Here is a 57,413-nt window from a genome sequence, read left to right as displayed (position 1 = left end):
TTATCCTGCAAAGGGCCGGGCTCTTGCCCAAGGGATTCTGGCCCAGGCTGGCGGCTGCGCTGACCGCCGGCACGGTCGTAGGTCTTGCGCCGGTCTTTGCCTGGAACATCGAGAACGGCTTCGCGGCCTTCAAGCACGTTGGCAACCTGGCCGGCGTGAGCGGCAATCGCGCCGAGGCGTTTCTTCGGCCGAGAAAGCTGCCGGAATACGTGGGCAGCCAGATCGGCCTGCTGAGCCCGTGGTGGCTTGCGGCCACCCTGGCCGGCTCGTGGGCGGCCCTGCGCCAGGTCTGGGGCAAGCGCCACCCGCCGTTGGGTTTGAGCCAGACCCAGGCCGCTTTGCTCGTGGCCGGCTTCTGGCCCATGTTCGCTTTTTTTCTCGCCTGGAGCCTGCACACCAAAATCGAGGGCAACTGGCCCGCCATGTGCTATGTAAGCGGCTTGATCTCGGCGGGGTTCTTCTGGCACTGGTTCTGGAGGGAAGGGAGAGGCGCGCTGCACCGGGCCAGAAAAGTCTGGCTCGCGCTCGCAGGGCTTGTCTTCATGCTCCTGCATTTGCAGGGCACCATCCCCCTGCCCCACGACTACGACCCGGCCCTGCGGCTCAAGGGCTGGAGCGACTTGGGGAATAAGCTCGCGGAACTGCGGCAAGCGAGCTTCGTGGACCCGACCAGGGTTTTCTTCTTCTCGAGCGCTTACGACACCACGGCTGCGCTGGCCTTCTACGCCCCGGGCCAGCCTTTCACCTACTGCGTCAACCTGGGGCGGCGCATGAACCAGTATGACCTCTGGCCTGGACCGCACGACAAGCTCGGCTGGGATGCCGTATTCGTCGAGCGCAAGCCGAATCGACCTGTGCCCGACCTGTTGCTGGGCATGTTTGACAGCGTCGAGCCGGTGTATTACCGCACGCGACACAAGGGCCGGCCAGCCCAGGAGTTCACGTTCCTCGTGTGTCGCGGCTTCAACGGCCACTGGCCTCAAGGCCCCACGGGGGATTATTAGGATTCATGCATGTCTTGTGAATACGTTTGCGCTCGATGCGCATCCATGGGCCCTACCTGCTGCCAGCTTGCGCCGGGGCAGGAGGAATTTTGCTTTCCGCTTTCGGACATCGAGATGGACCGCATCCGCGATTTCGTCGTCAACAAAGGCTGGTTCGCGCAGGAAGCTAATTCCTCCGCCTTCGTGAGCCATGTGGCCACACTTTTTCCCGGCGAGCAGAAACTCGTGGAGGAGCTGTTCCATCCCCGCAAATTCCACTTTCGCCTGGCCGTGGATTCGTCCGGTAAGTGCATTTTTTTGTCCGACACCGGCTGCAGGCTTCCCACCGAGGCCCGGCCGTACTACTGCCGTCTCTTTCCCTTCTGGGTGAGTGGTGGAGATATCATGGTCCTGGGAGCCGATTGCCTAGCCCGGCGCGAAGCCCGCGGAATGGCCATGCTCCTGCGAAAATTCACATCGACCCCAGCCAAGGCGCGCGAATTGCACGCCAGGCTGCGCCTAGCCTGGGGACTTCCCCCGGAGCGTGGCATGCCACGGCCAATCGTCAGCTTTGCGAGAAGTAACAGATGAAAAAGATCCTGATCGTCACCCTCGTTATCATGGCCTTCGGCATCACGGCCCTGGCCGCCGGAGCCGTGGGACTCTATGTGTGGGCCTCCAAGGACCTGCCCGGCTTCAAGCGCATCGCCGACTATAATCCACCGCTGGTGACCACGGTCTATTCGCGCAACGGTAAGGTGCTCGGCTATTTCTACAAGGAAAAACGCTTCCTGGTCACCTTGGCCGAAATGCCCAAGTACCTGCCCGAAGCATTCCTCGCCGCCGAGGATTCCGGTTTCTACCAGCACGATGGCGTGGACACCATGGCCATTGCCAGGGCATTCCTCGCAAACATGCGGGCCGGAGGCATCCGCCAGGGCGGCTCGACCATCACCCAGCAGATCATCAAGCAACTCCTGCTTTCGCCCGAGCGCAGCTACTCGCGCAAGATCAAGGAAGCCATCCTGGCTTATCGCCTGGAGCGCTACCTGACCAAAGAAGAGATCCTGACCATTTATCTCAACCAGATATACCTCGGCGCGGGCGCCTACGGAGTTGAAGCCGCGGCCAGAGCCTATTTCGGCAAGCACGTAAATGAGTTGAGCCTGGCCGAGGCTGCCGTGCTGGCCGGGCTGCCCCAGGCCCCTTCCAACTACAATCCTTATCAGCACCCCGAGTCGGCCATTAACCGCCAGCGTTACGTGCTGAACCGCATGCTCGAGTCCGGCTGGATCAACCGCGAGCAGTACGAACGCTCCCTGGTCGAGCCTCTGGAATTCAAGAGCATGCCCGACCCGTCCTGGAAGCTTGGGGCCTATTACCTGGAGGAAGTGCGGCGTTGGCTCGTGGAGCGCTATGGCGAGCAGGCAGTCTACGAAGGCGGCCTGCACGTGCGCGCGGCCCTGGACATGACACACCAGGAAGCCGCCGAGAACGCCATGCGCAAGGGGCTTGAAGAGTCGGCCCGCCGCCGAGGCTGGGAAGGTTCCCTTATGCGCCTGCGGCCCGAGGAGCACGCCATGTTCCTTGCCGACGAGGCTCTGCCCTCCGAGGCGCTTGAGCCCGGATCCTGGCTCAAGGTTCTCGTGACCCAAGTTTCGCCTCAGGGCGCCTTGGTGCGTTTTGGTGATTTGACGGGTGAAATTCCTTTGGCTCAGATGAGCTGGGCACGCGAGCCCGACGCGCAGAAATCCCCCGAAGAGGTTCCGCCCGTCACCGATGCAACCACAGTGCTTCGGTCAGGCGATGTGGTCTGGGCCGAGGTGCTCAAGAAGCCCGCTCAGCCGAATGAAGCTCGCTGGAGCTTGGCCCTGCGGCGCGAGCCGAGCGTGGAAGGCGCCCTGGTGTCCATACGCCCCGACTCGGGCGAGGTGCTGGCGCTGGTGGGCGGCTATTCATTCCAACGCAGCCAGTTCAACCGCGCCACCCAGGCCCTTCGTCAGCCCGGCTCGGCCTTCAAACCCATCGTCTACTCCGCGGCCCTGGACAACGGCTACACACCGGCCAGTGTCCTTCTCGATGCGCCCGTGGTCTACACCGACGAAGTCACGTCGCAGATATGGAAGCCCGACAACTTCGAGGGCGTGTTCTACGGACCCACGCTCCTGCGCACGGCCCTGGTCAAATCGCGCAACTTGGTGACCATCCGCATCGCCCAAAAAATCGGCATCAAGACCATCATCGAACGGGCCAAGGCCATGGGGCTCGTGTCCAACTTCCCCCAGGACTTGTCCGTGGCCCTGGGCTCGGCGGTTGTCACGCCTCTCAACCTTTGCCAGGCCTACACCGCCTTTGCCCGTGGCGGCTCCTACATAAATCCGCGCCTGGTGCTCGACGTGGTCAGCGCCTGGGGCGAAAGCCTGTATGCCTCGCAACCCGAGCCCGTCGAGGCCATCAGCCCGCAGACCGCCTATATCGTGACCAGCATGCTCAAGGATGTCGTCCAAAGCGGCACGGGCTGGAGGGCCAAGGCCTTGAAGCGGCCGGTGGCGGGCAAGACCGGCACGTCCAATGACGAGCGTGACGCTTGGTTCCTCGGCTTTACGCCCTATCTGGTCACGGGCGTGTTCGTGGGCTTCGACTCAAACGAGCCCATGGGCAAGTACGAGACCGGCGCACGAGCCGCTTCGCCCATATGGGTCGACTACCGTGCGGCAGTGGAGGAGCAGTTCCCATTCCAGGACTTTCCCCGCCCGGCTGGCGTGACAATGGTAAGCATCGATCCCCAGAGCGGCCTGCTCGCAGGGCCGAACTCCACGGAAAGCCTCTTCCTGCCCTTCCTGGAAGGCTCCGCTCCCACGGAGATGGCCACCGGCTCGGACTCGCCCGCGACAATGGGCGTGACGCCGGCTGAAGGCGAGGACCTGTTCAAGCAGGTTTACTGAGGCGGGACCGAATGAAGACAATGCGCACACGTCGTGATCAAGTGGAGCCGTACCGCACCAAGGACGGCTCCACGGTGCGCGAACTCATGCACCCCTCGGTGCATGCCGGAGTTCGCAACCAGAGCCTGGCCGAAGCAGTGATACAGCCAGGCGCCAAGACCTTGGTCCACCGCCACGCCAAGAGCGAGGAACTCTATCATGTGCTGTCCGGCCAGGGCGTCGTGCTCCTGGCCGGGGAGCGCTTTGCCGTGAATCCCGGCGACACGGTGCTCATTCCCCCCGGAACTCCACATGGCCTCGATAACCCCGGCCCCGACAACCTGATCATCCTTTGCTGCTGCGCGCCGGCCTACAGCCACGAGGATACCGAGCCGGCTTGATTGCCATGGCCATACATCCCTTCTTGCATCACATCCGTATTGACATACGCCGCCAAGTTCCTGCTATTATGACGGTATAATGACCGGTTGGGCTTTGGCGAATCCGCCATGGCGACCGACACCCTTCAGCAGACAAAGGCGCGCAGACCGCATGAAACGTGGCTTACTGCTCCTGCTCCTTTATATCGTCGTGCTCGGCTCGCCGCTTGCCCTTTCCGCGACTCTGGCCCACGAGGCATCATCCTCATTCCTATATGAACTGGGCCGAGGCTTGGCCTTGTCCGGCGCGACGCTGCTCCTGCTGCAAGTCGTGCTGGCGGCTAGACTCAAATGGGTGGAACGACCCTACGGCCTGGACATGCTTCTGCGCTTCCATCGCAACATGGCCGTGCTCGGCTTGGCCATGCTCATTCCGCACCCCATTTTTTTGGTTCTGGGCGGAGCAGGCTGGAGCCTTTTATGGAGCCTGGACACGCCCTGGTATATCACGGTCGGACGGCTGGCCCTACTCGTGCTGGCCATCAATGTCACGGTAAGCCTCCTGCGCCGCAGGATGAAGATTCGCTTCGAGCGCTGGCGGCTCGCCCATGACATGCTGGGACCAACGCTGCTGGTGCTGGTCCTGCTGCATAGCAGCAATGCCGGTCAGGACCTCAAGGTGAACGTCATGCGCACGGCGTGGTTCGCCGCTTTCGGGATCATCTTCGCGCTGTTCGCCTACCATCGGATCGTGCGGCCTATTCTTTTGGGACGCCAGTCCTATCGCGTTGTCGAGGTCAGGCCCAAGGCGGAAGGCGTCTGGACCATCCGTTTGGCCCCGCCCAAGGGCCACAAGCGCTTCGGCTACCTGCCCGGCCAATTCCAATTCCTGACCCTGCACCGCCACGGCCGAGGATTGCCAGAGGAGGAACACCACTTCACCATCTCCTCCAGCCCCACTGAAACCGGCTATATCTCCTCGACCGTCAAGGCCGTGGGCGATTTCACGGCCACCATCGGCAAGACCCGTCCCGGAGACACCGCCACGGTGCACGCGGCCTTCGGCAGGTTCTCCTACCTGTTCCATCCCGAGGACAAGGACATGGTCTTCATAGCCGGCGGCATCGGCATAACCCCACTGCGCAGCATGCTGCGCCACATGCACGACACGGCGGCGGATCGGCGCGTGCTGCTCCTCTACGCCAACCGCCGGGAGCAGGACATCGTCTTCCGCAAGGAGCTGGACGAGATGGCGGCCGAGAGCAGCGGACGGCTCACGGTGGTGCACGTGTTGAGCAAGCCGGGGCCTGAGTGGCCTGGGGAAAGCGGCCATATCGACAAGGAGTTCATCGCCCGCCAGTGTGGCCAGGATTGCCTGCGCAAGGCTTTTTACCTGTGCGGCCCGCCTGGGCTGGTGCGCTCTTTACTGCAGAACCTGCGCAAACTCGGCGTGCCCGAGCGAAGGATTCGACTCGAATACTTTTCATTTCTGGATTGACAGCCGGGAGGCTGCCTATGCGAACCACGGCGCTCCGTAACGCGTCCTTGATCACTGCCGGACTCATGGCGATCATGGTCCTGACCTTCGCCTGGCACCGTAGCGAAGCCGACACGTCCGAGGACATCTCCAGCCTGGGAGCCGAGATCTTCAACAGCCGTTGCGCCGGTTGCCATCCACGCGATTCAGTGCAGGGCGGCTTCGGCCCAGGACTCAAGAATCTCGCCGCGCGAGGCACCCTGCCCGTAAGCGACAGGCCCGTGAACGAGGCCAACCTGCTGCGCCAGCTCAACGAGCCCGTGGGCGTCATGCCCTCGTTCAAGGATATGGATGCGAAGAGCAAGTCAGCGGTGGTTGACTACTTGTTGAAGCTATAGCGTTGTTTACAGGCCAGGAAGGCGTAATCAGCTTGCCGTATGCCATTGCCTCGGACGAAATAAGACTCACACGAGGAGGCCCGTCACAGGGCACCGCGTACGCTTTTGGAGAAGGTCACCCCTGATGATGCCAATGGGCTTTGGTCCAAGGCGTGGCGTATTGCTCGGCTCGCCAGAAAACCGCCAGAGCATTTTGCTTTTGAAAATGCTCTGCAAGCCATGCGTCGGCATGGCTTGCAGCTAGCTTCGGCGTAGGCGCAATTCACTTGCGCCGTCAACGCCGGAGCGAGCGTCTTAAAAGCAATCTGCTATAGATACGGAAACCTTAGCCATGTCAGGATTTCTTTGACAGTCGAGGGATTCTGTCCGACAATCTTGTCGGCGAAATTCGGATCAAGCGTCCGAACATCCCCGACAGACCGACTTTACATCTCAGAGGGGATGATTACTTGGGAATCAGTCCTCAACCCAAAGTGGAGCATGATGCCTAAGCGATTCGCGAACGACCTGTTGTACGCGGAGTGCAGCCGGTGCGGACAGCCCGTGCTGCTGGAGCCCGACCAGACCGCCGATATCATTCTCTGGTCCGGGTTAAACCCCTTGCAACTCGACCTGAGCTGCATGATCCTTTCCGACGGTTGCCCTTTGTGCGACCCCGAAGAGGAGTACTTCCCGACCCATATCGTGCGCCTCAAGCTTGAGGCAGCGCACGCCACGGGCCACCCCCTGAGATAGGAGGCGGCCCGCCTTTTTTGCACCTTCGCAGGCAAACGGGCCAGCCTGAACCTGTCTGTAGCCTATTCCTTACTTGCCAGCTTCTCCGCGGCCTTGGCCACATCAATGCGGAATTCCCCGCGCGCCTTCCTGATGGCCGAGGCGATTTCATCGTCCGACAGCGCCAGAATCTGCGCCGCCAGCCAGGCCGCGTTGCGAGCGCCGGCCTTGTCCAGGGCCACGGTGGCCACCGGGAAGCCCGGAGGCATCATGACCGTGGACAACAACGCGTCCATGCCGCCCAGGGCCGAGGCCGTGACCGGGATGCCTATCACAGGACGGATGGTGCGCGCGGCCACGGCGCCGGCCAGGTGCGCGGCCATGCCCGCTGCACAGATGTACACCTGACAGCCCTGGCTCTCCAGATCGTCCACAAGCTCGGCCGTGCGGTCAGGCGTGCGGTGCGCAGAGGTCACGGTGTACACGCACTCGATACCCAATTTGTCCAGCACATCCTTGCAGGGTCGTACAGTCTCCTCGTCCGAGATGCTGCCCATGAAGATCGCGACTTTCGCCATGCCTGACTCCTTCCGGATTTCTTAAATCCTGTCCAGACTATCCTTTGTGCGCTCGTTGCGCACGTCGCCCGTATTCAACGTAGCCGCCGGCTCGAAGAGGAGCACCTTGACCTCCCGGGGAGCCACGGGCTGGTGGGCAACGCCATGCGGCACGATACAGAACTCTCCGGGACCAATATGCAGATCGCCCTCGTCCAGACGCATGATCAACTCGCCTTCGACGACCATGAACAGCTCGTCCTCGACCTCATGCGTGTGGCGCACGAACTCGCCTTGCAAACGGGCCAGCTTGACCAATTGGCCGTTGAGCTCACCGACTACGCGCGGATTCCAGTGATCGTGGAACTGGCCGAACTTCTCGGCCAGGTTGACCTTACTGACGGTCATTACACTCCCCTTCCGAGGCCCTTGGCCCCGATGTCCCGGCGGAAGTATGATTTTGGGAACTGAATGCGCTCAATGGCCTGATAGGCCAACTTCTGGGCAGCGGCCAAATTCGGAGCCAGGGCCGTGACTCCCAGCACACGGCCTCCCGACGAAATGACCAGCCCGTCCTCGCGCCGGGTACCGGCCTGGAAAACCTTAACTCCGGGCAGCTCCTCGGAATTGCGGATGCCCTCGATACGCATGCCCTTTTCGTATTTCTCCGGATAGCCCTGGGCAGCCATGACCACGCACAAGGCCGTGTCGTCCTTCCAGCGCACCATGGCCGGATCGAGCCTGCCCTGAGCGCAGGCCAGCATGACCTCGGTCAAGTCGCAGTCCAGGCGCATAAGCAGCGGCTGGCACTCTGGGTCGCCGAAGCGCACGTTGTACTCCAGGACCATGGGGCCGGCCTCGGTCATCATGATCCCGGCATACAGCACGCCCCTGAAGGGATGGCCGGCGGCTTTCATGTGCCGGATGATCGGCAGTATGACCAGCTCGGCCGTTTCCTCCCACTTGGAGCGCGGCAGCACCGGAGCCGGGCTGTAGGCGCCCATGCCGCCCGTGTTGGGGCCCGTGTCGCCATCGCCGATGGCCTTGTGGTCCTGGCTGGACGGCATGAGCGCCACACGCTCGCCGTCGCAGAAGGCCAGGAAAGAAGCTTCCTCGCCCTCCAGCAGGTCTTCCACGAGCACCTTGCTGCCCGCGCCGCCAAACCTGTTGGCCACGAGCATCTCTTCCAATGCCTGCTCCGCGCACTCCACCGTGTGGCACACGGCCACGCCCTTGCCCGCGGCCAGGCCGTCGGCCTTGACCACCACCGGACCGCCGCGATCACGCACGAACTCGCGCGCGGCCTTGACGTCCTGGAACATGGCGAAACCGGCCGTCGGCACGCCCGCCTCGCGCATGACCGTCTTGGCGAAGAGCTTGCTGCCCTCCAGCTTGGCCGCGTAAGCATCCGGACCGAAACAGGGGATGCCAGCCTCGGTCATGGCGTCGGTCACGCCCAGCACAAGCGGCAGCTCGGGCCCGGGCACCACGAGATCCACGCTGTTTTTCCTGGCGAAGGCCACCAGGCCGCGAATATCGTCGTCCTTGATGTCCACGTTCTCGCCGGCCTCGGCCGTGCCGCCGTTGCCCGGAGCGATAAACAACCGTTCCACCCGCGGATTTTGGGAAAGCTTCCAGGCCATGGCATGCTCGCGGCCGCCAGATCCGATCACCAGTATACGCATCTTGTCCACCGCCTCCTCGACTATGGCATGGCCATGCTGCGTGGCCGCCGCTGTATGGAAATGGGAATGAATCCGCCGTTAGCCGTTTGCAATAGCCAAAGCGGCAAACAATGGCAAACGGCTGATTTAAGACTCGATAACCCTGCTGAGGGTTGACCCTAATCCACTTTGACGAGCCGCCCCTTGGGCTTTCGGCCGCCGCAAATTGGCCGGCTTCGACTCATCGCCATGAATCGCAAGGCAGCCCGGCTGCTGAAGTTGAACCCGTATTCCATCAGCCGCATGAGCCAGCCGAAGGAATGATTTTGCCACAATCATTGACGGTTCCTCGTTCCTCTCTGCATCCTGGCTAGTACACCCTCAGGAGGGTCTATGCAGTGGCGGGAACGCAGGAAATGGCAGCGCTTTGACGTCCTCCAGGAAGGCGTGAGCGCCTGTTCGCTGCTGGACAAACATGGTGGCGCAACGCATATGCTCATCCATGATATCGGCATGGGCGGCGTCCGCCTCAGTCAATCCGAGGATGAAGGCGTTCCCAAGATTGTGACCGGCGCGATCTTCACCTTGTCAGGAAGCCGCATGCCCCGTTTCGGACACCACCTGGACGGCCGCAGGGTGCGTATGGTCTGGGTCGATCGCCGAGCATGCGGCTTACGCTTCGATATACCGCTGTTCGGCCGCCCCTCGGGATTTCAGCGGCTTCTGAGCGCCTTGACGATCCCGAGTCAATCCGCACCGCAAAGCTCCTTCCTGACTCGCTTGGCCACGCGCCTGGGATGGCACTGATCTCAAACGGCCACTGCATGTCAGGATGCATCCTGCGGAAGCTCAACCTCAAGACCCTTAGCCAGCGCTAGCCTGCAACCGCCATACTCACCGGCAGGCGTACCCGGTTCATGTAAACAGCCAGGGTCTGTAATCCATGATTCCTGTCCGACACGCACGGCAGCCGGTAGAAACGATGGATCAGCCTATTATCTCCCGCAAACCGAGCGGGCTTGCAAGTCATCAAAAGTGCATGCATTATCCTGGCTCTCTTTGTGCATATCCTGTGGATTCGTACAGATAACCGCTGACAGGCCGCAAAATTCCCATGGCAAGATCGTCTTTGGGAAAGCGTTGCGAGGGTGTGGTATGCGCGTGTTCCAGTCTTTGATTATTCTGGCTGTGCTATGCGTTGCCGTTCACGGCTTCTGTGCCGACCAGCCGGAGCAGAGTGTTCTGTCGGACGACGAGGCCGCCACGTTGCTCGCCACGGCTCGCACCCGGCTGGAACGTATAGGCGTCGTGCATATCCCGTCAGGCCCTCCCGCATCGGAAGTCGGAAACTCTGAACCACCCGGGGAGGAATTCCTGGGAAGCCTGCCGAACAACGAGGAGCGCTATGAGCTCCTTGACGAGGTTGAGGCAGACTTGCGCCTAGTGGTCGCTAGCCTGCCAAGCGCAGATGCATACCACCTGCTCGGCATCACACGGCTGCTGCAGCTCGATCCCGATCGGGCCGCCTCGGCCTTTCGCATTGCCATGGATCTGGGGGGGCCGAGCCAGGAACGCTACAACTATCTCGTTACAGCCCTTATCGAGGCCGGCCGCTTGGACGACGCACTCAGAACCGCCGAGGAATACATCCGCGCCTATCCAGCCGACGAACTCCAAGGGCTGTCCATGCTCTCCAACATCTCGCTTTACGCCATGGACGCCGAAGCCATGGAGCGGGTCGCCAACCGCATGCTCGTGATCGATCCCGACAACCTCGATGCCCTGATCACCCTGGCCAGCGCCGATGCAGTACGCGGCAACTGGGAGGAAGCCGAGCGCAAGTTCGAGGCCATCGCCGCCAGCCACCCGGAGGTCGAGGAGGATCTCGAACTGCTCAAGGATCAGCTCTTCGTGCTCCAGCCTTGACGCAGCCGAAAAGCTGCCCTGCGGATTGCGTCTACTGCCTACGCAAGCACCTGCACCCCACCAAGTATTAGAGCATTTTGCTTTTGAAAATGCTCTGCAAGCCATGCGTCGGCATGGCTTGCCGCCGCGTAGGCGTAGGCGCAATTCACTTGCGCCGTCAACGCCGGAGCGGGCGTCTTAAAAGCAATCTACTCTAAAGTCCCTTGGCCAGGGCGTCCATTTCCTTGAGCAGCCGAAGCAGCTTTGGCAACTCCGAGAAAGGAATCATGTTCGGCCCGTCGCACGGAGCTTTGTCCGGGTCCGGGTGCACCTCCATGAACAAGGCTGCCACGCCGGCAGCCACTCCGGCCCGCGCAAGCGTGGGCACGAAGTGCCTCTGGCCGCCACTGCTAGAACCCAGGCCTCCCGGCAACTGCACCGAATGGGTCACGTCGAAGACGACGGGCTGGCCGGTCTCGGCCATGATTGCAAACGAACGCATGTCCACGACGAGGTTGCCATAGCCGAAGCTCGCTCCCCGCTCGCAAAGCGCGATCTGCTCATTGCCCTCTTCCAAGGCCTTGGAAAGCACGTTTTTCATGTCCCAGGGCGCCAGGAACTGACCTTTCTTGATGTTCACGGGTTTTCCGGTGGCAGCCACGGCGCGGATGAGATCGGTCTGGCGGCAAAGAAAGGCCGGAGTCTGCAGCATGTCGACTACCGCAGCCACGGGCGCGGCCTGCTCGGGGCTATGCACGTCCGTGATCACGGGCACGCCGGCCTTCTCACGCACCTCGGCAAGAATATCCAGGCCTTCGTCCATGCCCACGCCGCGAAAAGAGCCTGAAGAGGTCCTGTTGGCCTTGTCGAAGGAGGATTTGTAAATGAAATCCACACCGGCGGCCTCGAAAATTTCCCGGAGCTCAAGGGCCGTACGCAGGGCGAAATCCCGACCTTCCATGGCGCAGGGACCGGCGATGAATACCAGGGGGAGAGAATTCGACATCAACACCGATTTGCCAGGCGCCGATATGATAATCTGCTTATTCTGCATGCTGATCACCCGAAATTAAGGTTCGCTAAATTTCTGACTTGGCAAAGAAACGTCAAGCTTTCCGGCGCTATCACCAGCCATCCGTCCGCTTCCGACATGAGTTAGAGCGTGGTCTGCTTGGTTCTTCACATTACTGCCGAGCACAGTTCGTACGCCAAGGGCGACGTGTAGTCGAGAGGTTGGCCTGCACGCGAAAAGCTCCATCCTTGTCTGGATGGAGCTTTTCAAAAACAGGATGCCAGCAGGCTATCCCTCCGCTTCAGGCCTTCCGCAACTCCCCGATGATCCGCTTGAGTTCAAGCGACATGTGGCTCGGAGCAGCCGTGGTTAATCCCCCCGCAGCTTGCGCCACAAGGTGTTGACGCTCACGCCCAGTTGCCTGGCGGCCTCGGCCTTGTTGTCGCCGGTTTGCCGAAGGATCTCGGCGATGATATCCTGCTCGTGCTCGCGCATGCGTTCCTTGAGCGACACTCCGTAATCCACGACCAGCCGGGTTGGCTTCCCGGCGCATGCCGGCATGGCCTCCAGGGCCAACTCTTCCATGATCTCCAGCAACAGAGCCTGACCATCGCCATCAGCCATTCCGGCCAGGGCGGCATAGCGTTGCGCCAACGAGTCCAACTCACGCACGTTGCCCGGCCAGGAATGGGTGGCCATGCGGGACAGGACAGCCGCTGAGAGCGGCAGGGGCAAGAGGGTCTCGGGGATGTGGTAGCGTGCGAGCAGGGACTCTAAAAGGGCTGGTATATCCTTGATTCGCTCGCGCAGAGGTACGCTGTGCAACTTGAGCGTAGCAATGCGGAAATAGAGATCCGCCCTGAATTGGCCACCCCTGGCTTCCTGGGCCAGGTCCTTGTAGGTCGAGGCGACGATGCGCACATCGACGGGAATGATCCTGTCGCCGCCCACGCGCATGATCTCCTTCTCCTCGATTGCGCGCAGCAGGCGCACCTGAAGGCTCGGCGCGATGTCGGCCAACTCGTCCAGGAACAATGTCCCGCCCGCGGCCAGTTCGAACAACCCCTGCTTGCCGCCCCGCTTGGCGCCGGTGAACGCGCCCTCCTCATAGCCGAAGAGCTCGCTCTCCAGCAGGGACTCGGGCAGCGCGGAGCAGTTCACGGCCACGAAAGGTTTGTCTCTTCTGGGGCTTGCCGCATGGATGCCCTGTGCCAGGATCTCTTTGCCCGTACCTGTCTCGCCCTGGATGAGGATGGCCGCATCCGTGGCCGCATATTGGGTGGCCTTGTCACGCAGCTTAACCAGGGCCTCGCAGGAACCCTTGAGATCGCCCATGCGGTAGCGCGCCACGAACCCCTTGGAATATAAGCGTTCCTTTAGCTTGCGATCCAGATCCTGGATGCGCGAGGCCCGTGTGAAGGTAGCCACCACGGCCCGCGTGTCCTCGGAAACACTGAACGGCATGGCGCTGATGACCAGGTCCACGCCGCCCACGCGCCGGAACTGGTCCACCTCGGCCTCGCCGCTCTCTAGAACCCTGTGCAGACCGGCTGTGCGTAAAGCCTCCGGTATGGGCCCGTGCAGAACCTTCTCGGCGTCCAGGCGCAGCATCTCAGCAGCTACGGGGTTCATGAGATCGATCTTCCCGTTGGAGTCGATCCCCACGACGCCTTCCTTGACCGAGTGCAGAATGACCCGCAGCCGTTCGGCCTCTTGCTGATTGCGTCGCTGGGACGCGGCGATGACACGCGCCTCATCCAAGGCCTGCTGGATGACACGATCTCCGGGCACGACCACAAAACCCTTTCCGCCCACGGAATCGGCGATCGTCTTGCAGATGCCGCCGCCCACGATACAAGAATAACCGTCCTCCACGGCGCGTGTGATGCATGCCACCAGTTCGGGTGTGGAGCGGAACTCCAATTTACGCACATCCACGTCCAAGATTTCGGCCATAATCTCAACGCCCGAAACCGATCCGCCGAAGCTCGTCAACCCGATCTTCCGGGAGCGTTCCCTGGCAAGCAGGAGCGCTCGAATCACATCGATATCCCTGCGCGCGATCGTCACCACGGGCAGTCTGAGCTGCTCGCGCAGGAGCCGCCCAGTGGCCCCACCGCCAAACACAACTTCCACACCGTCGGCCAGGCACTTTCTAGCCACTGGCAGAGCCTCTTCCATACTGGACAGCCGAATCTCGATATGCTCCAGCTCCGGGTCCTCGAAGGCCTTTACCGTGCGGGCGATTTGTTCTGAGCTGGAGACAAAAGCGAATTTGAAGGGCTTGAAGCCGGGCATATGGGAATTCCTCCTGCCCGGGGAAGGAATTGCCCGGACGCCCTGGCAATAATCACCCTTCTTGAGGCTGGCAAGCATATGAAGCGCCAGAGAAAGCAAGAAAGGAGCGCCCCTCTCTCCACGGGGGTGTTTCCACCCTTGCGGAATCGGATGAGGGGGCCGGCGGCAGAGTCATGATTCTCGACTAAGCGCCGCCGGTCCAGCAATGTTTGCTCAAGCTAGCGCTATCAGCGACTTTAAAAGAATAAATCCTCCGACGACGATGCACACCACGGCCACGATGGTCCGCAAGCGTTTGGCGCCGGAACAGTGCGCGATGTACGCGCCGATGGCTACGCCGACGAGCTCCACGGCCGTGACCCACATGCCCGTCGTGAAATCGATACCGCCGAACTTGAGGTTGCCGATAGTTCCGGAAACCGCTGCCACGATCTGGATGACTTGGCTCGTGGCGATGGCGGTCAGGGGGGCGAAGCCGAGTATGACCATCATGGGCACGGACAGCACAGGACCACCCACGCCAGTCAGGCCCGAGCCGAAACCCACGGCGGCGCCGATTGTGAACAGCGCCAGGCGCTTTCCTCTCGTGCCGCCCTCGGCGGCCATAAGGCCTTTGCCAGTGTACGGCCGGTACGTGTAAATGCCGGCGAAGATGATGATGCAGGCCAGGGCGATGTTCAGATAGACGGCATTCATATGCGAATTAACCATGGCCCCCAGGTAGCCGAAGAACACCGCGCCCAGGCAGACCGGGATGGTGATGCCCCAGTCGATACTGCCCTTGCGCTGATAGAGCCATGTGCCGACCACGCCGGTGAAGATGAAGCTGAACAGTGCAGTGGCCATGGACATATGCGTGGTCAGGCCCGAGAAAACGGCCAGGGCCGGGATGAGCAGGATGCCGCCCACGCCGACACAGCCGATGAGCGTGCCTACGATAAGTGATACGAGAGCCAGAAGAAGGATCGACATGCTGAGTCTCTCTTTATTCCGGGCGGGCACATAGCGCCCGCCCGGGGTTAGGGTTGAGGGAGTGAGGTTAGAGGCCGGGAGGCAGTAGATAGAAATCGGACTTGAGCAGCGCGATGGTCACGATGAAGTAGAGAGTGGACACGACAACCGAGATTACCCCGCCGATCATGCCATAGACGAACATGCGCTTGAGGTTGGCGCCGAAGCCGGCCACGATGCCCTGGGCGCCGGTGGACGATGCTACGGCGTAGCTCCAACTGATGGCCGCGCCCACGGACCAGATGAAGGGCACCGCACCGTATTCCATGCCGCCCCAGTTCTTGAAGGCTTCAATGACAATGGGGATCATGACGCCTGCCGCGGCCGTGTCCGAGGTGACCTGGGACAGGGCGTTGCCGCCGAGGCTGAAGGCCACGATGGCCGAGATGTCGCCGCCCGAGGCGAACACGCCGCCGAGCCACTGGCCCACTACCGCGCTGGCGCCGGTCTGGTTGAGAATGCGGCCCAAGGCCACGGAGGCCGGCCAGATGAACAATATGGCCAGGGGGAAGTGCTTCTTCAGGGCGTCGATGGACACGATGTTTTCGCCCGACTTGCGGCGTGAGGGCATGAAGAAGAGCACCAAGGCCAGGATGAAGAACATGCGCCCGGGTTGCAACCAGGCGAAGAACGGTCCCTTGACCATGTCGACATAGGCGGGCCGCAACAGGGCCAGGAGCACGATGAGCAGGAAGCCGTAACAAGAAACTTTTTCCTCATAGCTGAAGGGACCCATGGCCTCCAGCTCCTTGCGATAAAACTCTCGGCCGCCCTTGAAGGTCTGGACCTCGGGCTTCATTAACAGCCACATGAAGGCGCACATGGCCGCGATGACGACAAGCGAAACCGGGATCATACGCAGGGACCAATCGAGGAAATAGATCTCGTGGCCCACATACTTCTGGAGCATGCCCAGGGTAACCACGGCCTGGCCGCCCCCCAGCGGCGTGGCCATGCCGCCCACGGACGCGCCCCAGGCCACGGCGATGAGCACGTTGGAGGCCGCGTTGCTGTTCCAGCGCTGCTCGAAGGTCTCATAGCCGGCGTAGATGAGTGCGGCCACGGCCACGGGAGCGAAAATGGCCGCCACGGGCGTGTTGCCCATGACGAAGCTGATGAGGCCCGTGAGCAGGAACCAGCCGATCATCTGCTTACGCGTGTCGTTGCCGAAGCGCAGCAGGAAGTGCAGGGCCATGCGCTTGGCGAAGCCCCAGCGAGCCCAGGCCACGGTCACGATACTCGTGCCGAGGATCAGGAAAAATTCCTTGTGCGCATAGGATTCCAGGACCTTTACTAGAGGCATGTACTCGTGGAAGGCCACTACGAAGAGCGGCACCAAGCAGGTGACCTTGATGTCCACCGCCACGGTGACCCACCAATAGACCATCCAGAACAGAATGCCGAAGCCCATGCGGGCGTTCAGCGGACCGAAGAATGGAATGAACTGCACGGCCAGAAAAATGGCCGGGCCGAGCAGGATGTGCAGCCAGTTCCGGCCGTTGCCGGGCTGGCTTTGTACCTCGTTCTCCCTCATGACACGCTCTCCCCTGCAGAGTAGGTGATGCGAAGGGAGGCTGGCGGGACGTCCGCCAGCCTCAGGAGTGATGGCCTACAGAGCCAGCTTGCCGTTGTAGTCGCGCTTGATGCTGAAATGGGTCTTCCACTTGCGCCAGGCTCGCTGACCCATAATGAGCTCCTCCTCGGGCGTGCCCAGGGGATAGACTCCGGCCGGCACATCGGCGTCGGTCCACAGGCCCTTCTTCTTGCGCTCCTCACGTTGGTCCATGAGCCAGTCGTTGTAGCTCTCGTAGACGATATGGCCTTCGGGGCCGTCCAGAGTAGCGGCGCGGATGCGGCCGTCCCACTCTTCGTACTTCTCGATCTTCGCGGGCAGAGGCATCTCGGGCTTCACATCAAGTTCGTAGCCGGCCTCCTCCAGTTCCTTGCCGGCCACGGCGGCGAAGATTCGCTGGTCGCGCAGACTGAGCAGATCCTTGTAGATGCCGATGTACTTGTCGCTCACCGGGCTGCCCAGAGGCTTGTGGTCCTCGGTATTGCCGCGGGCCTTGCCGATGTCGGAGCTGTGGAAATGCATCATCTGCGGGCTGTATTCTTCGCCCAGGAAGTCGCAGGTGGCGCGCAGCACCTTCTCGGGCTCGCGAACGAGCTCCTCGTAGCTGATGTCGAACCACTGGTCGGCCCTAAGCTTCTCGCGCCAGGGCTTGACCGCGTTCATGCACATCTTCCAGACCTTGGCCGCGCTGTAGATGTTCGTGGGGCCGAATGAAGACTCCAAGTAGTCCGCCGAGGCGTCGCGTCCATCGCGGGTGATGTAGACGAACTGAGCGTTGGGGAAATCCTGAAGAATAGATCCGACGAAGAATAGGTTATAAGGCGTCTTTTCGCCCCAGCGCGGCTTGTTGCCCGTCTCCCTGGCATAGCGTTCGAACATGGCGGCATAGAGACCGGCGAAGCTCTGCTCGCGTGCGCTGGCCACGATTTCGTCCACGATGGTTCTGGGATTAACCTTCATGCCCCAGTACGGGGTTTTCAGGCCATGCACCATCTCAGAGGCCAAGGTATGGAAATTGTCCTTCTTGGACAGATCGCCATAGGTGTGCAGGTATGGACGAAAGCGAGAGTAGTACCAGACGACCTCAGGCACTGCAATTCTGGGATGGCAGCCAAGCATTGCCATGATCAATGTAGTGCCGGACCTTTCAGGGCCGAGCATAATGATCGGCCGCTCCTTAAGCATTATAGCCACAAAAACCTCCTGGTGTTTTTCCCTCCTTTGAGCAAGGCGCATGCCACGCCAACTACAACATTTAATATACAGAAATGATTACATGTTTTCACTGAAGACCATACGAGGTCCACCGCATGACTATCAATAGTGATACGGTCATAGTATCGATTTCGATTCTTTTCTCCCGTACAGACAAAAACCGTTGAACTTCAGTGCTGAAAGCGGATGGAGAGAAGCACCGTCCAAATCCCTTCCACGGCCTAGGCAGTAATAAAAAGGCTCCGTTCCTCTTGGAACGGAGCCCCATTAAGAGCAGTGCGGACTTCCCGCCTTTTCTCTACTCCAAGAAACGCCCCGTAACCGAATCGGGATCGGCCTTGATATGCTCGGGCGTGCCCTGGCTGACGATACGCCCGCCGGCCTCGCCGCCGCCCGGCCCCAGGTCCACGACCCAGTCCGAGGCGCGGATGATGTCCACGTTGTGCTCGATGACGATGACCGACGCGCCCTTGTCCACCAACTGGTGCAGTACGTGGATGAGCTTGCCCACCTCGTGCATGTGCAGGCCCGTGGTGGGCTCGTCCAGGATGTACAGCGTGCCGGGCAGGCTGCGCTTGCCCAGCTCGCGGGAGATCTTGATGCGCTGGGCCTCGCCGCCCGAGAGTGTCGTGGCCGGCTGCCCCAGGCGGATGTACTCCAGGCCAACGTCCTCCAGCACCGACAGCCTGCGGTCCAGTGCCGGATAATGTTTGAACAGCTCGCGGGCCTGGCGCACGGTCAGGTCCAGGACATCGGAGATGTTCAGGTCCTTGTAGCGTACGTCCAGGGTCTCGCGGTTGTAGCGCTTGCCCTTGCAAACGTCGCAGGTCACGTACACGTCGGGCAGGAAGTGCATCTCGACCTTGATGACGCCGTCGCCCTGGCAGGCTTCGCAGCGGCCGCCGCGCACGTTGAAGGAGAAGCGGCCTGGCTTATAGCCGCGCGCCTTGGACTCTTTGGTCTCGACGAAGATGTTGCGCACCTCGTCGAAGATCTTGGTGTACGTGGCCGGATTGGAACGCGGAGTACGGCCGATGGGCGACTGGTCGATGCTCACGATGCGTTCGATGCGCTCCGCTCCTTCAATGCCCCTGATCTGGCCCGGCTCTTCCACGCGGATGCCCTGGGACAGGGCCAAGTGCTTGTACAGCGAATCCACCACCAGCGAACTCTTGCCCGAACCCGAAGGGCCGGTGACGCAGACCAGGCAGCCCAGGGGGAAGGCGCAGTCGATGTCCTTCAGGTTGTTTGTGGTCACGCCCGAAAGAGACAGATGGCCCTGGGGCTCGCGGCGCGTGTCCGGTATCTCGTTCTTCATCTCCCCGCGCAGATACTTAGCGGTCAGGGTCTGCGCGCCGTTCATGAGCCCGGAGGACGGGCCGGCGAAGACCAGCTCGCCGCCCAGCAGGCCCGAGCCAGGCCCAAGCTCCAGCACATGGTCGGCCTCGCGGATGGTCGCTTCGTCGTGCTCGACCACGAGCACGGTGTTGCCCCGGCCCTGAAGCTTGCGCAACGTCGACAGCAACCGCTCGTTGTCGCGCGGGTGCAGGCCGATGGATGGCTCGTCAAGCACGTAGGTCACGCCCACCAGGCCCGAGCCGAGCTGGCCGGCCAGGCGGATGCGCTGAGCCTCGCCGCCCGAGAGCGTGGCCATGTTGCGCGCCAGGCTGATGTAATCAAGGCCCACGTTGACCAGGAAGCCAAGCCGGTGGGTCAGCTCCTTCATGAGCGGCTCGGCGATGACCCGCTCATGTCCCTTGAACTCGCGTTCCTGCAGCCAATCCAGAGCGCGCGAGATGGGCAGCGAGGTGAACTGGAAGATGTTTTTGTCGTCCACGCGCACGGCCAGGGCTTCGTCCTTGAGCCGCGCGCCGTGGCAGACCGGGCAGGGCGCGGACTGGCGGAAGCGCGACAATTCGTCGCGCCAGATGCGGTTGATGGACTCGCCCATTTCCAATAGCGGCACCACGCCCCGCCAGCCCAGCTCCTTATCGCCGTGGAACAGGTGCTGCCAGGCTTCGGGCGGGAACTTGCCAATGGGCATGGCCATATCGAAGCCCCACTTGCGGCCCAAACGCTCCAGATCCTCCCGGTGTCGGGCCATGACCTTGGAGTTCTTCCAAGGCAGCAGCGCGCCGTCGGCCAGGGACAAACCCTTGTTGGGCGCCAGCAGGTTCGGCTCGAAATACTCCACACTGCCGATGCCCAGGCAGCGCTGGCAGGCGCCCTGGGGCGAGTTGAAGGAGAACAGCTGCGGCGAGAGCTTGGGCAGGCTGATCTTGCATGTTGGGCACACGGACTGGGTGGAGAAGATGCGCTCCTCCATGTCGCCGGGCCCCATGGTCGCCACGTACAGCCGCTCGCCGCCGTAGCGCAGAGCCAGCTCCACGGAATCGGCCAGCCGCTTGCGCATGTCCGGCTTGGAAACCAGGCGGTCCAGCACCAGGTCGATGGTGTGCTTCTTGTTTTTTTCCAGCTCGGGCACCTCGTCGATGCCCAGCACCTCGCCCTTCTTGCCTCCCAGGCGCACGCGCACGAATCCCGCGCGCTTGAGCTTGGCCAGCAGCTCCTTGTGCGTGCCCTTCTGGTGCTCCACCAGCGGGGCCATGAGCATGAAACGAGTGCCCTCGGGCAGGGCGGATATCTCCTCCACGATCTGGTCGCTGGCCTGGGCCGCGATGGGCTTGCCGCACTGGGGGCAGTAAAATGTGCCCAGGCGGGCGAAGAACACGCGCAGGAAGTCGTAGATCTCGGTCACCGTGCCCACGGTGGAACGCGGGTTGCGCGAGGTGGTCTGCTGCTCCAGGGAGATGGCCGGAGACAGACCCTCGATCTTGTCCACGTCTGGCTTGTCGAGCTGGGGCAGGAACTGACGGGCGTAGGCCGAGAGGGACTCCACGTAGCGGCGCTGGCCCTCGGCGTAGACGATGTCGAAGGCCAGGGTGGACTTGCCGGAGCCGGACGGTCCACAGACCACCACCAGTTCGCCGCGGGGGATATCCACGGTCAGGTTCTTGAGATTGTGCTGCCTTGCGCCTTCAATATGGATGGAATCCTTGAGAATGGAATCCTTGTTCACTGTCGCCTCACGGGCGCGGCGAACCGCGCGGAAGCGCCGGGCGCTCGGGCAGACCCGGGCGATCGCGGCGTGGTTGTCGGAAATTCGTTTTGACAGCTAGCGAGGATAAGACTTAGCGCCGGAAAGGCAAGCCTCGAAAAATTCGGCCGAACGGCGGGCGGAGAGTCGCCGTTCGGCCGGAAGGCGGAGGACGAGGCGAGGAGAAGTTATATCCAGGTGATGTCCGCGCCGTTGAGCGGCTCCTGCCCGCTGATCGACGTGCCGTTTGCCGCCTGCGGCTCGGCCGCGCGATCCTCGCCGGCAGGAACTTGGGCGATCCGACTCCGCGCCAGCCGCTCTCTCGCGCTTGGCGCAGCCAGCAAGTCATCGCAGCGCTCCCAACCCTTGATATGGCCCGTACATCCCCGGTCATTGCAGAAATAGAGATACATGCTCACCCTTCCATGCTTTGGTTCACGCAGTAAGCCAACGCACCCAACCCTGACCATAGCCATAACACGTTACAGGAATAATGCACGGAAAAAATTCATGTGAACTACTTACTCCAAACCGGGTGAATCAAGCGACTGCCCTTGAACGCAATCACCAGCCTCATAAAAAGATGCACATGCCAGTCTGAATTCATCCTGTACGACCTATCAAATGCGTCATGCATGCAGATGCACGTATTCCATCCCTGCCATACCGGGAGGAGCACAATGCTAAACCACTGCACAGGTGAGCTGAAGCGTCACCCCATCGCAACCAAAAAGCCGCCCACGAAAGCGAGGGCAACCGTTGGCGGCCAGGAAGTCGAAACCCCAGACTAGATCATTGGCCGCATGCCGCTGGCATCGACTGCGAAAGCAAGGGAAATGAAACTGTCCGGCGAAGAGCCGGGTTGGATGGCGGCTACGAACGTCCGTGCCGTTTGAGGCCGTTGATGGCGTGCTGCAGATTGATGTTCTGGAAGAGTATGGTCCATAAGGCAGTGATGGCCACATGCCTACCTTGGGCTGCAACGTGGTCCTTGATCATGCGCCGCAGCCGCAGAGCCTGATGGGCGAGCATGAGCCAAGCCGACAAATCCAGGAAGGTCGAAAAGTCGTCCAGCAGGTCCGTCACGGGCAGGCCGGCCACAACCAGGGCGCTCCCTTCGCCCATAACGATCAAGGTCAGGGCGCAGCCGAGCGAGGCTATGGTGAAGACGAGGCTTGCCGTCAGCAGGCCGGGATTGAGCCGGCGCTCCGAGCGCAGCCGCTGGAAAGCCCCAAGTCGGCGCAGGAACCAGACAGAGCCGTAAATGCCCAGGGTGATGATATTGTAGACGAGCACCAGGAACCAATGCAGTTCCGGCACATCGGCCAGCGGCCCTTCCAAGGCCGGCATGCCGCCCTGGCCGGACTCGTTCGAAAAGATAAACTCGTCCAAAAGCCCCAGGGCCGCGCCGCACTGAAAGCAGTAATTAGAGCCTTCGGGGCTCAGGGCTCGGCAACGCGGGCAGATCACATATTCCTCCAGGTTGCGCGGGCGCAAGTCTCGCCCCTACAGCCGGATGCTCGCAAGGACAGGCCATACCTGCCGTAGCGGTCTGGCGGCCCGGATACTCCATGGACGGCACGAGCTACAAATGCCGCCGCCAGGAACAGGAACGCCTTTCCCTGCCCTACTTGCGCCGCCGCTCCTGATCAACGCCCCCCTCCGGTCCGCGCCGGCATCGCCCGCATTGGAGCGATTCGCACATGCATTGCGCGGAAGCAGGGTCGCATCCGCCCCTGGAGAGTGAGCTTGGAGAGAGCAAAGCCCTTCCAGGTGCCTATGCACTATACTAAATACGCAGGCTCAATCCCGTGTAAGCCTGTACCTGGCTGTTCACGCTGGCCAGGCTCATGGCCAGGCTGCCGCCGAAGAAGTCCTCGGTATTGTCCGAGAACCAGGTGCTCATCATGTCCGACTGGATGCGGCGGCGCATGTCGGCGGGAGATATCTTGGCATCGGCCGTTTCGGTGAGCTTGGTGAGCTGCAAAAGATCCGCATACTCCTGAGTCAGCTCCGGGTTGGATTCGAAGAAGCGCTCCACCTTGGCCTTGTCCGGGTGGTTCGCGGCGGTCACCTTCCCGGAATTGGCATCGTAGCTCAAGTTCAGGTCAGTGGACAGGTCCACGCCCATGGCCTCCAGGCCTTCGCGCACTTTTTTCTGGAACTCTTCAAGCCGTTCCTCGCGGTAGTCCTTTATGTCGTCGAAGGTCAGCTTGTCGCCCTGCCTGGGCACATCCGCCAGCAGCTCTTCCACCTGACGGCGGATTTTGCCGCCCGAGGTCTCGCGGGAGGTCCCATTTTGCCGGGTCTGGCCCGCGTCAGCCGACGCGGTCGATTCCGCCGATCCCCCGCTAAGCCAGCTGGCAAGCGAACCCAAGCCGTATCCGATATTTTGTATGGCCATGACCGTTGCTCCTTTTTTCCGACTTGGCTTCCTAGTGCAACGTCCATGCCCTATTAGACAATGCAGAAAGAGATCACGCAGGATTTTCGACAATCCACGGAACGAGCATCACCCCGCCAGCTTCTTAGCTATCCCCGCCACATACTTGCCCTGGAACCGCGCGCCGTCCAGCTCGTTCTCGCTGGGCATGCGGCTGCCGTCCGGTCCGGCGATGGTCGATGCGCCATAGGGCGAGCATCCGGTGATCTCGTCGATGCGCGACTGGCCCTGGAAGGTGTACGGCAGGCCAACGTAGATCATGCCCTGGTGCAGCAGCGGCGGGATGGACATGAGAATGGTCGATTCTTGGCCGCCGTGCTGGGTGTTGGAGCTGGTCATGATGCTGGCGACCTTGCCCCCCAACGCGTTCTTGACCCACAACTTGCCCGTGGCGTCCCAGAACACGCGCATTTGGGCGGCCATGTTGCCGAAGCGCGTAGGCACGCAGAAGATGATAGCGTCGTAGTCCGGCAACTCGTCCACCGTGGCCACGGGCACATGCTCCCACTGTTTGCGGGCCTCCAGAGCACCCATCTTGGCCAGGATCTCGTCGGACAGGTTTTCGGGCACGCGGCGCAGGATGGCCTCGCAGCCTTCCACTTGGCGCACGCCTTCGGCCGCGGCTTGAGCCATGATGTAATTGTGGCCGTAGGTCGTATAGAAGAGAATCAGCGCTTTCATGAAGCCTCCGGCATGGTTGAAGAAAAACAGCGCCTTGCCGCTGTTATCGCGACAAAGGCACGTGTTTCTTCAACACTAGCAGGAGATGAGTGAATTGGACAAGGCTTGAGGACTTGCGCCCCGCCTCCCGGAATAGCCTACTCGCCCCAGAAGTAGATGACGGAAATGCCGTCGGGGGTGGTATGCACCAGGGGCGGACGCGCCTCGCCCTGGACGTAGTCGAAAACGATGCGCAGGAAGTCCGGGTGCTCGCCAACGCGGATGGAGCCAACGCCGTTGAAACGCACGCGATGATCGGTGGGGCCGTCATAGCGCCAGCGGCCAGGGATATCGACGATGCGGCGCGGTGGATTGTCGAGCAGGAAAGTCTTGTATGCGCCACGGCGGCCGATGTCGGCGCCCAGAATGAAGGCCACCTGGCCCTGTTTGAAGCTCAGGTCGGCCGGGTGCCGCCGGGAGTCCAACCAGAATGGCCGCAACGTGCGGGGCCTGATGGTTTGGGCGGATTGGCCGGATTTGCCGACCTTGGCGCTCTTTGCGGACTTAGCAGACTTGGCAGACTTGGCAGACTTGGCCTTTTGTTCGCCTTCAGTTGACAGATTCGACAGCTTGCCCTCGCGAATGGGCACGATCTCCAAGGGCTTGCCCGCCGGCTGGGCCTGTACGCCCTGAAAGCTCTGGACAGTCGCGGAAGGCTGCCCCGCGTTCTTCTCCACTTTCATTGGCGGCGGCAAATCGTCTTCCGGCAAGGGAACAGGCGCGGCTACGGCAGCAGGTTCCTCGGCCAGGGGCTGGTCCTGCGCAACGGCAGGTGTCTCCGCCCCGCCCGCCGTTCCACCCGGTTGGTCCGGGATAGGGACCACCGGCTCTGCCGGGGCCGTTGGCTCGGGCAAATTCTGACTGGGAGCGGGCGGCTCCCCGTCTTCCTTGACTGCGGCAGGTTGAGCGGAAGTCGACGGGGGGGGCACGGGTTGCTCGGACTCCGGAGCTGAGAGCTTGAAGCGCTTCTCGCCTCCGTCTTGGGCAAAGGCAGGCATGCCGACCAACGCCACACTTACGAGCAGCGAGGCAATCCATACGATGCGCCCGAAGTTCCTGATGCTCATTCTTTCCTCTAAGCCTGCTCGTCCACGATGCGCTGGGTAAGGCGTTCAAGAAGGGCCAGTTCCCTGCGCATGGCTTCGCTTGGCAATCCGGTCCTATCCACGCGCGGCTGATGCGCGGGAGCAAACGCGTGCAGGGTCGCGCCCCAAACAGGCGTCCTTGATCTTGTAAAGCGAATCAGCCGTTCAATCAGCTCACGACGCTGCTCGGCCGTGATGCCCTGCGACTGGCTCATGTCTTCCGTCCATGGTGTCTGGTTGAACATGCCTGCGCCCCGTGGGGCTTGGCATGCCGCCTTTTATTGCGCGTCTCTCCGGCCGCGTCAAATCCAAATAACAGCTAGCGAGCAATGGTCTTTCGCCAGACCTCTTTGAGTTTCCCCACAGTTCGTCCCGCACCTTGACGCAGTTCATCCAAGGCGCTCCCCGGCCTGGACAGCTCCCTTACGCGCGCCTCCATCTCGCGCAACCTGGACCGCAAGGCCTCGACTTCCGCCTCTGACTCCCGTCCCTTGGCATCGCTCAAAAGTTTTCCGATGCGCGTCTTGAATTCATTCGCCTGCTCCAATAGCCGCCTGCGGCACGATTCCCACTCGGACATGCACCAACTCCCGGTAATTTTAATGGTATCCTTACATTCAAATGCTTGAATCTTGTCAATAACCAGGCATATAGTCATGCTCATGATCCCAGCTAATCTTGTCCACTGCGGACCCTGATGCTATCATGATCATTAACCGCTGTAACCAATAGCACTTGAACACTCACCCGGATACGACAATGGATGGCATCCTGCGCTTTAATCGCGGCAACAACGTCTACAACTTCATGGTCTTCACCGTGGAGGAGATGCGCCGCATTATCGCCCATCGCAAGGCGCATGACCAGGACTACAAATTCCTATACGACAGAGGCGTTCTTGAGGCTATATTGGGCCATCCCGTGACCTTCTGGGTTCCCGACGGATTCACGGCCTATGAGGAAGGCATGCGCATGCTCATGCGTGTGGATGAAGAGGAAAAGGAAGTGCCCCTGTCCGAGGTGAACCTGGAATTCGCGGACCAGCAGCCCGCGCCATCCGATCCCGGCGTGAGCATGCTCGAACCCATGGTTACGGCGGTCATGGGCTGTCATGGCGGAGAAATCATCGAGTATGCGTGGAACGGCCTGCAAGCCCCCTTGGACCCGGCCCGCATTACCTTGCGCATCAAGACCCAGGAGCATGGTCGCGACATGCTCCTTGTAATCGACGAAGTACTGTACGATGGCGCACCGGCCACCAAGATCATCCGTTCCGACAGTTGTCCGGAATGGCTGTGGGAGCCTGCTTTCTTTTACGACGAGGAATTGGATCTGGACATCTGAGCCATGTCCGAGTCAGCGGCGCGGCCTCACGCGGGGGCACGCCAGCTTGCCCGCCGCTTCAAGGTTTTTTCGAGGAACTGAAAACCGTCTCGGCGCGACCTAGCGCCGCATACCCAGCTCCTTGGCCGCCATGAGCGTCAAATGGTCCAGCCAGAGGTCGTACTGCTCTCTGCTGCGGATATTCAACTCCATGTGCGCGGCAAGCGAGTAGGCGTCGGGGACGTACCTGTAACCCTGCTCCTTGAAAAAGCTCCGGTAGCGGTCCACCTCGGCAAGCTTTTCGCGCGACCAAAACAGGCCGACGAATTCCCGACCGGTCATGGCCCAGGCTCCATGAGCACTGAATAACGTCGCAGCCACAAGCAACGCGACTGTCAGCATGCGAATACGCGTTTTCATGATTATCCCTACTCCCGCATGCTGCATAGCAAATCTTGCAATGACAGGGAAGCCCTGCATGCATGTGGCGCAATTCAACAGTCGCCGGACCTCAGCGCCAGAGTCCTCCGCTGCGCTCCACGACCCTTCTGAGATACCGTTCCCCGCGCGGAGACAGACCCAGCAGAGTCAGATCGCGCGCAAGCCGTTCCGGCCCGCCATAGCCGCCCAGGTAGCCATTGACCCGTGCCGCGGCGGGCGAGTCGGCGAAGGCCCGTTGGCCCATCTGGGCCGGATAAATGGCCGTAAAGTCGAGCATGACTTCCGTGGCCCCACGCAGATAGTACTTTTGATGATAATCCTCGGCGCGGTAGAACTCTTCCAGCCGCTCCACCCGCGTGTACACCCCGCCCCGACGCGCATTCCACTCGCGCAGGCTCTCCTCGGCCAGTCGCCGTTCCTCCTCGTCAACCCAGAAGATGACCGAGGCGTATTGCCGGGACCAGGCCGGCCGCGAGGGTTCGTGCCCCTCCCAGAACAGCCGCAGCAGTTCGGCATAATCGATGGTCTGCGGATCGTACTCGATCTGCAGCGTCTCGCTATGATCGCCGATGCGCCTGTAGGTTGGGTCCGGAGTGCTGCCGCCGGCGTAGCCCACACGCGTGCGCCAGATTCCCTCGATGCTCCCGAACCGGGAGTCCGGCCCCCAAAATCAGCCCATGGCGAAGGTAGCGATCTTGAGTCCCGCAGGGATCATGCGGTCCAGAGGCGGAATATCCGGCGTCCACACCCCGGCTTCGGCCATTGTGCTTTGTTTCATGTTCATGGCCCAAACCTCCTTGCCTCCATGCTAGCCACCCCAGCGAAACAGGCAAGCCCCAATCGCCGCTGCCTGGACCGAAAAACGACTTTGAGCTATTATCCCGGCGGAGGTAAAGCCATGGTGAACGCAATCGTGCTCATGACCGTCAAGCCTGACCTGATCAACGAGATCGCCACGCAGCTCGTGGAGATACCGGGCGTCAGCGAAGTCTACTCCGTGGGAGGCCGTTTCGACCTGGTGGCCATCCTGCGCGTACCGCACAACGAAGCTCTGGCGGAAATCGTCACGGGCAGGTTCCTCAAGATAGAAGGCATCACCGACTCGGAGACGCTCATCGCCTTCAAGGCCTATTCCAAGCATGATCTGGAGCGGCTGTTTTCGATAGGCATGGAATAGCAGCCCACCGAAATGCGGGTTAGAGCATTTTGCTTTTGAAAATGCTCTGTAAGCCATGCGTCGGCATGGCTTGCCGCCGCGTAGGCGTAGGCGCAATTCACTTGCGCCGTCAACGCCGGAGCGGGCGTCTTAAAAGCAATCTGTTCTATGTAGATCAGTAAGGCTGCGTGAGGTACGGAAGGCAAGGCCTGGGTGAGCGATGTCCGAGCTTGGCTCGAATAATGCGCAGTTGAGAATTACAGAAGACCCTTCTCAAGATTCAAATTAAATTCCGGCTACTTGCCGCAGAAAAGGGACGACCGTCGCAAAGGCGGTCGCCCCTTTTAAACGCGGGTCAAGATACATGCGCGCTTACAGGGTGCAGCGCAGAACTTTGGGGCCTTCCTCGAACAAAATAACCATCTTGTCGGGGCGCGTGGTCTTGGTGACGATGCCGAAGCCGAACTTGGAATGATCCACAAGATCACCCTCGGCGAAGCAAGCGCCCATGCTATAGGGTTTGGCCGTGGATACGTCGCGCTTGGCCATCTGCTCCTCCCAGTCGCGGCGTCCGCGGGCCGCTTTGCCCGAGGACGAAGTAGCCTTGGCCGGGGAGCGCGGAGTGGACACTCGGGTGGTGGACACGCCCGAAGCGGTTTTGGTGCGGCGCACGGTGCCAGGGCTATCGGTCTTGGCTTGGCGGGTGGTGGGCTTGTACTTGTGCGTGGAGCCGCAGACCATGCACTGGACCTTGACCACCTCGCCGTTCACGAGCGCTACCACCGCGTGCCTTAAGGCATCCCCACACTTGCCACAGTGCGCCTCAACGAAATCTCCTGCCTGGTGAGTCACGTGTCCTGTCGCTCCGTCTGATTGGTGTTGAAAAAAAGGAGCACCACAAGTCGCATGCCGTCTTGTGGCGCCCGGTGAGATAAACTTAAGCGTTTACCGGTCTGGAGGCAAGAGGCCTGCCGGGAAAAGGGCTTTAGAGCATTTTGCTTTTGAAAATGCTCTGCAAGCCATGCGTCGGCATGGCTTGCCGCTAGCTTCGGCGTAGGCGCAATTCACTTGCGCCGTCAACGCCGGAGCGGGCGTCTTAAAAGCAAGCTGCTCTAGGCTGATCGGGCCGGCAGGAGGAAAGCCTCGGGCCGAGCGTGGGCCAGCTTCTCGCGCAGCACGCGGCTGAACTCGGCGATGTCCACGGGCTTGGTCACGTAGCCGTCCATGCCTGCGCTCATGATGCGCTCCTGGTCTTCCTTCATGGCGTAGGCGGTCAGGGCGATGATGGGGATATCGCAAAGCGGCGGAGCCATGGCGCGGATGCGCCGGGTGGTCTCCATGCCGTCCATCTCGGGCATCTGCACGTCCATGAGCACGCAGTCGAAGCAGTCTCGGGCCAGCACTTCCAGCACTTCGCAGCCTGTTGGCGCGATGCGCACGTCGTGACCGGCGTCCTGCAGCAAAGCCTGGATGAATATTTGGTTGATGGGGTTGTCCTCGGCCACGAGGATGCGCAGGGGCGGCAAGTGGGACAAGGCCGTGGCGTCGGGACGGCAAACACTCTGGCGGGACGAGCCGTTCGCACAGGTCAGGGCGGCAGTGAAGGTGAAGGTGCTGCCAAGGCCCTTCTCGCTCTCCAGGCTGATGTCGCCGCCAAGCATGCCGGCCAGGCGTTTGGAGATGGCCAGGCCAAGGCCGGTGCCCGCGCAGTTCTTGCTCATGTGATCGCGGAGCTGCTCGAACATGCCGAACAGGCTGCGCTGCTTGTGTCTGGGGATGCCGATGCCCGTATCGCTCACTGTGAAACGCAGGCGGCATTGATCACCGCATTTATCCGCCAGGTCGGTCGTGAGTGTCACGCCGCCTTTGACCGTGAACTTGACGGCATTGGACAGAAGATTGCGCAGGATCTGCTTGAGCTTTTCCAGGTCGCCGTGCATTCGCTCGGGGATGGCCGGGTCCAGGCGCACATCGAAGCTCAGACCACTTTTCTCGGCCTGAATGCGGAAGGGCTCGGCCAAGGTCAGCATCTCTTCACGGAACTCGAACTCCTCGGGCTCCAGATCGACTTTCCCGGCTTCAATTTTTGACAAGTCCAGTATGTCGTTGAGGATGCCAAGCAGGCTCATGGCTGAATTCTCGATAAGCTCCAGGTAGGACTGGTTGCTGTCGCCGGCCACGCGGGCCATGAGCAGTTCGGTCATGCCAAGGATGCCGCCAAGCGGCGTGCGGATTTCGTGGCTCATGCTGGCCAAAAATTCGCTCTTGGCCCGGCTGGCCATCTCGGCCTCCTCCTTGGCCTTGCGCAGCATCTGCTCCTGCTGGCGAATGCGTGTCACATCGCGGGCGATGCACAGCACGGTGCGAATGGAGCCTTCGGCGTCGCGCTCCGGCGCAATGCGGATCTGGAAAATCTTGCGCCGTCCGTTCAGGCGGATGGGCAGCTCGACCGAGTCTTCCTTGCCCGTGCGCAAAACCCGCTCGATGACCTTCTCGGCCTCCTGCATGTCCTCATCGGAGCTTTTGATGACCTCCTGGAAACGTTTGCCGATGATCTGCACAGGCGCCAATCCCGACAGGGCTTCCGAAGCTGGGTTAAGATAGAGGAAGCGGTGGCCGTGATCCAGGCGTGCGATGACGTCGGGGTTGTTCTCCACCAAGGCCTTGAACTCCTGGTGACGCTTGTGGAGGATCTTCTCGGCCTCCTTTAGCTCCGGGATCTCACGCCAGGAGCACACGCCGCCCAGTACTTCGCGATTCAGGCCCAAAATCGGCGCGGCGTTGCACAGAATGGGGATATGCGCGCCGTCGGGCCGCACCAGTATCATTTCGCAGTTGCGGATGACCTCCCGCTCCATGACGGCCCGATACAGGGGGAATTCGCTCAACTCCAGCCCCTGGGTTTCGTCGGCGTCGAGCATGTTCCACGGCCCCAGCAGGTCGGCCAGGCTCAGGCCGATGAGGTCGCTTCCGCCGCCCAGCATCTCCCGGCCGTAGCGGCTGATGCTGAGTACCGGCAGCCTGGACGGGCCACCCGAAACGATGACTCCCTCGGGAATGGATTCCAGGATGGAATCGAGAATGACCTGGCTGGCCTCTTGCCAATGGCGAGAAGCGCCGTCGAAGGGGTAGCGCAGCCGCTCAAGCTGCTTGCGCAGCTCGGGGATCTCCAGCAGTAGTTGCTCTTTCGTACGTATGTCGTCCAAGATCTACACCCCATTGCATTATTTCTAACCCTTACTGGTATAATCCATTAGCTAAACGTTTGAAACAGCGCCAGACTTTTTTCAATTTCAGTGGGATGAAACATGGACAGGCTGATCGAGGCGTCGTAGGCATTGCCGCGAACATACTCAAGCCGGTCGAGAGACAACGCCGTGACATACCTCCCAGACTTCCTAGACTTCTCCGCGTCCATCCTGCATCAGGCATTGCGCCCCGGCGATCTGGCCGTGGACGCCACGCTCGGCAACGGCCGTGACGCCGTGCTGCTGGCCGAGAGCGTGGGGCAGGCAGGCAAAGTTTTTTGCTTCGACATCCAGGAGGTGGCCATCCACCGGGCGCGCGAGCGCCTGGCCGCGGCCGGGTTGCTCGAACGCGTGCAGATCTTCCGGGCGGGCCACGAACGTCTGACCGAGCATTTGCCGCCCGAGTCCCAAGGGCGTGTGCGCGCGGCCACATTCAACCTGGGTTTTCTGCCGGGCAGCGACCGCCGCATAATCACCAGGCCTGAAACCACCCTTGCCGCGCTCGCGGTTCTCCTGCCGTTCATGGCTCCTGGCGGAATCGTATCCATCGCCGTGTACACCGGCCATCCCGGCGGCCAAGCCGAAGGCGAGGCAATCGCCGCTTGGTGCGGGTCCCTGGCCCCGACCATCTGGCGGGTCGCACGCTACGAGCAGGTCAACAAGCCCGTAAACCGTGAAGTGCTTTATCTGCTGGAACGCCTTGGCGAAAAGCAGGCAAGCGCAAAATGCCTGCCGCAAACCCTTGCCTGAGAGGGCTGTGGCGCGCTATGCAATGGACATGAACCCGAGCTTTGCTTTCCCGCGCACACTGGTAATGATTCTGGCCTTGGCCGCGACGCTGGCCGCGATCCTGGCAGCCTGCGCCGAGGCTCCCTACACCGGCCGCCAGCAGCTCATGCTGGTGGGCGACGACCAGGCCAGCGAAATGGGCAACCAGGCCGCCCAGGAAGTGCTGACCAAGGAGCCTGTCGTCACCGGCACGCCCCAGGCGCAGATGGTCCAGCGCGTGGGCCAGCGCATCGCTGCCGTGACCGAGAGCCAGTACAAATGGCAGTTCCACCTGGTAGGCAAGGACGTGCCCAACGCCTTCGCCCTGCCCGGCGGCCACGTGTTCGTCTATGAGGGACTGTTCAAGTACGCGCGCACCGAGCCCCAGCTTGCCGCGGTTATCGGTCACGAGATCGCCCACGTGCTGGCCAGGCACGGCTCGGAACGCATGAGCGTCGCCGCGGCCACCCAGCTCGGCACCGGCATTGCCGGATCAACCTTGGGCCTGTCGCCCACGGTCATGGAAGCTTTCGGCATCGCGGCCAACTATGGCGTGGTCATGCCCTACTCGCGCACTCAGGAGAGCGAGTCCGATCGTATCGGCATCATTCTCATGGCCAAGGCCGGCTACCCGCCCGAGGCCTCCATCGAGCTGTGGCAGAACATGATGCAGGCCCCCGGCGACAAGCCGCCTGCCTTCCTGTCCACGCACCCCTCGGACCAGCAGCGCATCGCGAACATTCGCAAGCATCTGGCCGAAGCCCAGAAGTACTACCAGCCGGCGCGCTAGCTGCCCACTTGCCGCTGCCGTGGACGAGCCAACGCTCTGCCGTCCCGGCGATGCACCATCAGCTTCATGCGACAGCTTATGGTTGTCTAAGCAATTCCTATACGATAGGGTCCTCCGATTCCATTGGAGGACCTTCTCATGTACGAGCAGCGCTTCGCAATCCATGCCTACATGCGCATGGTGCCGTTTCCGCGTGTCGTAACGGCCCTGCACGAATTCTATCGCGCCGTGGAACTGGTGCAGTCCGCGCGCAGCCAGCTTGACACCCCTGAGTACGAATTCCTCCAGCGCCAGGCTATCGGCGAGTTGGGCAGTCGCCTGTTTCCTCTCTTCTCCGTATCGCTGCTTGCCGAGTATAACGAGAATGCCCCCAAGAGCCTTGAGCGTAGCGAGCGTTTCCCCGGAGTCCTGCGCGGCTTCCCCATGGACCGGCTGGTGGACGAGGTGCACGCCCTGTACGCCACGCTCAAGCCAGTACTCGACACGCACGGGCTCGGCCTTGGCGACCTGTACGAAGGCAAGACCGTCAAGGCCGGCTTCTTCTCCATAAACCAGGGGCTGCTGCCCGAAAAACTCTTCTGGCTGCGCTCCTTCGGCCTTAGCGCCTACCGGCTCCTGTCCGCCTGCGTGGACGACTGCTTCCGCCGTGGAGAAGAAGACGCTTGCCCCTGGCTTGGCCTGATCCGGAATTGAATTTCGAACATCCTGCGGCGCGCCTCTGTTGCCGAGGATTGATCTCCTCCATGCACCTCACGTCACGCCAATCGTGATGTAGTCACACCTTGCGGCTGGCCTGCCCGGCCGCACCATCCCGCTTATGCGTCTTCCGATGCCGCGCATGTCCGCGCCTGTTCGCGCATAGCTCCATCGGTACAGGCCGTGCAGTATGCATCCTTGCCTGCCGGGCCCATTCTGCCCCGCGGGAGCGTCCCACGCCCCCCAAACGCAAGGAATCGCTTCATGAATGCTTTTTTCGCTATAGTCGCGGCCCTGCTCATCCTGCTGGCCCAACCCTTCCAGGCCCAGGCCCTGGAGCCCGAAAAGGAACCACCCAACCCGGAATTTGCGCACATCATGGAGCGCATACGAAACGGCGACCTGGAACCAGGCCTCGTCCCTCTTCCAGTGACCATCAAGCAGAAGCCCATGACCCCCATGGGGCTGCAGATCCTGCGCGCCAACCTGCCCGCCAGCTTCGACCTGCGCAATACCGGCCGGATCACGGCCATCCGCGACCAAGGCAGTTGCGGGGCCTGCTGGTCCTTCGCCACCATGGCCAGCATCGAATCCGCGCTCATGCCAGGAGAATCCCTGGATTTTTCCGAGGACAACCTCAAGAACAACCACGGATTCGACCTGGGACCCTGCGCAGGCGGCAACCACATGATGTCCACGGCCTACCTGGCACGCGGCGCTGGCCCCGTATTGGAGAGCGACGACCCTTACGAAACCGGCAGCACGACCTCGCAGACCATCGCGGCGCGCAAGTGGCTCAGGAACATGGCCTACCTGCCCGCGCGTACCGGATCGTTGGACAACGAGTTCCTCAAGCAGGCGGTCATGGATCACGGCGGCGTCTACACGAGCCACTACACGAGCACCTCGACGAGCCATTACAAGTCGTCCACGGCAGCGCACTACTATTCCGGCACGACCCCGGCCAACCACGCCGTGGTCATCGTGGGCTGGGACGACAATTACCCGGCCGCCAACTTCCCCAGCCCTCCCCCGGGCAACGGCGCGTTCATCATCAAGAACAGCTGGGGCACGAGCTTTGGTGAAAAAGGCTACTTCTACGTCTCCTACTACGACAGCAAGCTCGGTTACGACGGCTCGGCCTACAGCTTCGGCTTCGGCCAGGCCGGCGCGTACTCGCAGATATATCAATATGACACCCTGGGCTGGACATCGACCTACGGCAGCGGATCAAGCCCGTCCTACGGCAACGTGTTTCCCGTCCAGGGCAGCACGGAGCAGGATATCTTCGCCGTGAGCACCTATGCCGCGGCTCCAGCCACCAGCTACACCATCCGCGTGTACAAGAATCCGGCTTCGGGCAGTCCGGTGAACGCTTCCGGCCCAGTGGCCGAAGTCAGCGGCACCTCCGCCGAGTCGGGCTACTTCACCGTGGACCTGCCCACGCCCGTGCGCGTGTCCCCAGGCGAGAAGTTCTCCGTGGTCGTCAAAGTCAGCACGACCTCCGGCACCACATACCTGGTGCCCGTGGAAGCGGCCCAGAGCAACTATTCCTCCAAGGCCACGTCCGCCAGCGGACGCAGCTACATGAGCGGCAACGGCACGTCCTGGACCGACATGGGCCAAAACGGCCGGGACGTGTGCGTCAAGGCCTTTGCCCGCGCTGCGGGCAGCGCCCCGGCCGATCCTGATTCGGATGGCGACGGGCTGGACGACGCCTGGGAGCGCCAGTACTTCGGCGACCTGGCCCAGACCGGGGCCGGCGACTATGAACAGGACGGCCTGAGCAACCTGAAGGAATACGAACTCGGCACCAACCCGGCCAAGGCCGATACCGACGGCGACGGCATGCCCGATGGCTGGGAAGTCACCTACAGCCTCAATCCCAAGAGCAACGATGCCGCCGCCGACTCCGATGGCGACGGCCTGACCAATCTTCAGGAGTATTCCGGAGGAACGAATCCGAACCAGGACGACGGAGACTCGGGCGGTGACGATTCGGGTGGCGACGATTCCGGCGGAGATGATTCCGGTGGTGACGATACCCCGGATGACGGGGGCAATACGCCCAAGCCCACGGCCAACGCGGGGCAGGACGTGCTCGTCCGTGAGAGCGGCGCGGTGCGCCTCTCCGGCGCGGCCGGAGGAGTTACCGGCGCAAGCCTGGCCTGGGCCCAGACCGCCGGCCCCAGTGTGAGCCTATCTAGCACCACGTCGGCCCAGCCGACCTTCACGGCCCCGCAGGTCGGTCCAAACGGAGCACTGCTTACGTTCCGCCTGACGGTCAGCGCCGGCGGCCAAAGCGTTTCGGATACCTGCCTTGTGCGGATCATGGACAATGACACGCCCCAGGCTTCGGCTGGCCAGGACCAGCACGTACAGACCGGCGCGAGCGTTACGCTGAACGGCTCGCACTCGCGCCATCCTCAAAATGGGGCCATGACCTATGCCTGGGAGCAGATCGGCACCCCGGCGGTGCAACTCGACAACCCCAACGCGGCCACGGTTTCGTTCACGGCTCCGGCGACTCCGGCGGCGCTGACCTTCAAGCTCACGGTGAGCACGTCTGGCAGCGCGCATGCCACCACCGACATCTGCCGCGTTTTCGTGGGCATGGACGGCACGCCGCCCCTGGCCGAGGCCGGTCCGGTGCGCACCGCGCAGCCCGGCGGCAACGTGACCCTGGACGGCTCGGCCAGCGCGGCCCAGGCCAGCGGCTCCATCGCCTACTACGCTTGGACCCAGGTCGCCGGCACGGCCGTGGATCTCATGGATGCGGATACGGACAAGCCTTACTTCACGGCCCCGAATTCAAGCGCCTGGGGCGAAAGCCTGGCCTTCGAGATCACCGTGACCGACGCAAACGGCCTGTCCAGCAGCGACCAGGTCGTGGTCAACGTCCTGGGCAGCCTCAACCAGACCGCGCCCAAGGCAAGGGCCGGAGCCGATGTGGTCATCGACGGCCTGAGCGAATACCGACCCGACGCCGCTGCTTCCAGCGACGACCAGACCGAAAACCTGGCTTACGAGTGGCTGCAGATCGCGGGCAGCCCAGTCGCCATAGCTGATCCGGCCTCGGCCGCACCTGTCATCGATCTTGCCGATGCCCAAGGCGACCAGGACCCGGTCTTTCGGCTGCGCGTGCGCGACAAGGCCGGTCTCATCGGCGAGGACGAGCTGCGCCTCGTCCTTGGCGAGCCCGATGCGGCCATGGACGATGGCCAGGACAAGGATGGTCTGGACAATCCGGACGGCGATGGCGGACAATCCTCTGGTGGTGGCGGTGGCGGCTGCGTCATGACCTCGGGCGCCGGTTTGGGCCTGGAGTGGGTCCTGCTGGCCGCCGCGGCCCTGGCATGGCGCATGCGCCGCATGACAATCAAGGGAGGCCGATCATGAAGCGTCTGCTTGCCAGCCTGACCTGCTGCGTGCTGCTGGCGGTGTCCGTGTGGGGATGCGCTGCCTGTGGGCCGGATAAACCGGACTCGGACGCGCCGCGCGAGGCTCCCGTGAACCCCGCCTTCGAGGAATGGCGGAAGCAACAGGAGCAGAAAAAAGCCAAGCCCGACGTACAGGAATCCGAGCCACCCGCCGGCTACGTCCCGCCTCCGGTGCCAACGCCAGCACGGGATCAAGATACATAACAAGCTCAGGCAAAGACCTGGAAGGCGGCCACAGCCCTTTTCCGGATAAGCAATTAGAGTATTTTGCTTTTGAAAATGCTCTGCAAGCCATGCGTCGGCATGGCTTGCAGAGCATAAGCGGCGGCGCAATTCACTTGCGCCGTCAACGCCGAAGCGGGCGTCTTAAAAGCAATCTCTTAAAAGGAATCTGCTGTAGCTGACACGAGAACCCTGTCAGGTAACAACCTGGCGGGGTTTGCTTATGCGCAAGCTGCCCCATGGCAATTCGCCAACGAACTTCGAGGGTCCAGGGGCGCGTCCGCCCCTGGTAGGTGGGGCCTGGGGAGGAGCGAGCCGCTCTGGCAGGCAATGCCCTTCCCGGTTCTTCTGCAATTTGTCTTAACTCTTGTCCCGGGCCTTGCGCTGCGGTCTGCGTCTTGTTCCGGATTCGCTTCCTTCACCGCCAGCGCCTTCCGCCGGTTCGTCGGGCCTTTGGGGGGGCTTGGGCTCCCCTTTGGCCGCCGGATCAATGCCTTGGCGCACGCAGCGGCCCCAGAGGTCGCGGGCCAGAAGGTTGAGCTTGGTCGGGTCATGCAGGTGAGCCAGGGACGAAGACCGGACCTTGGCGCGCATGTAGCGTTGCAGCACGCCGGGCCGCCAGCCCAAACGCCGGGCCAGGGCCAGAATGTAGCGTTTCTGGCGGGCGTAGGGGTCGCTGTCCGCAATCTCCAGATAACCGGGTCTGTCCGACAGGTCTTGAGGTCCGCGCCAGCCTCGGTGCAGGAAATGCTCGACGAGATCCCCAAGCTGCCCTTCCGAAAGCTGCGCGGCGGATTCAATGCCAAACATCTCGCGCAGCGTGGCCCGGTATTCCTCCTCGGTCAGCCCCAGATCCTTCCTGGCGATGTGCACCTTGGCCAGCAAGCCTCGGCGATAATCCCGGCTGTCCATGGCGTACCTCCTCGGCGGGCGGAGCCCTTTCCAATTCGGCATACACGCATGGCCGGCGCGCGGCACGCACGAAAAAAGGCGAAATGGCCTGTCCGGACCATCCCGCCTTCAATGCGCGCAACCATTCCGATTGGCGTCTATAAATCCTGCATGACCCAAACCACGCGGCCCACGCAGCGTTGCTCCTTGAGGGCCTGGGTGAGGGTCGTCTCGGAGAAGCGCGGGTCCATGCTCGCCAGCCTGTAGGAGGCGCTATGCATGTCGTGAAAGACGCGCTTAATGATCAGCCCCTCGCGCGGGACATGGAAGGCGTATATCTCGCCATCCACTATGTTGCGGCGCATGGTGTCGATGCCCACGAAAGCGCCCTTGAGGATGATCGGGGCCATGTCCACGCTGTCCACCTGCATCACATGCACCGAAGGGCGGTGGAACATGGCCGGGATCTCCATATGGAAGGTCCACTCGGGCTGCCATTGGCCGTTTTCGTCCTCACGGCCCAACATGCTTGACACGCCTACCAGGCGAGATGATGAGGGCTGGCCTGCGCCGGCTTCATCTTCAAGCCCCTTGGACGGAGACGCGCCAGGCTTGAGGTAAACTGGGCTTGCACCCTCCAGTAACCAATCCGGGTTGAGCCCGTAGGTCCTGAAAAGCTTCATGAGCCAATCGGCAGGCACGGAGCCTCGACGCTTGGCATCTGAAATGCTGGATTGGCGGATGCCGAGCACCTTACCAAGCTCCACTTGGGTTTTGACGCCGGTGGCCTTGCGCACACGCTCTAGAAACAAATCAAACGATGATACCATATGAATCGCTCTTCCTATGAGTCTCATGGGGGGGATGAAAAAGAGAAGTCATGATAAGAGCTAATCCAATACAAAGCAAGAGTCATTGCCCACAAGGCCAACCGGAAGAATTCTAGAGGAAGCCCGATAGGGAATCTGGTTCGATCATATACTAGTTACTTAATTTTGTGCTGGCATGGAATATTAGGACATCATTTTTCCGACAACAACTGAGTCAACCACTCCTGTATCACTAAGCTGTTAAGAGTATTATCATTCCACAGTGGAAATTCCAGTCCGAAGTGGTTTGCCGCATAGCTTGCGAAGCCAGTCTTAGTCAGGCCTGCTAGTAACACTGGGCGCAGCCATGGCGGCAAGTCCCTCCAGAGGCAGGTCAGCACATGGCTGCCCCTTGCAGTAGCGCTGCGTGAACAAAAGGAACTCGGAAAAACCCAGGTCGACCTTATATGGCGAGGCCTCTATGCACTCTCGGGCATCGTGGTAGGCCATGCGCAAGAGGTGCTCGGTACGCTCGTGCAGGCTGCGCACGAAATGCCCTGCCCCTGGCCCGCCGCAATGGCAGACGCCCCCCCGGAAAGCCAGACTTTCGAATAGGGGACGCAGGAACTCGAAGGCGGCAAAGTCACCACCCACTGCAAAGGAAAGACGGTAGCCCTCCTTGAAAACTCCCGCATCGAGCAGGAATGCCCCCCTGCGCTCAAGGCGTTTGGCCCTGCACAGATCGTCCTCGTAAAAGGTATTACCACTATCCACGAGCGTGTCGTCCTTGGCCAAGGAGCCTTCCAGCTTGTCCAAAGCCGCATCGAATTCGCGGGCAGGCGTCGTGGCGAACCAGAGCACACGGGGCCGCGATAGTTTGGCCGGCACGCTTTCCAGGGATGCTCGTTCGATCCTTCCATGATGGGCCAACCTCTCCAGGGCCTCGTCGTCCAGAGCGCAGGCGAGCACGCGATGGCCTGCCTTGAGCAGCCTGCGCGCGAGATCCTCGCTCTCCAAGCCGCCGGTCATGACCGCAACATGCATGGGTCTCTCCTTATGCATTAATTCCCCGCGCCGATCAGCGCGAAAGCATACATCATGAGCAACTTGCATGCCCGCTCTCCGATATGGGTAATCAGACCCGTATTCGTTGCATTGTCTCGATCCCCAAAAAATTGAGTGTCCTTGCAACCGTGTCCGTATCTCACTCGAGTGCACACGAACGTGTGCAGTGCACATGTTCGTGTGCACTCGGCAATGCGAGATCAGCGCCACGATGCGACCGCAGCTTACGAGCAAGCCGGGATCCTTATCCGGCAGCCAGTTCCAGTTTTGGAGAAAAGAAGGTACATGTAGTTTCAAATATACAGCAAAGGCATATGCATGCGTGCCCTTCGCCAGCGCGGATTCCGCCGAGCCCTCCCCACGTGCGCCCTCCGGCCCGCCGAGGCTCGCCCTGGATCTGCGTCGACCAAAGGCTGCCTCAACGGTCCCACAAGGCCACAGGCTGCCTATACCAGACGTGCGCACCCGCACCGGGCAGCACCGTCCGCATCTTGCGCACAGGCTTTGGGCATCCGCCACCAGCCAGTCCGGGCCGGGCGGTATTCCGGGGGATATTGTCGGCGCGGGGCCCTGCGCTGGCCCGCCTTCGCGCTTCAGCGCTCACGGGTATACCGAGCCGTGTCCATGGGCATGTCCTGCGGAGTTGATGACCGAGGATCTCCCGGCACTCGCATGAGCACGTCGACATGGCCGCAACCCGCTTCGCGCGAACTCCCACGGGCTGCGTTCGACGATCCGCCCGATGACGCTGGGTCGTTTGGCTTGACCAGTTTGGCGGCCGGCTTGGCCCACGACATCCGCAACCCGCTGACATCCATCAAGGCCTTCGTTTCGGTGCTGCGAGCAAGAAAGGACCAGCCCGACTTTCTGGAGCGCTTCGAGCGCAACGTGGGTCAAGGCATTGCGCGCATCGAAGCCCTGCTGGACGACTTGGCGGGGCTGGCCGGACCGGCCGACCCCGCCGGATTGGACGATCCAGCCGGAGAGAGCCTGGCCGCCGTGGCCCTGCCCGATTTGCTCTCCTGCTGCTTTGATGAACTGGGCGAGGAACTGGCGGTGCGGGGCATCGTCCATAACCTGTCGGCCGAAGAGGATCTGCCGTCTGCACGCGGCCATGCAGCCGGACTGCGCAAAGCATTCGTGTCGCTTCTGCGTTTCTCAAGCCAGGCCACGGGCCCCGGAGGAACGCTCACCGTACGTGTGGCACGTGGCGACGCAGGCACTCTGGACACATGCATCGGTGACAACGGCCCCGGCATCGCGGCCGAGCATCTGCCGTACGTCTTCGAGCCTTATTTTTCCATGGGCAAGGGGCGAGGCGTGGGTCTGAGCCTGGCCCTGGCCCGCAAGATCATACGCGAGAATAACGGCCGCATCGAAGTCGCCAATAGCCCCGGCCAGGGCATCACAATCCGCGTGCGCCTGCCAGCCGAACCGTAAACGGCATTAATAGTTTTCCATACTTCCGCCTATTCATTGGCGGTGATGCCCAGGGTCTTCATGCGCTTGAGCAGCGTGTTGCGGTGAATCCTGAGCAGACGGGCCGCCGCAGCCTGGTTCCAGGAGCACAGCTCAAGGCAGCGCAGGATGTAGCGGCGCTCGAACTCCTCGCGGGCGCGCATGAGCCCTTCATCGTGGACTGCAGACTGCTCCGTTTGCAGCGACACGCGAGGAAAGAGGAGGTCCATGGGCAGGTCGCGCTCATCCACGGACCTGCCCTCGTCCGACAGGAGCACCGTGCGCTCCATGAAGTTGCGCAACTCGCGCACATTTCCGGGCCAAGGGTATTGCCCCAGCACGGCCATGACGCTGGGCGAGAGGCCCGGAATGGTCTTGCCATGCTTCTCGCACAGGCGAGTCAGGAAGTGTTCGGCCAGCAGGGCCACGTCGCCCGGACGTTCGCGCAGCGGCGGCAGGCGGATGGGAATGACGCTCAGGCGATAGTAGAGGTCCTCCCGGAAACGGCCCTGACGCATGAGCTCCGTCAATGAGGCGTTGGAGGCCGCGACCAGACGGGCATCGACTCGCACGGTTTCGCTGCCGCCGACCCTGGTGAAGGCTTGGCCTTGCAGCACCCGCAAAAGTTTGGCCTGCAAGTCTATGCGCAGGGAGCAAATCTCGTCCAGGAAGAGCGTGCCGCGATGGGCCTGCTCGAACAAGCCCACGCGCCGTGCGTAGGCTCCGGTGAAAGCCCCTTTCTCGTGCCCGAACAGCTCGCTCTCCAAAAGCTCGCCGGGGATGGCCGCGCAGTTCACGGCCACGAATGGGCCTGAGCTGCGCGGGCTGCGCGAGTGCACTAGTTCGGCCACCAGCTCCTTGCCCGTGCCGCTTTCACCGGTGATGAGCACGCTGCAGTCCGCAGCGGCGACTTTCTCCACCTGGCTCAACACGGCGCGCATGCTCTCGGCCTGGGTGATGATACGCCGGCGACCCTCTCCAGGCTTTGGAGATGCCCGGCGTGCGGAGTCTTCGGCCCGAAAACGCCGGCCCAGGATGTCGTCCACCAGGGGCATGATGCGCTGCGTGTCAAAGGGCTTGGTTACATATTCCAGGGCTCCGCCGCGCAGAGCTTCCACGGCTTCTCGAGCCTTGTCAGTGCCCGAGACGACGAGCACATCCAGGTCCGCGTCATGGTGCTTAAGACGCCGCAGGGTCTCGAAGCCGTCCATGCCGGGCAGTCCCAGATCCAGAAAGACCAGATCAAAGGTATCCCGGCGCACGATCTCCACGGCCGTAACGCCGTCCCTGGCGCAAGTCACCTGATGACGGCCGCAGGAATCCTCCAGGATGAGCCGAAGGGCTTCGCATACACCTTCGTCATCGTCCACCACGAGTATCTTGGCTCGGCGGTCAAACGACATGATCTATCCATGATCCTTGGGCCGACATGCAGTGATCGACCGAAATAGTACCCGAAACTCGCGTTTCGGCCATTGGGGTTTGGGCTGTACAATCGCCTAGTCGGGCCGTCTCGTAAACCCCCCCTTACATACATGACAGCCGGACAGGCATCTGATTAACGGTCCTATGCTCGCTTGCAATAGCTTGCAATTCCTGCATGAAGCCGCAACCACATCCTTTCTCGATGGTTTACGTATTCAGGTCGGCAAAGACATTTTTTTACAAACCCGCCCTTGCGGCCATGTTTACAGCCTGTTAAGGCCAAGCGACTTTGGGCGGCCCAATGCCGTCCGAGGAAGACGACCGCAACGTGCTCTCAAAGGAGCAGGCGACAATATGCAGCGGACAGCAGCAATCCTCGTTTCCCTGGCAGGCGCAGCCTTCTGTATCCTGGCGGCCCTTGGTTTGACCGAAGCCCTCTGTGTCACCGAGGGCTGCTCCGTATTTCAAGGCACCAAGCTGCTGGGCATCGATTTGTACTGGCTGGGCGCGACCTATTTCCTGACCCTGACTGCCCTGCTTTCTTTTCAGCGCCCGCGAGGTCAACTCTCCTGGGCTCTGAAGGTCGCCCTTCTGGCCGGCCTTGTCATAGACAGCGCCCTGCTCGGCGTGCAGGCGGTTACCGTGCCCTGTGTGAATTGTCTCGTGGTGGCGAGCCTGCTCGGCGTCACGGCCGTGCTGCTCCTGCGGAAACAGCCCCTTCTGGCCAAGGTCACGGCGATCTGGGCCGTGCTTTTCGTGGCAGCCCTAGCAGGCGTCTTCCGAGATCAGCTCTCGCCGGTACCTGCCTACGGCAGCGCAGATGCGGCCATTAAGGTCTTCTTCTCCCCAAGCTGCCCGGCCTGCCGACTGGTGGTCCAGGATTTGACGCAGCCCCCCGGTCTGCAAGGCGATCTGGCGCTGTATGCCGTGGCCAAGGATGATGGAGACCTGGCCGGCATTCATCGCTTCCACGAAGAGATGTTCCGCTCCGGCGATCTGTCCAAGGCCCTGGAGGCCTGTTTCAGCCTGGCAGGCGAAGCCGGCTCGCAACCCTCCTGGTCCCAGGCATTGGCCATCAGGGCCGCCTCCCTGCGCAACAAGTCCTTTCTGGCCCGCTCCGGGGCCAGCAGCGTACCCTTTGTGTTCACTTCCGCACCCGGACTTCTGCTGACCGCTTTCAAGGCGCAATCTGACGACAAAGTCCAGGACGGCGATCCGGCCTCACGCGACGAAGGCTGCGACTATGCCACCGGCGATGCATGCGAGGAAGAGCCCGCGCCTCTGGACGGGCTGTTCGGCGGAGCACCCAAGCAAAGCCCGGCAAAATAGATTTTACGATACCCTGGAGCATCGAACGCATGATCATCCTTCCGGAATTTGATCCCGTGGCTCTGCGCATTGGCCCACTGACCATTCGCTGGTACGGGCTCATGTATATCGCCGGCTTCGCCGCCGCCTGGCTTCTGGGCAATCGGCGCGCCAAGCTGCCGTGGGCGCCTCTGAACCAGGCTCAATTCAGCGATCTGCTGACCTGGATTCTCGCGGGCCTGCTCGTGGGCGCGCGCCTCGGCTATGTCCTGTTCTACAACGCGGGCTGGTTCCTGCGCCATCCGCTGGACATCCTGGCCTTCTGGCAGGGCGGCATGTCCTTCCACGGCGGGCTCATCGGCGTAGCCTGCGCCATATTCCTGTTCTCCTGGCGGCACGGCCTGCACCCGCTGGCCGTTGGAGACTTCATCGTGCCACTGGCCCCGCCGGGCCTCTTGGCCGGCCGTATCGGCAACTTTCTCAATGCCGAGCTGTGGGGCCGGCCCAGCGACATGCCGTGGGCCATGGTCTTTCCCGATCCCGCGGCCGGAGGCATTCCGCGCCACCCGAGCCAGCTCTACGAGGCCCTGCTGGAAGGCCTGGTCCTGTTCGTCATCCTGTGGCTGTACTCCGGCAGACCCAGGCCGCGAGGCTCCGTGAGTGGAATGTTCCTGCTGCTGTACGGCTTGTTCCGTTTCCTGGCCGAGTTCTTCCGCCAGCCGGACGTGCAGTTGGGCTTCGTGGCCCTGGACTGGTTGACTATGGGACAGATCCTGTGCCTGCCCATGATGCTTACGGGAGTCTGGCTGATCGTGCGCGCTGGGGTAAAGGCCCAAACACCCACCACCCCATGAATGGAGCTGACTGCTCCGGTACTTTTCCGACTCCCCGCCACCATGCCGGGGATCGCGAGCGCATTCTGGGCGCGGGCATGAACGAGCATATAGAGCATTTTGCTTTTGAAAATGCTCTGCAAGCCATGCGTCGGCATGGCTTGCCGCCGCGTAGGCGTAGGCGCAATTCACTTGCGCCGTCAACGCCGGAGCGGGCGTCTTAAAAGCAATCTGCTCTAGCCAAGCCCATCGACTTCACGAGACTGGAGCGAATAATATCCTGCCTGACTCCGGGCTGAGTTCCGGCAGACAGACCGCCGACATCCGCTAAGCTGCCGGGACAGGCCCGGCCTGACCCGGTTGCGTTGCGGCCAGCTCGACTGTAAGGTCCGGCCATTCATGTTCAAAGGAGTTCAGTGGTGCGGATCGTCATTGTCGGCGCGGGAGAAGTCGGCTTTCATATCGCCGAGCGGCTTGCCTTCGAAAACAAGGAAGTCGTGGTCGTCGATAAAAACCCCGAGGCTCTCAAGCGCGTGTCGGAGCACCTTGACGTGCAGACCGTGGAGGGCTCGGGGTCGAGCCCCGGCGTGCTGGAGCGGGCAGGCCTGAAGGAATCGGATATCCTGCTGGCCGTCACCGACAGCGACGAGGCCAACCTCATCGTCTGCTTCTTCGCCAGAAGCATCGCGCCCAAGGCTCTCAAGGTGGCCCGCATCCGCAACGAGGAGTATTCCTCCTACCTGGGGCGGGACGGCTTGCTGGACATCAGCCTGGTCATCAATCCCGACGTGGAGGTGGTCAACTCCATCCTGCGCATCGTGAGCGCGCCGGGCGCGGTCGAGGTCAACGAATTCGCCGACGGACGCATCAGCATGGTCGGCAAGCGCCTGCCGGCCGAAAGCGCCTTATGCGGCATCAACCTCATGCAGCTCCCTGAACTCACGGGCGGAGTCAGGGTCATCGTGGCCGCCGTGCTGCGCGAGGAACGGCTCATCATCCCCCGAGGCACCGACCGCCTGTTTCAGGGCGATCTGGTTTATTTCGTGTGCGAAAAAAAGGACCTCAACAAGGTCATGGAGATATTCGGCAGCCGGGTCGAACCCATCCGCGACATCATGATCGTGGGCGGCGGCAAAATCGGCCTGCGGCTCGCCAGGGAGCTCGAGAAGCGCCATATCTCCGTCAAGCTCGTGGAGAAGAGCATGGACCGTAGCCTGGAACTCTCGGCGATCCTGGACCGGACCATCGTGCTGCACGGCGACGGCACGGACCACGAAATCCTGACCCAGGAAAACGTCGGAGCCATGGACATGGTCATGGCTCTGACCGGCGACGAGGAGACGAACATCCTCACAACCCTCCTGGCTCGCCGCCTGGGAGCCAAACGGGCCGTGGTGCGGGTCAACAAGCTGGCCTACATCCGCCTCGTGCAGGCCATGGGCATCGAGAACATTGTCAGCCCCCGGCTTTCGGCCATCCACTCCATTCTCAGGCACATCCGCAGCGGCAGAATCATCTCCACGGTATCAATCAAGGGCGAGGACGCCGAGGTCATGGAGGCCCTGGCCCTTGAGGGCTCGGATATCGTGGGGCGGCCCCTCAAGAGCGTCAGATTCCCCCGGGAGGCCCTGCTGCTGACCATTGTGCGCGCGGGCGAGGTCGTCATTCCCCACGGCGATACCGTCATACAGCCCCAGGACAGAGTCATCGTTCTGACCTCCCGCCAGGCCCTGCCCAAGGTAGAGCGGGTCTTGGCCGGAAAACGCTAAGGAGCCCCGGTGCGCTGGGATTTCATCTTCTTCGTCACCGGCGCGCTCATGGCCTGCGTGGGGCTGTCCATGCTCCCGGCCCTGGGCTTTTCATTGTACTATGGCGAGGGCGGCCTCATGCCCCTGGCCCTGTCCGCCGGCTTGACCTGCATGGCCGGGGCCACCCTGCTCCTGGCATTCCGGGAGCGCAGCCGCAGGGCGCCGCTGAGCCACCGCGAGGGCATGGCCATCACCGCTCTGGCCTGGATAGCGGCGGGCCTGTGCGGCGCACTGCCGTTCTACTTCGCCGGAACCTTCGGCAACTTCACCGACTGCCTCTTCGAATCCCTGTCGGGTTTTACGACTACCGGAGCATCCGTGCTCACGGACATCGAGGTCCAGCCGCGCGGGCTGCTCTTCTGGCGCAGCCTGACCCACTGGCTGGGCGGCATGGGCATCATCGTGCTGTCTCTGGCCATCCTGCCCTTCCTGGGCATCGGCGGCATGCAGCTCTACAAGGCCGAGGTTCCAGGGCCGACGCCGGACAAGCTCAGGCCCCGGGTCAAGGATACAGCCGCGGTCCTGTGGAAGGTCTACCTGCTGCTCACCGCGGCCCAGACGGTCCTGCTCATGCTCGGCGGCATGGACTTCTTCGATTCGCTCTGCCACACATTCGGAACCGTGGCCACGGGAGGCTTTTCCACCAAGAACGCTTCCATCGGCTACTATCAAAGCGCCTACATAGAGCTCGTCATCACGGTTTTCATGCTCCTGGCCGGCGTCAACTTCACGCTGCACTACCTGGCTCTCAAAGGCAGGCTGAGCGACGTCTGGCGAAATCCCGAACTCAAGTTCTACCTTGCGATATTCCTGGCCTTCTTCGCCATCATAACCGTGAGCCTGACCTTAAGCGGCGGGCAGGATAACCTGCCCAGGGCCGCCCTGGACTCCGCCTTTCAAACGGCCTCGATCCTGACCACCACGGGCTACGCCACGGCGGACTTCGAGGTCTGGCCGGCGCTGACGCAGGCCATCCTGCTATTGTGCATGTTCATCGGCGGCTCGGCTGGCTCGACGGCCGGCGGCATGAAATGCATGCGCATCCTTCTGCTGCTGCGGCAATCCTACCAGGAGATCATCCGGCTCATCCATCCGCGGGCCGTGGTGCACGTCAAGTTCGGCGGTCGCGTGGTGCCTGGAGACGTTATGGGGGGCGTATGGGGCTTCTCGGTGCTCTGGCTGGGGCTGCTGTTCCTGTCCGTGTTCCTCGTGGCCGCGTCGGGCGTGGACCTGATGACTTCATTCACGTCCGTGCTGGCCTGTATCGGCAACATCGGCCCAGGGCTGGGCTCGGTCGGGCCGGCGGAAAACTACGCCCACCTGCCCACCTTCGCCAAATGGGTGCTGCTCTGGTGCATGCTCCTCGGCAGACTGGAGATCTACACCGTCATCGTGCTCTTCGTGCCGGAGTTCTACAGGAAGTAGCCTGCCAGCTTCCCTCTCAAACGCTTCGGCAGGGGCTTACAACGCCAGCATGAGCGCCGGGAAGAATCTTATCCTCCCCACGCTCCACCACCAAGCCCTGCTTCGGATGAATGCGCCATTGATTCCGCGCATTTCATTGGCTTTGCTATAGGCTGTTCAGGATCGCCGCCGTGGGCTCGACCCGCACGGGCCGCCCAGGCAGGATGAGATTCTCCCACATGTAATTGTGGTGCTTTATGATGGCGGCCGCATCCAGATGCGGCCTGTCGGCAGTCGTGTGGCCGTCCGCCGCCACGATGATCTGGAAATCCTTGCTAGCGGCGGAGCGGATGGTGGTGTCCACGCAAAAGTCGGTGCAGCAGCCGGTCACGACGAGCCGCTCCACGCCAAGGGAGCGCAGGGCAGCGAGCAAGCTCGTGCGATAGAACGCGTCGCAGGCTTCCTTGCGTATCACCATATCGGACGCTTCCCGGTCCAGCATGGGCAACAGGTCCCAGCCTGGAACACCGGGTTCGAGATCATCCCCCGCAGGTCCGTTATGCTGAATGAAGATGATGCGGCCACGGCTTGCCCGCACCGCTCCGATAAGGGCATTGATGCGTTCGATCACGCTTTCGGCGTCATGGCGTTTCGCCGGGCCGGAAAAAAGGCCTGCCTGCATGTCGATCACGAGCAGTGCTGTCATTAGGCCTTCCTTTTGAGCATGCGGCGCGGCCTAAGCCTGGGCAACACGGCTCACTGCCTTGGCTTCAACCCAACTCCACGCGGTTGCGGCCGTTCTTCTTGGCTTTGTATAAGGCCTTGTCCGCGGCCTTGATGGCTTCGTCTGGCGTGGCGTTGGCAGCACCGTGCTCGGCGGCGCCGATGGATACAGTCACCGATACGATTTTTGGCTTCTCTGGCCGCTTGGGATTCTCGGGCTTCTGCTTGGGTCTGTCCTGCCCGCGCAAATTAAAGCCGGACTGCTCGATTGATTCGCGCAAGGCCTCAAGGTGAGGCCTTGCCGCCTTCTTGCCCAGCTTTGGGAACAGCACGGTGAACTCCTCGCCGCCGTACCGATAGGCCTTACCGCCGCCCGTGACCTTGGACAGCCGCGAGGCGACCATGCGCAGGACCTGATCGCCCACGTCATGGCCATAGGTGTCGTTGAACTTCTTGAAGTGATCCACGTCGACCATGGCCACGGCATATCCGCCGCCCAGCTTCTTGAAATCGGCCTTGAGCACGCGGCGCGTGGGCAGGCCCGTGAGCTCATCCAGGAAGGCCATGCGGTATGAATCCATGAAGATGGACGACAGCAGAGTCAGACCCGCAGCGGTGAAATAGACATCAACGGCCTGGGGAGTGCGCGAGCCGAGACCTATGGCCGCGGCAAGCAGCGCGCCGCCGAAGCCGATATCCAGGGGCGAGCGGTCGCGCAAGGTTCGATAGAGGAAGAATAGCAGGGCAAATTGCACGGCCACGATGCCCGACAGAGGCAGGCCGATCCAGGTCGTGGCCTCAACAGGGAGGAAATTCGACGAAAGCAGCCCGGCCACGGCTCTATTGCAGCTGGCCGCGCCTTCCGGCCCACCGAGCCACAGGGAGACGCGCACCAGAATGAATACGGTAGTCAATTCGCCGGTTAGGAGCAGAAGCTGCAGGATTCCCCTGAATGTGAGCACGCCCCGATCGCCGATGGCGGCGGCCAGTACGAAATTGAGCGGCAGGACCAAAGCCAGGATGGCCAGGACAGCCTGAGCTTCCGGCGCGTCCACGGCCATGCCCAATGGCACCCAGGCACCAACCAGGTAGGTCAGGCCCAAGGCAAGAAAGGCGAACACGGCCCCGGATCGGTTGAAACGCCAAGCCAGGCCGACGCCAACTACCGTCAGGATCAACGGCAAGGCCCCAAAGATCACGGCGAGACCGCTCGTGACCAAACCAAGATGCAGGAGGCCGAAACCTGCCAGCAGAAATACGGCCGGATAGGCCAGCATGGACATGAGTTTCCTTCCCGCTGCCTTGTAAATACAGGTAGCCCGTGATCGGCATGGCCCAATCCGGGAGCGCAAGAAGCCTGCAGAAATTACTATGGGTTCCGGCTTGGTCTCTTACCGGCCCTGCGCCCTTCGGTCAAGCCGTGGACACGGCCGCCGCCTTGGCGTAAGCAGGCGGGGCTACGGCTGCCAGCCTAGGGGCGCAGGCTGTAGCCGCAACCACACCAGAGCACGGAGCACGCAATGGCGAAAGGCACTTTTTTCCTTTTGGACGATCCCGATCTCATGGAGCTGGTATTCCAGGAGCTGGGGCGGCACATGGTCTTCCATGGCGGCCCCAAGGCCATGGTCGACCAGGGCGATCGCACGCTTGATTCCATGGCCATTTATCTCTACGGCCATCCCGGCATGGGCGACGAGCAGCCCATCATGTTCGAGCTGCGTTTCACCGAAAGTGAAGGCGGCGAGATCAAAGGCCGGGTCGCAGGCCGCATCTTGAAAATCTCGCCCATGGATGTGGAGCTGTTCATCGAGGATACGGAGCAGACCCTGACCCGCACCCGCGACGAAACCCTGCGCTAGCCAGCCCGCTTTCAGGACCGGCTAGCGCCGCGTTTGACGAAGGCGGCCTGCCCGTCCTGACGTCAGGAGCCCTTGACACCCAGCCGGCGGGCTATGGCCTCGTGGATGCGCCGCGAGGCCTGCTCGTCGCCGGTGTAGCCTACGCGCACGGAAATTTTGGTCCTGTTGGCCTCCAAGGATTCAAGTCCGATCCAGATGGATGTCTCGTTGTCCTTAGCGCGAATCTGCGCCTCCGAGATGTCCTTACTCTTCTCCGTCAGCTCGAGCCGTAATTCCTGGACCGCCTCCAGGCTGGCCTCGTAGGCCCTGTCGAGCGGCGCTTCATAATCACGCTGCAGCTTACCGTCGACGTAGATATAAGTTCCGGCTCCCACGGCGGCCAGCCCCAACAGGGCCCCCACGGCAGCACATCCGATCAAGCATTGGGTGAACGCCGCCAAAGCCACGAATCCCGCAAAACGTTTGAACATGATGCCCTCCCTGGTTTGTCCTGTTTCACATGCCTAACTCCGGGCGGCCTTGCCTGCCAGGTCCACGTCAGAACAGCCTAAAACCTTTTGGCAATGGCCTCCTGGATGCGTCGCGAGGCCTGCTCGTCGCCAGTATAGCCCACGCGCACGGAAACCTGGGTCTTGTTCTGGTCCAATGACTCCAAGGTGATCCACACGGGCGAGCCGTCCTGCTGCTCGGCTCGGATGCTGGCCTCGGCCACTTCCTTGTTTTGCTCGGTCACCTTCAGTCCCGCATCCCTGGCTCCGGCAAGGCTAGCCTGGAAGGCTTGGTCCAGGTTCGCATCATACTGCTGCTGGAGCCGACCCTCGGTGTAGACATAGGTCCCGGCGGCCGCCGCGCCGCCGGCGACTAAAGCACCGCAGCCCGCAGCCATGGACAGACTCAGGGCAAGAATAAACAAAATCGCGAGATGGCGTTGCATGGGCACCCTCCTGTAAGCGTTTTGGCTTCCTGCCATGGCTACGTTGCGACAGCCAGGCGGGAAAGTCCCGATCCATATCAGTGCATACAGGAAAAGGCCCAGGTGCGGAATTAGAGAGTCGTTGTTTTGTTCTGCAAAAGAGGATTATGGCTGGCCGGGCTCGGAGAAGCCGACAGTTGCCAATGGCAGGAGGATGTCGAAGCAGGCGCCCTGACCGGGCTTCGAGGCGGCCATGATGACCCCATCCATGGCCTGGACGATACCGTGAACTACGGCCAAGCCAAGGCCCGTGCCTTTGCCGGGCTCCTTGGTGGTGAAAAAAGGATCGAAAATGCGCTCCAGGACATCGGCGGCCATGCCCGGCCCGGTGTCGGACACGCTGAGCCGCGCATGCTCTCCCGGTAGGAGCCTCGACGAATCTGTCCGGGATTTGTCCTCCGGACAATGGGCCAGCTCCACGCGGATGATGCCGCCGGTCGGGTCCTGCCCGCGCATGGCGTCGGCCGCGTTGGACACCAGATTGATGAGCAGCTGATGGATCTGGGTGGCGTTGGCCAGGACGCACAGAGGCCTCTCGGGCAGGCTGGACTCCAGGCGCACGTCGCGCGGCAAGGTCGCCCGCAGGAGGTCCAGGCATTCGCGCACGGTCGAACCGATATTCAGGGGGATCCGGGGCTGATCGTCGCCACGGCTGAAGGTGAGCATCTGGCGCACGATGTCCCTGCCCCGCTCCGCCGTGCGCAAGACCTGCAGCAGGCAGTCCGACTTCTCGTGCGAAGTTTCCAAGGCCATTTCGCCGAAGCCCATGATGAGAGTCAGCATGTTGTTGAATTCGTGGGCGATGCCGCTGGCCAAAGTGCCTACGGCCTCCAGGCGCTGCGCGCGCCTCAGCTGCCGCTCCAAGTTGACTTCGTGAGTGATGTCCTCGGAGTAGATTGCCACGCTGGAAACTTGGCCGGCCTCATCAAAAAAGGGATAAAAAGACGTTTTGTGGAGCGCGCTCCGAAAATGCATCCGTTCATGACAAGGTCGACGGGAAGACAGCACACGCTCCAACATGGCCCGGCGCTGGGCAGCCTCTTCACTGGTCATATGGTCGAAGTGGCAGGTGCCCAGTACTTCCTCGGCCTCCGAATAACCCATCCTGCCCAGGCACGTCTTGTTTATGGCCAGTAACCGACCCGTCGGATCGAGAAGCACCAGACTTTGGCCAATCGCGTCGATCAGGCCGCGCAAGATGCGCTCACTCTCGCCCAGGGCAGCCTCCATGCGCTTGCGCTCGCTCACGTCGGTGCATACACCGCACACGGCATAGGCCCTGCCCTGGGAATCCAGCAGCGGAACCTCGCAGGTCAGAAAGGTGTGCAACCTTCCTGCGCGCTGGAAGGTTTCGTCCAGGGTCAGCGGCCGACCTTCGGACAGGATCAGCTCATCGTCGGCCAGGATCTTTTCCGCGACCTTGGCCGGCAGCACGTCGTAGGGAGTGCGACCCAAGGCGCTGCCACTGTCGAGGCCCCAGAAACGCTCATACTGGCGGTTCATGAGCAGGTAGCGGCCCTGGGCATCACGCACGTAGACGTGCGAAGGCAGGTTGTCCAAGATGATGCGCAACTGCTCCTGGCGCAGACGCTGCTCTCGCTCCGCGGCCAGGCGCTCGGCGATTTCGCGCGAAAGGCGCCGGTTGGCTTCACGGAGCTGACGGGTCCGCTCGGCCACGCGCACCTCCAAGCCTTGCCGGGCATCCTCCAACTCGGACTCCATGCGCTGGCGCTCGGTGATATCCATCACCACGCCGCATATGCCCCAAGGCTTCCCGTCCTTGTCGCACAGGGGCACCTCACGTGACCAGAGGATGCGCTCCTCGCCGTTCGGATAGAAGGGCTCTTCAGCCTCCTGGGGTCTGAGCGTGCTCAGGACAGCCTGATCGCCGGCCACGATGATGTCGGCGGCCTCGCGCGGCAAGAATTCATGAGGAGTCTTGCCCAGGCAGTCGGAGGGCTCCAAACCCCAGAAGCGGGCATAGGCCGGGTTCATGATGCGATAGCGGTGCTCGGTGTCGCGAATATAGACTGGCGTGGGCACGCTTTCCACAATGGCCGTGAGCAGCGTGTTGGCTTCGTTCAGCTCTTTCCGTGAAGTGACCTCGGCGGTCACGTCGCGCCCCACGGACTGGTACTCCTGCACTTTGCCTTCGCTATCGAAGAAGGCGCGCTCCACCCACTCCACCCAGCGCTCTCCGCCGTTGGGCATAGGTATGACTCGGCGCGTCCTGCTGGCGGGCTGCTGGGGTGTTAGCGTGCTCAGATGGTCCTGCAGCCATGTGCTTTCGGGGGCGGGAACCAGCGCGAAGAGGTTCTGGCCCAGCAGAAACTCGCGCGGCACGCCGAAGAAGCGGCAATGCGCATCGTTGACAAAGGTGATGGTGCCGTCAGCCAGGAAACGGCCCACGAACTCGGACAGATCATCCACTACGGCCAGTTGGCTACGCTCGGGCTGAGGTCGGGCACCGTAGCCATGAGCTTCTCGCGTGGTCACGTCCAGCAGCAGCCCCTCCAGCCTGGCGCAGCCGCTTCCGCACTCGAAGCGGCTCAGTTCCTCCACGCGCACGATTCGGCCGTCCGGGGTCACGAGTCGATACTCCAAGCGTAGCTCTGAACGACCCAGGGCCAGGGCCTGCTCGGTCAGAGCCCGCACGCGCGGGGCGTCCTCGGGATGGATTCGCTCGACCAGGGAAAGGCTGCCGGACAAAAGGGCCTCGGCGTCCAGGCCAAGGCGGCCTGCATTGTCCGAGACGAACAGAACGCGCTCGCGCCGAATGTCGGCCCAGGCCACGGCCACGGCCGGGCTATGCGCCATGATGTCGGCGAGTCTGCCTTGGGAGCGGAAGGCGTTCGTCACGGCGGCTATTCGCGTACCTCGCCGCTGGCCAGGGCGGCATCGAAAACCTTCTGGGCCGACTCCAGCTCTTCCCAGCGGGCCAGGGCTCTGTCCAGGCCTGACTCGATCTCGGCCATGCGCGCCTGGACCTTTTGCACGGATTGGGGATCGCTGTACAAATCAGGCGAGGACAGTCGCGCGTTGAGTTCGGCCTGTTCGGTTTCAAGAGCCTCGATGCGGGCCGGCAGCTCAGCCAGTTCCTTGCGCCTGGTCTCGGCTTCGGCCTTTTCCTTGAAGCTCAGCTTGCGCGGGCCGCGCGAGGCGGCTGATTTGGCCGCGGCCTCGTCATCCGGGACCCGCTGCGCCGCCGACTTGGCTTGCGAGGTCGCCTGGCGTTGGCTGAGCCAGTCGTCGTAGCCGCCGGCGTACTCAACCACCCGGCCATTGCCCTCAAAGGCCAGGGTGGAGGTGACCACGTTGTTCAGGAAGGCGCGGTCATGGCTGACCAGCAGGAGCGTGCCGGAAAAGTCGGCCAGCAGATCCTCCAGAAGCTCCAGGGTCTCCAGATCCAGGTCGTTGGTGGGCTCGTCCATGACCAGCACGTTGCAGGGCCGGGCAAAGAGCTTGGCCAGCAGCAGCCGGTTGCGCTCGCCGCCCGAGAGCAAACGCACTGGTATGCGCGCGCGGTCGGCCGAGAACAGGAAGTTGCGCAGCCAGCCGAGCACGTGCACGGGTTGACCGTTCACAATGACCTGATCGTTGCCGCCGGCCACGTTGTCCTTGACGCTTTTGTCGTGGTCCAGCTCGGCGCGCAGCTGGTCGAAATAGGCCACCTGCATGTTCGTGCCCAGGCGCACCGTGCCGCTGGTTGGCTGCAAACGGCCTAAAAGCAAATGCAACAGCGTTGTCTTGCCCGCGCCGTTGGGTCCGATGATGCCAAGCTTGTCCCCGCGCGTGACCACAGTGGTCAGGTCCTGGATGACCGGACGGCCGTCATAGGTGAAGCTGACATGCTCCAGCTCGGCAACCAGCTTGCCCGAGCGATCAGCCTCCTGGGCCAGCAGTTGAGCCGAGCCCACGCGCTCGCGGCGCGCGGCCCGCTCGCGGCGCATATCCACCAGGCGGCGCACACGGCCCATATCGCGCGTGCGGCGGGCCTTGATGCCCGTGCGAATCCAGACTTCCTCCTGGGCCAGCTTCTTGTCGAACTTGGCCCGCTCCGAGGATTCAGCCTCAAGCTGCGCGGCCCGGCGCTCCAGATAGGTGTCGTAATCGCAAGCCCAACTGGTGAGCTGACCGCGGTCCAGCTCTACTATGCGCGTGGCCAGGCGACGCAGGAAGGCTCGGTCGTGGGTCACAAAAAATAGCGAGCCGCGCCGGCGCAGAAGGAAATCTTCCAACCAAGCGATGGAATCCAGGTCCAGGTGGTTCGTGGGCTCGTCCAGGAAGAGCACATCCGGGTCACCGGCCAGGGCGCGGGCCAGCAGGGTACGGCGCTGCAATCCGCCGGAAAGGGTCGTGAACTCCGCGTCCGGGTCCAGGCCGAGCTTGGATACGGCCGTATCGACCTGGCGCAGGGCCTCGAAGCCGCCGGCCGCTTCCAGGGCGCGTTCGAGCTTGGTCAACTCCAGGGCCAACTTGGCTGTCAGGGCCGCATCCGTCTGATTGGCCGCAAGCTCGCGGGCAAGGCGATGGTGCTCGGCCATGCGTCGGCCCAACTCGCCTTTTTCCCCGAGGCCCGAGGTGACTACCTCGAAAACCGTTCCGCCCAGGTCGGGCGGGACGTCCTGGGGCAACAGGCCCGTGCGTAGACCTTGGGCGCGATGCACCTCGCCGCTGTCGGGTTTCGCCTGGCCCGCCAGGATGGCCATGAGCGATGACTTGCCCGCGCCGTTGCGGCCAAGCAGACAGACTCGCTCGCCCTCCTCCAGAGTCAGGTTCACGCCGTCCAGCACCGGTTGGCCCGAGAAGGCCAGAAGCACGCCACGCGCGCTGAGAACCGCCATGGGCCTAAGCCTGCTCTTCCTTGCCGAGCCAGAGGGTCAAAGTCTCGATGATCTTTTTGGCCTGGTCGGCGCTCGAAATGTTGAATTTGGACTGCGAGCGGTACTCGCCCTGGACCTTGCGGTAGCGTCGTATGGAATACTGTGTCTTGCCCCAGTCGCCGGTCTTGCGGTCGAGCTGTTGGTAACGGAAGAGGATGGTGGTCCAGGCGCCCTTGGTGAGCACTTCCTTATCCAGTTCCTTGACGACCTGCTCGCCGTCCTCTTCATAATTGATGGTGATATCTTCGATGCGCTCGGCCATGGGCGGCTCCTATGCGGGTTGTGTGAAGTCGGCCCCGATGGGCTTGGGCATGCTTCCGAAGGCCTTATGATCGTTTTTAGAGCATTTTGCTTTTGAAAATGCTCTGCAAGCCATGCGTCGGCATGGCTTGCCGCCGCGTAGGCGTAGGCGCAATTCACTTGCGCCGTCAACG

General features: G+C 62.1%; 53 protein-coding genes (1 of these 53 running past the window's edge). 22 read left to right on the top strand and 31 right to left on the bottom strand.

Going from position 1 to position 57,413, the window contains the following annotated elements; translation table 11 throughout:
* The 7 genes from H585_RS0114465 to H585_RS0114435 form a co-directional block, all read left to right on the top strand.
* Positions 1-1,004 carry the 3' portion of an ArnT family glycosyltransferase gene (locus tag H585_RS0114465; RefSeq protein ID WP_051183165.1) on the top strand. Its footprint begins 562 nt before the window's first position, so only the last 1,004 of its 1,566 coding nucleotides appear in the window; its start codon lies off the left edge, out of view; its stop codon occupies positions 1,002-1,004.
* 9 nt (positions 1,005-1,013) lie between these two features.
* Positions 1,014-1,574: a YkgJ family cysteine cluster protein gene (locus H585_RS0114460; RefSeq protein ID WP_005988109.1), complete on the top strand. Its 561-nt coding sequence runs from the start codon at positions 1,014-1,016 to the stop codon at positions 1,572-1,574.
* Complete coding sequence (locus H585_RS0114455) at positions 1,571-3,928, top strand: penicillin-binding protein 1A (protein WP_027368326.1); 2,358 nt, start codon at positions 1,571-1,573, stop codon at positions 3,926-3,928. Before H585_RS0114460 ends, H585_RS0114455 begins: the two co-directional genes overlap by 4 nt.
* A gap of 11 nt (positions 3,929-3,939) precedes the next feature.
* Positions 3,940-4,308, top strand: a complete 369-nt coding sequence (locus H585_RS0114450; protein WP_027368325.1) for a cupin domain-containing protein — start codon at positions 3,940-3,942, stop codon at positions 4,306-4,308.
* A 151-nt stretch (positions 4,309-4,459) separates the two neighbouring features.
* Positions 4,460-5,785: a ferredoxin reductase family protein gene (locus H585_RS0114445; protein WP_027368324.1), complete on the top strand. Its 1,326-nt coding sequence runs from the start codon at positions 4,460-4,462 to the stop codon at positions 5,783-5,785.
* Between the two features lie 17 nt (positions 5,786-5,802).
* Positions 5,803-6,162: a c-type cytochrome gene (locus H585_RS0114440; protein ID WP_014258470.1), complete on the top strand. Its 360-nt coding sequence runs from the start codon at positions 5,803-5,805 to the stop codon at positions 6,160-6,162.
* 483 nt (positions 6,163-6,645) lie between these two features.
* Positions 6,646-6,897 carry a hypothetical protein gene (locus H585_RS0114435; RefSeq protein ID WP_014258472.1) on the top strand — a complete coding sequence of 84 codons (252 nt, stop codon included), beginning with the start codon at positions 6,646-6,648 and terminating at the stop codon, positions 6,895-6,897.
* A gap of 62 nt (positions 6,898-6,959) precedes the next feature.
* Here the strand turns inward: H585_RS0114435 and purE are convergent, their stop codons facing one another.
* Genes purE through purD form a run of 3 tightly spaced genes read right to left on the bottom strand, consistent with a single transcriptional unit; the run spans position 6,960 to position 9,118 of the window.
* Complete coding sequence (gene purE, locus H585_RS0114430) at positions 6,960-7,454, bottom strand: 5-(carboxyamino)imidazole ribonucleotide mutase (RefSeq protein ID WP_014258473.1); 495 nt, start codon at positions 7,452-7,454, stop codon at positions 6,960-6,962.
* A gap of 21 nt (positions 7,455-7,475) precedes the next feature.
* Positions 7,476-7,841 carry a cupin domain-containing protein gene (locus tag H585_RS0114425; protein WP_027368323.1) on the bottom strand — a complete coding sequence of 122 codons (366 nt, stop codon included), beginning with the start codon at positions 7,839-7,841 and terminating at the stop codon, positions 7,476-7,478.
* Entirely contained in the window at positions 7,841-9,118 is a 1,278-nt protein-coding gene (purD, locus tag H585_RS0114420; RefSeq protein ID WP_027368322.1) for a phosphoribosylamine--glycine ligase, read from the bottom strand. The genes H585_RS0114425 and purD overlap by 1 nt, the downstream gene beginning before the upstream one ends.
* A 372-nt stretch (positions 9,119-9,490) precedes the next feature.
* Here purD and H585_RS0114415 point away from each other — a divergent pair, with 372 nt between their 5' ends.
* Positions 9,491-9,904, top strand: a complete 414-nt coding sequence (locus tag H585_RS0114415) for a PilZ domain-containing protein (protein WP_027368321.1) — start codon at positions 9,491-9,493, stop codon at positions 9,902-9,904.
* Between the two features lie 348 nt (positions 9,905-10,252).
* On the top strand, positions 10,253-11,023 hold the full coding sequence (locus H585_RS0114410) for a tetratricopeptide repeat protein (RefSeq protein WP_014258477.1): 771 nt from the start codon (positions 10,253-10,255) through the stop codon (positions 11,021-11,023).
* 193 nt (positions 11,024-11,216) lie between these two features.
* On the opposite strand, the gene kdsA is transcribed toward H585_RS0114410, so the two are convergent.
* The 13 genes from kdsA to H585_RS0114345 form a co-directional block, all read right to left on the bottom strand.
* Positions 11,217-12,008: a 3-deoxy-8-phosphooctulonate synthase gene (gene kdsA, locus H585_RS0114405; RefSeq protein ID WP_237707658.1), complete on the bottom strand. Its 792-nt coding sequence runs from the start codon at positions 12,006-12,008 to the stop codon at positions 11,217-11,219.
* Between the two features lie 375 nt (positions 12,009-12,383).
* Positions 12,384-14,312 (bottom strand): sigma-54-dependent Fis family transcriptional regulator, encoded by a 1,929-nt coding sequence (locus H585_RS0114400; RefSeq protein ID WP_027368320.1) that lies wholly within the window; start codon positions 14,310-14,312, stop codon positions 12,384-12,386.
* Between the two features lie 213 nt (positions 14,313-14,525).
* On the bottom strand, positions 14,526-15,284 hold the full coding sequence (locus tag H585_RS0114395; RefSeq protein WP_027368319.1) for a sulfite exporter TauE/SafE family protein: 759 nt from the start codon (positions 15,282-15,284) through the stop codon (positions 14,526-14,528).
* Between the two features lie 67 nt (positions 15,285-15,351).
* Complete coding sequence (locus H585_RS0114390; RefSeq protein WP_051183164.1) at positions 15,352-16,857, bottom strand: SLC13 family permease; 1,506 nt, start codon at positions 16,855-16,857, stop codon at positions 15,352-15,354.
* Positions 16,858-16,932: 75 nt separating this feature from the next.
* Positions 16,933-18,081 carry a sulfotransferase family protein gene (locus H585_RS0114385; RefSeq protein WP_244432559.1) on the bottom strand — a complete coding sequence of 383 codons (1,149 nt, stop codon included), beginning with the start codon at positions 18,079-18,081 and terminating at the stop codon, positions 16,933-16,935.
* Between the two features lie 328 nt (positions 18,082-18,409).
* Complete coding sequence (gene uvrA, locus H585_RS0114380) at positions 18,410-21,190, bottom strand: excinuclease ABC subunit UvrA (RefSeq protein ID WP_014258480.1); 2,781 nt, start codon at positions 21,188-21,190, stop codon at positions 18,410-18,412.
* A 206-nt stretch (positions 21,191-21,396) separates the two neighbouring features.
* Positions 21,397-21,621 carry a hypothetical protein gene (locus H585_RS0114375; RefSeq protein ID WP_014258481.1) on the bottom strand — a complete coding sequence of 75 codons (225 nt, stop codon included), beginning with the start codon at positions 21,619-21,621 and terminating at the stop codon, positions 21,397-21,399.
* Positions 21,622-22,081: 460 nt separating this feature from the next.
* Positions 22,082-22,705: a zinc ribbon domain-containing protein gene (locus H585_RS0114370; protein ID WP_244432558.1), complete on the bottom strand. Its 624-nt coding sequence runs from the start codon at positions 22,703-22,705 to the stop codon at positions 22,082-22,084.
* 292 nt (positions 22,706-22,997) lie between these two features.
* Positions 22,998-23,612: a hypothetical protein gene (locus tag H585_RS0114365; protein WP_014258484.1), complete on the bottom strand. Its 615-nt coding sequence runs from the start codon at positions 23,610-23,612 to the stop codon at positions 22,998-23,000.
* Positions 23,613-23,720: 108 nt separating this feature from the next.
* Positions 23,721-24,332 carry an NAD(P)H:quinone oxidoreductase gene (wrbA, locus tag H585_RS0114360; protein ID WP_027368314.1) on the bottom strand — a complete coding sequence of 204 codons (612 nt, stop codon included), beginning with the start codon at positions 24,330-24,332 and terminating at the stop codon, positions 23,721-23,723.
* A gap of 137 nt (positions 24,333-24,469) precedes the next feature.
* Positions 24,470-25,438, bottom strand: coding sequence for an AMIN domain-containing protein (locus H585_RS0114355; protein WP_027368313.1), 969 nt, complete (start codon positions 25,436-25,438; stop codon positions 24,470-24,472).
* An 8-nt stretch (positions 25,439-25,446) separates the two neighbouring features.
* Positions 25,447-25,671 carry a hypothetical protein gene (locus H585_RS0114350; RefSeq protein WP_014258487.1) on the bottom strand — a complete coding sequence of 75 codons (225 nt, stop codon included), beginning with the start codon at positions 25,669-25,671 and terminating at the stop codon, positions 25,447-25,449.
* 104 nt (positions 25,672-25,775) lie between these two features.
* Positions 25,776-26,036, bottom strand: coding sequence for a hypothetical protein (locus H585_RS0114345; RefSeq protein WP_014258488.1), 261 nt, complete (start codon positions 26,034-26,036; stop codon positions 25,776-25,778).
* Positions 26,037-26,215: 179 nt separating this feature from the next.
* Here H585_RS0114345 and H585_RS0114340 point away from each other — a divergent pair, with 179 nt between their 5' ends.
* Positions 26,216-26,800 carry a hypothetical protein gene (locus H585_RS0114340; RefSeq protein WP_027368312.1) on the top strand — a complete coding sequence of 195 codons (585 nt, stop codon included), beginning with the start codon at positions 26,216-26,218 and terminating at the stop codon, positions 26,798-26,800.
* A gap of 99 nt (positions 26,801-26,899) precedes the next feature.
* On the opposite strand, the gene H585_RS21585 is transcribed toward H585_RS0114340, so the two are convergent.
* Entirely contained in the window at positions 26,900-27,199 is a 300-nt protein-coding gene (locus H585_RS21585) for a hypothetical protein (RefSeq protein ID WP_034628157.1), read from the bottom strand.
* Between the two features lie 91 nt (positions 27,200-27,290).
* Positions 27,291-27,983 (bottom strand): peptide-methionine (S)-S-oxide reductase MsrA, encoded by a 693-nt coding sequence (msrA, locus tag H585_RS0114330; protein ID WP_014258491.1) that lies wholly within the window; start codon positions 27,981-27,983, stop codon positions 27,291-27,293.
* Positions 27,984-28,118: 135 nt separating this feature from the next.
* On the opposite strand from msrA, the gene H585_RS0114320 reads away from it, so the two are divergent.
* A complete protein-coding gene (locus tag H585_RS0114320) occupies positions 28,119-28,397 on the top strand; it encodes an Lrp/AsnC family transcriptional regulator (protein ID WP_005988157.1) in 279 nt (92 codons plus the stop codon).
* 351 nt (positions 28,398-28,748) lie between these two features.
* Here the strand turns inward: H585_RS0114320 and H585_RS0114315 are convergent, their stop codons facing one another.
* Together H585_RS0114315 and H585_RS0114310 are read right to left on the bottom strand one after the other, a co-directional pair.
* Positions 28,749-29,228 carry a hypothetical protein gene (locus tag H585_RS0114315; protein ID WP_027368310.1) on the bottom strand — a complete coding sequence of 160 codons (480 nt, stop codon included), beginning with the start codon at positions 29,226-29,228 and terminating at the stop codon, positions 28,749-28,751.
* A 260-nt stretch (positions 29,229-29,488) separates the two neighbouring features.
* The gene (locus H585_RS0114310; RefSeq protein ID WP_014258493.1) at positions 29,489-31,582 is read right to left on the bottom strand and encodes a PAS domain-containing hybrid sensor histidine kinase/response regulator; all 2,094 of its coding nucleotides are present in this window, start codon (positions 31,580-31,582) and stop codon (positions 29,489-29,491) included.
* Between the two features lie 171 nt (positions 31,583-31,753).
* Here H585_RS0114310 and mnmM point away from each other — a divergent pair, with 171 nt between their 5' ends.
* The 5 genes from mnmM (at position 31,754) to H585_RS0114285 (ending at position 37,522) form a co-directional block, all read left to right on the top strand.
* Positions 31,754-32,374: a tRNA 5-(aminomethyl)-2-thiouridylate-methyltransferase MnmM gene (gene mnmM, locus H585_RS0114305; protein WP_027368309.1), complete on the top strand. Its 621-nt coding sequence runs from the start codon at positions 31,754-31,756 to the stop codon at positions 32,372-32,374.
* Between the two features lie 7 nt (positions 32,375-32,381).
* Entirely contained in the window at positions 32,382-33,182 is an 801-nt protein-coding gene (locus tag H585_RS0114300; protein ID WP_237707659.1) for a M48 family metallopeptidase, read from the top strand.
* 138 nt (positions 33,183-33,320) lie between these two features.
* Positions 33,321-33,875, top strand: coding sequence for a hypothetical protein (locus H585_RS0114295; protein ID WP_027368308.1), 555 nt, complete (start codon positions 33,321-33,323; stop codon positions 33,873-33,875).
* A 267-nt stretch (positions 33,876-34,142) separates the two neighbouring features.
* Entirely contained in the window at positions 34,143-37,277 is a 3,135-nt protein-coding gene (locus H585_RS0114290) for a lectin like domain-containing protein (RefSeq protein ID WP_027368307.1), read from the top strand.
* Positions 37,274-37,522: a hypothetical protein gene (locus H585_RS0114285; RefSeq protein ID WP_027368306.1), complete on the top strand. Its 249-nt coding sequence runs from the start codon at positions 37,274-37,276 to the stop codon at positions 37,520-37,522. The genes H585_RS0114290 and H585_RS0114285 overlap by 4 nt, the downstream gene beginning before the upstream one ends.
* Before the next feature lie 378 nt (positions 37,523-37,900).
* Here H585_RS0114285 and H585_RS0114280 read toward each other — a convergent pair whose 3' ends face one another.
* From H585_RS0114280 to H585_RS0114270, 3 genes are all read right to left on the bottom strand, one after another.
* Positions 37,901-38,452 (bottom strand): phage protein GemA/Gp16 family protein, encoded by a 552-nt coding sequence (locus tag H585_RS0114280; protein ID WP_027368305.1) that lies wholly within the window; start codon positions 38,450-38,452, stop codon positions 37,901-37,903.
* A gap of 137 nt (positions 38,453-38,589) precedes the next feature.
* On the bottom strand, positions 38,590-39,261 hold the full coding sequence (locus H585_RS0114275) for a LexA family transcriptional regulator (RefSeq protein WP_014258500.1): 672 nt from the start codon (positions 39,259-39,261) through the stop codon (positions 38,590-38,592).
* A gap of 312 nt (positions 39,262-39,573) precedes the next feature.
* On the bottom strand, positions 39,574-40,284 hold the full coding sequence (locus H585_RS0114270; protein WP_014258501.1) for an NAD(P)-binding domain-containing protein: 711 nt from the start codon (positions 40,282-40,284) through the stop codon (positions 39,574-39,576).
* Between the two features lie 693 nt (positions 40,285-40,977).
* Here H585_RS0114270 and H585_RS0114265 point away from each other — a divergent pair.
* Positions 40,978-41,745: an ATP-binding protein gene (locus tag H585_RS0114265; protein WP_027368304.1), complete on the top strand. Its 768-nt coding sequence runs from the start codon at positions 40,978-40,980 to the stop codon at positions 41,743-41,745.
* 29 nt (positions 41,746-41,774) lie between these two features.
* On the opposite strand, the gene H585_RS0114260 is transcribed toward H585_RS0114265, so the two are convergent.
* Positions 41,775-43,166, bottom strand: coding sequence for a sigma-54-dependent transcriptional regulator (locus tag H585_RS0114260; RefSeq protein WP_027368303.1), 1,392 nt, complete (start codon positions 43,164-43,166; stop codon positions 41,775-41,777).
* Positions 43,167-43,542: 376 nt separating this feature from the next.
* Between H585_RS0114260 and H585_RS0114255 the strand changes: the two genes are divergently transcribed.
* From H585_RS0114255 to H585_RS0114240, 4 genes are all read left to right on the top strand, one after another.
* The gene (locus H585_RS0114255; RefSeq protein ID WP_027368302.1) at positions 43,543-44,517 is read left to right on the top strand and encodes a vitamin K epoxide reductase family protein; all 975 of its coding nucleotides are present in this window, start codon (positions 43,543-43,545) and stop codon (positions 44,515-44,517) included.
* A gap of 29 nt (positions 44,518-44,546) precedes the next feature.
* Positions 44,547-45,350 (top strand): prolipoprotein diacylglyceryl transferase, encoded by an 804-nt coding sequence (lgt, locus tag H585_RS0114250; protein WP_027368301.1) that lies wholly within the window; start codon positions 44,547-44,549, stop codon positions 45,348-45,350.
* 398 nt (positions 45,351-45,748) lie between these two features.
* On the top strand, positions 45,749-47,098 hold the full coding sequence (trkA, locus tag H585_RS0114245) for a Trk system potassium transporter TrkA (RefSeq protein ID WP_027368300.1): 1,350 nt from the start codon (positions 45,749-45,751) through the stop codon (positions 47,096-47,098).
* A 9-nt stretch (positions 47,099-47,107) separates the two neighbouring features.
* Complete coding sequence (locus H585_RS0114240; protein WP_027368299.1) at positions 47,108-48,562, top strand: TrkH family potassium uptake protein; 1,455 nt, start codon at positions 47,108-47,110, stop codon at positions 48,560-48,562.
* A gap of 145 nt (positions 48,563-48,707) precedes the next feature.
* Here the strand turns inward: H585_RS0114240 and H585_RS0114235 are convergent, their stop codons facing one another.
* Both H585_RS0114235 and H585_RS0114230 read right to left on the bottom strand, forming a co-directional pair.
* Positions 48,708-49,247 carry a cysteine hydrolase family protein gene (locus tag H585_RS0114235; protein ID WP_014258509.1) on the bottom strand — a complete coding sequence of 180 codons (540 nt, stop codon included), beginning with the start codon at positions 49,245-49,247 and terminating at the stop codon, positions 48,708-48,710.
* Between the two features lie 64 nt (positions 49,248-49,311).
* Positions 49,312-50,547, bottom strand: coding sequence for a GGDEF domain-containing protein (locus H585_RS0114230; RefSeq protein WP_027368298.1), 1,236 nt, complete (start codon positions 50,545-50,547; stop codon positions 49,312-49,314).
* Positions 50,548-50,784: 237 nt separating this feature from the next.
* On the opposite strand from H585_RS0114230, the gene H585_RS0114225 reads away from it, so the two are divergent.
* The gene (locus tag H585_RS0114225; RefSeq protein WP_027368297.1) at positions 50,785-51,123 is read left to right on the top strand and encodes a hypothetical protein; all 339 of its coding nucleotides are present in this window, start codon (positions 50,785-50,787) and stop codon (positions 51,121-51,123) included.
* A gap of 62 nt (positions 51,124-51,185) precedes the next feature.
* On the opposite strand, the gene H585_RS0114220 is transcribed toward H585_RS0114225, so the two are convergent.
* The 5 genes from H585_RS0114220 to H585_RS0114200 form a co-directional block, all read right to left on the bottom strand.
* Positions 51,186-51,593 carry a DUF3568 domain-containing protein gene (locus H585_RS0114220; RefSeq protein WP_027368296.1) on the bottom strand — a complete coding sequence of 136 codons (408 nt, stop codon included), beginning with the start codon at positions 51,591-51,593 and terminating at the stop codon, positions 51,186-51,188.
* A 77-nt stretch (positions 51,594-51,670) separates the two neighbouring features.
* The gene (locus H585_RS0114215; RefSeq protein ID WP_014258513.1) at positions 51,671-52,057 is read right to left on the bottom strand and encodes a DUF3568 domain-containing protein; all 387 of its coding nucleotides are present in this window, start codon (positions 52,055-52,057) and stop codon (positions 51,671-51,673) included.
* A 144-nt stretch (positions 52,058-52,201) separates the two neighbouring features.
* A complete protein-coding gene (locus tag H585_RS0114210) occupies positions 52,202-54,955 on the bottom strand; it encodes a PAS domain-containing protein (protein WP_027368295.1) in 2,754 nt (917 codons plus the stop codon).
* A 5-nt stretch (positions 54,956-54,960) separates the two neighbouring features.
* Positions 54,961-56,940 (bottom strand): ATP-binding cassette domain-containing protein, encoded by a 1,980-nt coding sequence (locus H585_RS0114205; protein WP_027368294.1) that lies wholly within the window; start codon positions 56,938-56,940, stop codon positions 54,961-54,963.
* Between the two features lie 4 nt (positions 56,941-56,944).
* Positions 56,945-57,241 carry a hypothetical protein gene (locus H585_RS0114200; RefSeq protein ID WP_027368293.1) on the bottom strand — a complete coding sequence of 99 codons (297 nt, stop codon included), beginning with the start codon at positions 57,239-57,241 and terminating at the stop codon, positions 56,945-56,947.
* Between the last annotated feature and the right edge of the window lie 172 nt (positions 57,242-57,413).

It is taken from the genome of Desulfocurvibacter africanus subsp. africanus DSM 2603, assembly GCF_000422545.1.
GTDB lineage: Bacteria > Desulfobacterota > Desulfovibrionia > Desulfovibrionales > Desulfovibrionaceae > Desulfocurvibacter > Desulfocurvibacter africanus.
This window is presented reverse-complemented; position numbering and strand designations above follow the sequence as displayed.

Bases quoted from the DNA above. Each gene is read 5' to 3' on its own strand.
- H585_RS21585 (WP_034628157.1), bottom strand. From the start codon at position 27,199: ATGAAAACGCGTATTCGCATGCTGACAGTCGCGTTGCTTGTGGCTGCG.
- H585_RS0114340 (WP_027368312.1), top strand. From the start codon at position 26,216: ATGGATGGCATCCTGCGCTTTAATCGCGGCAACAACGTCTACAACTTC.
- H585_RS0114265 (WP_027368304.1), top strand. From the start codon at position 40,978: ATGAGCACGTCGACATGGCCGCAACCCGCTTCGCGCGAACTCCCACGG.
- H585_RS0114205 (WP_027368294.1), bottom strand. From the start codon at position 56,940: ATGGCGGTTCTCAGCGCGCGTGGCGTGCTTCTGGCCTTCTCGGGCCAA.
- H585_RS0114260 (WP_027368303.1), bottom strand. From the start codon at position 43,166: ATGTCGTTTGACCGCCGAGCCAAGATACTCGTGGTGGACGATGACGAA.
- H585_RS0114220 (WP_027368296.1), bottom strand. From the start codon at position 51,593: ATGTTCAAACGTTTTGCGGGATTCGTGGCTTTGGCGGCGTTCACCCAA.
- H585_RS0114385 (WP_244432559.1), bottom strand. From the start codon at position 18,081: ATGCTTAAGGAGCGGCCGATCATTATGCTCGGCCCTGAAAGGTCCGGC.
- H585_RS0114280 (WP_027368305.1), bottom strand. From the start codon at position 38,452: ATGGACAGCCGGGATTATCGCCGAGGCTTGCTGGCCAAGGTGCACATC.
- H585_RS0114255 (WP_027368302.1), top strand. From the start codon at position 43,543: ATGCAGCGGACAGCAGCAATCCTCGTTTCCCTGGCAGGCGCAGCCTTC.
- H585_RS0114290 (WP_027368307.1), top strand. From the start codon at position 34,143: ATGAATGCTTTTTTCGCTATAGTCGCGGCCCTGCTCATCCTGCTGGCC.
- H585_RS0114440 (WP_014258470.1), top strand. From the start codon at position 5,803: ATGCGAACCACGGCGCTCCGTAACGCGTCCTTGATCACTGCCGGACTC.
- H585_RS0114415 (WP_027368321.1), top strand. From the start codon at position 9,491: ATGCAGTGGCGGGAACGCAGGAAATGGCAGCGCTTTGACGTCCTCCAG.
- H585_RS0114365 (WP_014258484.1), bottom strand. From the start codon at position 23,612: ATGGCCATACAAAATATCGGATACGGCTTGGGTTCGCTTGCCAGCTGG.
- H585_RS0114275 (WP_014258500.1), bottom strand. From the start codon at position 39,261: ATGGTATCATCGTTTGATTTGTTTCTAGAGCGTGTGCGCAAGGCCACC.
- H585_RS0114320 (WP_005988157.1), top strand. From the start codon at position 28,119: ATGGTGAACGCAATCGTGCTCATGACCGTCAAGCCTGACCTGATCAAC.
- H585_RS0114350 (WP_014258487.1), bottom strand. From the start codon at position 25,671: ATGAGCCAGTCGCAGGGCATCACGGCCGAGCAGCGTCGTGAGCTGATT.
- H585_RS0114460 (WP_005988109.1), top strand. From the start codon at position 1,014: ATGTCTTGTGAATACGTTTGCGCTCGATGCGCATCCATGGGCCCTACC.
- H585_RS0114425 (WP_027368323.1), bottom strand. From the start codon at position 7,841: ATGACCGTCAGTAAGGTCAACCTGGCCGAGAAGTTCGGCCAGTTCCAC.
- H585_RS0114400 (WP_027368320.1), bottom strand. From the start codon at position 14,312: ATGCCCGGCTTCAAGCCCTTCAAATTCGCTTTTGTCTCCAGCTCAGAA.
- lgt (WP_027368301.1), top strand. From the start codon at position 44,547: ATGATCATCCTTCCGGAATTTGATCCCGTGGCTCTGCGCATTGGCCCA.
- H585_RS0114455 (WP_027368326.1), top strand. From the start codon at position 1,571: ATGAAAAAGATCCTGATCGTCACCCTCGTTATCATGGCCTTCGGCATC.
- H585_RS0114450 (WP_027368325.1), top strand. From the start codon at position 3,940: ATGAAGACAATGCGCACACGTCGTGATCAAGTGGAGCCGTACCGCACC.
- H585_RS0114200 (WP_027368293.1), bottom strand. From the start codon at position 57,241: ATGGCCGAGCGCATCGAAGATATCACCATCAATTATGAAGAGGACGGC.
- H585_RS0114230 (WP_027368298.1), bottom strand. From the start codon at position 50,547: ATGTCCATGCTGGCCTATCCGGCCGTATTTCTGCTGGCAGGTTTCGGC.
- H585_RS0114395 (WP_027368319.1), bottom strand. From the start codon at position 15,284: ATGTCGATCCTTCTTCTGGCTCTCGTATCACTTATCGTAGGCACGCTC.
- wrbA (WP_027368314.1), bottom strand. From the start codon at position 24,332: ATGAAAGCGCTGATTCTCTTCTATACGACCTACGGCCACAATTACATC.
- H585_RS0114270 (WP_014258501.1), bottom strand. From the start codon at position 40,284: ATGCATGTTGCGGTCATGACCGGCGGCTTGGAGAGCGAGGATCTCGCG.
- H585_RS0114375 (WP_014258481.1), bottom strand. From the start codon at position 21,621: ATGTATCTCTATTTCTGCAATGACCGGGGATGTACGGGCCATATCAAG.
- purE (WP_014258473.1), bottom strand. From the start codon at position 7,454: ATGGCGAAAGTCGCGATCTTCATGGGCAGCATCTCGGACGAGGAGACT.
- H585_RS0114345 (WP_014258488.1), bottom strand. From the start codon at position 26,036: ATGTCCGAGTGGGAATCGTGCCGCAGGCGGCTATTGGAGCAGGCGAAT.
- H585_RS0114445 (WP_027368324.1), top strand. From the start codon at position 4,460: ATGAAACGTGGCTTACTGCTCCTGCTCCTTTATATCGTCGTGCTCGGC.
- H585_RS0114295 (WP_027368308.1), top strand. From the start codon at position 33,321: ATGTACGAGCAGCGCTTCGCAATCCATGCCTACATGCGCATGGTGCCG.
- H585_RS0114215 (WP_014258513.1), bottom strand. From the start codon at position 52,057: ATGCAACGCCATCTCGCGATTTTGTTTATTCTTGCCCTGAGTCTGTCC.
- H585_RS0114285 (WP_027368306.1), top strand. From the start codon at position 37,274: ATGAAGCGTCTGCTTGCCAGCCTGACCTGCTGCGTGCTGCTGGCGGTG.
- purD (WP_027368322.1), bottom strand. From the start codon at position 9,118: ATGCGTATACTGGTGATCGGATCTGGCGGCCGCGAGCATGCCATGGCC.
- kdsA (WP_237707658.1), bottom strand. From the start codon at position 12,008: ATGTCGAATTCTCTCCCCCTGGTATTCATCGCCGGTCCCTGCGCCATG.
- H585_RS0114390 (WP_051183164.1), bottom strand. From the start codon at position 16,857: ATGAGGGAGAACGAGGTACAAAGCCAGCCCGGCAACGGCCGGAACTGG.
- H585_RS0114225 (WP_027368297.1), top strand. From the start codon at position 50,785: ATGGCGAAAGGCACTTTTTTCCTTTTGGACGATCCCGATCTCATGGAG.
- H585_RS0114410 (WP_014258477.1), top strand. From the start codon at position 10,253: ATGCGCGTGTTCCAGTCTTTGATTATTCTGGCTGTGCTATGCGTTGCC.
- H585_RS0114355 (WP_027368313.1), bottom strand. From the start codon at position 25,438: ATGAGCATCAGGAACTTCGGGCGCATCGTATGGATTGCCTCGCTGCTC.
- H585_RS0114435 (WP_014258472.1), top strand. From the start codon at position 6,646: ATGCCTAAGCGATTCGCGAACGACCTGTTGTACGCGGAGTGCAGCCGG.
- H585_RS0114235 (WP_014258509.1), bottom strand. From the start codon at position 49,247: ATGACAGCACTGCTCGTGATCGACATGCAGGCAGGCCTTTTTTCCGGC.